49 protein-coding genes and 3 pseudogenes (1 of these 52 cut by a window edge) are annotated in these 57,361 nt (G+C 69.9%); 21 read left to right on the top strand and 31 right to left on the bottom strand.

The genetic code is table 11. The features are described from left to right. Together ACWC24_RS33725 and ACWC24_RS33720 are read right to left on the bottom strand one after the other, a co-directional pair. Positions 1-824, bottom strand: the 5' portion of a protein-coding gene (locus ACWC24_RS33725; protein ID WP_450666713.1) for a family 43 glycosylhydrolase. It extends 781 nt beyond the left edge of the window; only the first 824 of its 1,605 coding nucleotides appear in the window; its start codon is at positions 822-824; its stop codon lies beyond the left edge, outside the window. A 55-nt stretch (positions 825-879) separates the two neighbouring features. Continuing rightward, the gene (locus ACWC24_RS33720; RefSeq protein WP_450666712.1) at positions 880-2,175 is read right to left on the bottom strand and encodes an MFS transporter; all 1,296 of its coding nucleotides are present in this window, start codon (positions 2,173-2,175) and stop codon (positions 880-882) included. 130 nt (positions 2,176-2,305) lie between these two features. Between ACWC24_RS33720 and ACWC24_RS33715 the strand changes: the two genes are divergently transcribed. Continuing rightward, on the top strand, positions 2,306-3,271 hold the full coding sequence (locus tag ACWC24_RS33715) for a LacI family DNA-binding transcriptional regulator (RefSeq protein WP_450666711.1): 966 nt from the start codon (positions 2,306-2,308) through the stop codon (positions 3,269-3,271). A gap of 252 nt (positions 3,272-3,523) precedes the next feature. Here the strand turns inward: ACWC24_RS33715 and ACWC24_RS33710 are convergent, their stop codons facing one another. Further along, a complete protein-coding gene (locus ACWC24_RS33710) occupies positions 3,524-5,899 on the bottom strand; it encodes an acetyl-CoA acetyltransferase (protein ID WP_450666710.1) in 2,376 nt (791 codons plus the stop codon). Between the two features lie 124 nt (positions 5,900-6,023). Further along, on the bottom strand, positions 6,024-8,456 hold the full coding sequence (locus ACWC24_RS33705) for a CaiB/BaiF CoA transferase family protein (protein WP_450666709.1): 2,433 nt from the start codon (positions 8,454-8,456) through the stop codon (positions 6,024-6,026). Between the two features lie 132 nt (positions 8,457-8,588). On the opposite strand from ACWC24_RS33705, the gene ACWC24_RS33700 reads away from it, so the two are divergent. From ACWC24_RS33700 to ACWC24_RS33685, 4 genes are all read left to right on the top strand, one after another. Then, positions 8,589-9,518 carry a LysR family transcriptional regulator gene (locus tag ACWC24_RS33700; RefSeq protein WP_450666708.1) on the top strand — a complete coding sequence of 310 codons (930 nt, stop codon included), beginning with the start codon at positions 8,589-8,591 and terminating at the stop codon, positions 9,516-9,518. A gap of 132 nt (positions 9,519-9,650) precedes the next feature. Continuing rightward, a complete protein-coding gene (locus ACWC24_RS33695; RefSeq protein ID WP_450666707.1) occupies positions 9,651-9,821 on the top strand; it encodes a hypothetical protein in 171 nt (56 codons plus the stop codon). A 219-nt stretch (positions 9,822-10,040) separates the two neighbouring features. Then, positions 10,041-10,856, top strand: coding sequence for a hypothetical protein (locus ACWC24_RS33690; protein WP_450666706.1), 816 nt, complete (start codon positions 10,041-10,043; stop codon positions 10,854-10,856). Continuing rightward, positions 10,840-11,721 (top strand): hypothetical protein, encoded by an 882-nt coding sequence (locus tag ACWC24_RS33685; RefSeq protein ID WP_450666705.1) that lies wholly within the window; start codon positions 10,840-10,842, stop codon positions 11,719-11,721. The genes ACWC24_RS33690 and ACWC24_RS33685 overlap by 17 nt, the downstream gene beginning before the upstream one ends. A 261-nt stretch (positions 11,722-11,982) precedes the next feature. Here the strand turns inward: ACWC24_RS33685 and ACWC24_RS33680 are convergent, their stop codons facing one another. Both ACWC24_RS33680 and ACWC24_RS33675 read right to left on the bottom strand, forming a co-directional pair. Then, positions 11,983-12,657 carry a hypothetical protein gene (locus ACWC24_RS33680; RefSeq protein ID WP_450666704.1) on the bottom strand — a complete coding sequence of 225 codons (675 nt, stop codon included), beginning with the start codon at positions 12,655-12,657 and terminating at the stop codon, positions 11,983-11,985. Between the two features lie 172 nt (positions 12,658-12,829). Then, positions 12,830-13,573, bottom strand: a complete 744-nt coding sequence (locus ACWC24_RS33675; RefSeq protein ID WP_450666703.1) for an SDR family oxidoreductase — start codon at positions 13,571-13,573, stop codon at positions 12,830-12,832. Between the two features lie 104 nt (positions 13,574-13,677). Between ACWC24_RS33675 and ACWC24_RS33670 the strand changes: the two genes are divergently transcribed. After that, a complete protein-coding gene (locus ACWC24_RS33670) occupies positions 13,678-14,526 on the top strand; it encodes a LysR family transcriptional regulator (protein ID WP_450666702.1) in 849 nt (282 codons plus the stop codon). A gap of 331 nt (positions 14,527-14,857) precedes the next feature. On the opposite strand, the gene ACWC24_RS33665 is transcribed toward ACWC24_RS33670, so the two are convergent. Together ACWC24_RS33665 and ACWC24_RS33660 are read right to left on the bottom strand one after the other, a co-directional pair. Continuing rightward, a complete protein-coding gene (locus tag ACWC24_RS33665; RefSeq protein ID WP_450666701.1) occupies positions 14,858-15,493 on the bottom strand; it encodes a response regulator in 636 nt (211 codons plus the stop codon). Beyond that, positions 15,490-16,710 carry a sensor histidine kinase gene (locus ACWC24_RS33660; RefSeq protein WP_450666700.1) on the bottom strand — a complete coding sequence of 407 codons (1,221 nt, stop codon included), beginning with the start codon at positions 16,708-16,710 and terminating at the stop codon, positions 15,490-15,492. Before ACWC24_RS33660 ends, ACWC24_RS33665 begins: the two co-directional genes overlap by 4 nt. 172 nt (positions 16,711-16,882) lie before the next feature. Between ACWC24_RS33660 and ACWC24_RS33655 the strand changes: the two genes are divergently transcribed. Next, the gene (locus tag ACWC24_RS33655; protein WP_450666699.1) at positions 16,883-17,971 is read left to right on the top strand and encodes an ABC transporter permease; all 1,089 of its coding nucleotides are present in this window, start codon (positions 16,883-16,885) and stop codon (positions 17,969-17,971) included. Then, positions 17,968-18,714 carry an ABC transporter ATP-binding protein gene (locus ACWC24_RS33650; RefSeq protein WP_450666698.1) on the top strand — a complete coding sequence of 249 codons (747 nt, stop codon included), beginning with the start codon at positions 17,968-17,970 and terminating at the stop codon, positions 18,712-18,714. The genes ACWC24_RS33655 and ACWC24_RS33650 overlap by 4 nt, the downstream gene beginning before the upstream one ends. A gap of 856 nt (positions 18,715-19,570) precedes the next feature. On the opposite strand, the gene ACWC24_RS33645 is transcribed toward ACWC24_RS33650, so the two are convergent. From ACWC24_RS33645 to ACWC24_RS33625, 5 genes are all read right to left on the bottom strand, one after another. Next, positions 19,571-20,023: a protein kilB gene (locus ACWC24_RS33645; RefSeq protein WP_450666697.1), complete on the bottom strand. Its 453-nt coding sequence runs from the start codon at positions 20,021-20,023 to the stop codon at positions 19,571-19,573. Positions 20,024-20,543: 520 nt separating this feature from the next. Next, on the bottom strand, positions 20,544-21,083 hold the full coding sequence (locus tag ACWC24_RS33640; protein ID WP_450666696.1) for a hypothetical protein: 540 nt from the start codon (positions 21,081-21,083) through the stop codon (positions 20,544-20,546). Between the two features lie 12 nt (positions 21,084-21,095). Next, on the bottom strand, positions 21,096-21,932 hold the full coding sequence (locus ACWC24_RS33635; protein WP_450666695.1) for a hypothetical protein: 837 nt from the start codon (positions 21,930-21,932) through the stop codon (positions 21,096-21,098). Positions 21,933-22,191: 259 nt separating this feature from the next. Then, on the bottom strand, positions 22,192-22,608 hold the full coding sequence (locus ACWC24_RS33630) for a hypothetical protein (RefSeq protein ID WP_450666694.1): 417 nt from the start codon (positions 22,606-22,608) through the stop codon (positions 22,192-22,194). Further along, positions 22,571-23,044, bottom strand: a complete 474-nt coding sequence (locus tag ACWC24_RS33625) for a hypothetical protein (RefSeq protein ID WP_450666693.1) — start codon at positions 23,042-23,044, stop codon at positions 22,571-22,573. Before ACWC24_RS33625 ends, ACWC24_RS33630 begins: the two co-directional genes overlap by 38 nt. A 266-nt stretch (positions 23,045-23,310) precedes the next feature. On the opposite strand from ACWC24_RS33625, the gene ACWC24_RS33620 reads away from it, so the two are divergent. Further along, positions 23,311-23,520 (top strand): hypothetical protein, encoded by a 210-nt coding sequence (locus ACWC24_RS33620; RefSeq protein WP_450666692.1) that lies wholly within the window; start codon positions 23,311-23,313, stop codon positions 23,518-23,520. 358 nt (positions 23,521-23,878) lie between these two features. On the opposite strand, the gene ACWC24_RS33615 is transcribed toward ACWC24_RS33620, so the two are convergent. Continuing rightward, positions 23,879-24,442 carry an N-acetyltransferase family protein gene (locus tag ACWC24_RS33615; RefSeq protein WP_450666691.1) on the bottom strand — a complete coding sequence of 188 codons (564 nt, stop codon included), beginning with the start codon at positions 24,440-24,442 and terminating at the stop codon, positions 23,879-23,881. A 420-nt stretch (positions 24,443-24,862) separates the two neighbouring features. Here ACWC24_RS33615 and ACWC24_RS33610 point away from each other — a divergent pair, with 420 nt between their 5' ends. Next, complete coding sequence (locus tag ACWC24_RS33610) at positions 24,863-25,297, top strand: DUF2750 domain-containing protein (protein WP_450666690.1); 435 nt, start codon at positions 24,863-24,865, stop codon at positions 25,295-25,297. A 15-nt stretch (positions 25,298-25,312) separates the two neighbouring features. On the opposite strand, the pseudogene ACWC24_RS33605 reads toward ACWC24_RS33610, so the two are convergent. The 3 genes and pseudogenes from ACWC24_RS33605 to ACWC24_RS33595 form a co-directional block, all read right to left on the bottom strand. Next, a pseudogene (locus tag ACWC24_RS33605) lies at positions 25,313-26,202 on the bottom strand (IS5 family transposase). A 19-nt stretch (positions 26,203-26,221) separates the two neighbouring features. Continuing rightward, positions 26,222-26,920, bottom strand: coding sequence for a type 1 glutamine amidotransferase domain-containing protein (locus tag ACWC24_RS33600; RefSeq protein ID WP_450666689.1), 699 nt, complete (start codon positions 26,918-26,920; stop codon positions 26,222-26,224). A 224-nt stretch (positions 26,921-27,144) separates the two neighbouring features. Then, positions 27,145-27,591: an SDR family NAD(P)-dependent oxidoreductase gene (locus tag ACWC24_RS33595; RefSeq protein WP_450666688.1), complete on the bottom strand. Its 447-nt coding sequence runs from the start codon at positions 27,589-27,591 to the stop codon at positions 27,145-27,147. Positions 27,592-27,762: 171 nt separating this feature from the next. On the opposite strand from ACWC24_RS33595, the gene ACWC24_RS33590 reads away from it, so the two are divergent. The 6 genes from ACWC24_RS33590 to ACWC24_RS33565 all read left to right on the top strand — a co-directional run bounded on the left by ACWC24_RS33590 (position 27,763) and on the right by ACWC24_RS33565 (position 35,884). Then, positions 27,763-30,171, top strand: coding sequence for a SpoIIE family protein phosphatase (locus ACWC24_RS33590; protein WP_450666687.1), 2,409 nt, complete (start codon positions 27,763-27,765; stop codon positions 30,169-30,171). Positions 30,172-30,670: 499 nt separating this feature from the next. Further along, positions 30,671-30,889, top strand: a complete 219-nt coding sequence (locus ACWC24_RS33585; protein WP_168497133.1) for a ferredoxin — start codon at positions 30,671-30,673, stop codon at positions 30,887-30,889. Continuing rightward, a complete protein-coding gene (locus ACWC24_RS33580; RefSeq protein ID WP_450666686.1) occupies positions 30,886-32,289 on the top strand; it encodes an NAD(P)/FAD-dependent oxidoreductase in 1,404 nt (467 codons plus the stop codon). Before ACWC24_RS33585 ends, ACWC24_RS33580 begins: the two co-directional genes overlap by 4 nt. A 151-nt stretch (positions 32,290-32,440) precedes the next feature. After that, entirely contained in the window at positions 32,441-33,619 is a 1,179-nt protein-coding gene (locus tag ACWC24_RS33575; protein ID WP_450666685.1) for a cytochrome P450, read from the top strand. Between the two features lie 23 nt (positions 33,620-33,642). Further along, positions 33,643-34,689, top strand: coding sequence for an NAD(P)-dependent alcohol dehydrogenase (locus ACWC24_RS33570; RefSeq protein WP_450666684.1), 1,047 nt, complete (start codon positions 33,643-33,645; stop codon positions 34,687-34,689). A 205-nt stretch (positions 34,690-34,894) separates the two neighbouring features. Then, on the top strand, positions 34,895-35,884 hold the full coding sequence (locus ACWC24_RS33565; RefSeq protein ID WP_450666683.1) for a diacylglycerol/lipid kinase family protein: 990 nt from the start codon (positions 34,895-34,897) through the stop codon (positions 35,882-35,884). A 666-nt stretch (positions 35,885-36,550) separates the two neighbouring features. Here the strand turns inward: ACWC24_RS33565 and ACWC24_RS33560 are convergent. Beyond that, positions 36,551-37,120 carry a GAF domain-containing protein gene (locus ACWC24_RS33560; protein ID WP_450666682.1) on the bottom strand — a complete coding sequence of 190 codons (570 nt, stop codon included), beginning with the start codon at positions 37,118-37,120 and terminating at the stop codon, positions 36,551-36,553. 81 nt (positions 37,121-37,201) lie between these two features. Here ACWC24_RS33560 and ACWC24_RS33555 point away from each other — a divergent pair. Next, positions 37,202-37,424, top strand: a pseudogene (locus tag ACWC24_RS33555) (nucleotidyltransferase family protein); the annotation flags it as partial. A gap of 35 nt (positions 37,425-37,459) precedes the next feature. Here ACWC24_RS33555 and ACWC24_RS33550 read toward each other — a convergent pair. From ACWC24_RS33550 to ACWC24_RS33515, 8 genes and pseudogenes are all read right to left on the bottom strand, one after another. Then, positions 37,460-37,641: pseudogene (locus ACWC24_RS33550) on the bottom strand (ISL3 family transposase); the annotation flags it as partial. Positions 37,642-37,909: 268 nt separating this feature from the next. After that, positions 37,910-38,497, bottom strand: a complete 588-nt coding sequence (locus ACWC24_RS33545; protein WP_450666681.1) for a TetR/AcrR family transcriptional regulator — start codon at positions 38,495-38,497, stop codon at positions 37,910-37,912. 188 nt (positions 38,498-38,685) lie between these two features. After that, the gene (locus ACWC24_RS33540) at positions 38,686-39,393 is read right to left on the bottom strand and encodes a hypothetical protein (RefSeq protein ID WP_450666680.1); all 708 of its coding nucleotides are present in this window, start codon (positions 39,391-39,393) and stop codon (positions 38,686-38,688) included. A 559-nt stretch (positions 39,394-39,952) separates the two neighbouring features. Then, positions 39,953-40,576 carry a malonic semialdehyde reductase gene (locus ACWC24_RS33535; RefSeq protein WP_450666679.1) on the bottom strand — a complete coding sequence of 208 codons (624 nt, stop codon included), beginning with the start codon at positions 40,574-40,576 and terminating at the stop codon, positions 39,953-39,955. A gap of 147 nt (positions 40,577-40,723) precedes the next feature. Then, entirely contained in the window at positions 40,724-42,742 is a 2,019-nt protein-coding gene (locus ACWC24_RS33530; RefSeq protein ID WP_450666678.1) for an acetoacetate--CoA ligase, read from the bottom strand. Beyond that, complete coding sequence (gene mhpA, locus ACWC24_RS33525) at positions 42,739-44,358, bottom strand: bifunctional 3-(3-hydroxy-phenyl)propionate/3-hydroxycinnamic acid hydroxylase MhpA (RefSeq protein WP_450666677.1); 1,620 nt, start codon at positions 44,356-44,358, stop codon at positions 42,739-42,741. Before mhpA ends, ACWC24_RS33530 begins: the two co-directional genes overlap by 4 nt. Beyond that, on the bottom strand, positions 44,355-45,293 hold the full coding sequence (locus ACWC24_RS33520) for a fumarylacetoacetate hydrolase family protein (RefSeq protein ID WP_450666676.1): 939 nt from the start codon (positions 45,291-45,293) through the stop codon (positions 44,355-44,357). Before ACWC24_RS33520 ends, mhpA begins: the two co-directional genes overlap by 4 nt. Continuing rightward, complete coding sequence (locus ACWC24_RS33515) at positions 45,290-46,435, bottom strand: VOC family protein (protein ID WP_450666675.1); 1,146 nt, start codon at positions 46,433-46,435, stop codon at positions 45,290-45,292. Before ACWC24_RS33515 ends, ACWC24_RS33520 begins: the two co-directional genes overlap by 4 nt. 137 nt (positions 46,436-46,572) lie before the next feature. On the opposite strand from ACWC24_RS33515, the gene ACWC24_RS33510 reads away from it, so the two are divergent. Further along, on the top strand, positions 46,573-47,208 hold the full coding sequence (locus ACWC24_RS33510; RefSeq protein WP_450666674.1) for a TetR family transcriptional regulator: 636 nt from the start codon (positions 46,573-46,575) through the stop codon (positions 47,206-47,208). 409 nt (positions 47,209-47,617) lie between these two features. Here ACWC24_RS33510 and ACWC24_RS33505 read toward each other — a convergent pair whose 3' ends face one another. Both ACWC24_RS33505 and ACWC24_RS33500 read right to left on the bottom strand, forming a co-directional pair. Continuing rightward, complete coding sequence (locus tag ACWC24_RS33505; protein WP_450666673.1) at positions 47,618-48,664, bottom strand: zinc-binding dehydrogenase; 1,047 nt, start codon at positions 48,662-48,664, stop codon at positions 47,618-47,620. A 136-nt stretch (positions 48,665-48,800) separates the two neighbouring features. Beyond that, a complete protein-coding gene (locus tag ACWC24_RS33500; protein ID WP_450666672.1) occupies positions 48,801-52,022 on the bottom strand; it encodes a bifunctional cytochrome P450/NADPH--P450 reductase in 3,222 nt (1,073 codons plus the stop codon). A gap of 197 nt (positions 52,023-52,219) precedes the next feature. On the opposite strand from ACWC24_RS33500, the gene ACWC24_RS33495 reads away from it, so the two are divergent. Both ACWC24_RS33495 and ACWC24_RS33490 read left to right on the top strand, forming a co-directional pair. Then, positions 52,220-52,879 carry a TetR/AcrR family transcriptional regulator gene (locus tag ACWC24_RS33495; RefSeq protein ID WP_450666671.1) on the top strand — a complete coding sequence of 220 codons (660 nt, stop codon included), beginning with the start codon at positions 52,220-52,222 and terminating at the stop codon, positions 52,877-52,879. Positions 52,880-53,056: 177 nt separating this feature from the next. Further along, on the top strand, positions 53,057-53,239 hold the full coding sequence (locus ACWC24_RS33490; protein ID WP_450666670.1) for a hypothetical protein: 183 nt from the start codon (positions 53,057-53,059) through the stop codon (positions 53,237-53,239). 613 nt (positions 53,240-53,852) lie between these two features. Here ACWC24_RS33490 and ACWC24_RS33485 read toward each other — a convergent pair. Beyond that, complete coding sequence (locus tag ACWC24_RS33485) at positions 53,853-54,272, bottom strand: SsgA family sporulation/cell division regulator (RefSeq protein WP_450666669.1); 420 nt, start codon at positions 54,270-54,272, stop codon at positions 53,853-53,855. A 1,231-nt stretch (positions 54,273-55,503) separates the two neighbouring features. Between ACWC24_RS33485 and ACWC24_RS33480 the strand changes: the two genes are divergently transcribed. Next, positions 55,504-55,824, top strand: coding sequence for a transposase (locus ACWC24_RS33480; RefSeq protein ID WP_450666668.1), 321 nt, complete (start codon positions 55,504-55,506; stop codon positions 55,822-55,824). On the opposite strand, the gene ACWC24_RS33475 is transcribed toward ACWC24_RS33480, so the two are convergent. Both ACWC24_RS33475 and ACWC24_RS33470 read right to left on the bottom strand, forming a co-directional pair. Then, on the bottom strand, positions 55,775-56,725 hold the full coding sequence (locus ACWC24_RS33475) for a LysR family transcriptional regulator (RefSeq protein ID WP_450666667.1): 951 nt from the start codon (positions 56,723-56,725) through the stop codon (positions 55,775-55,777). The two genes, ACWC24_RS33480 and ACWC24_RS33475, sit on opposite strands and share 50 nt — an antisense overlap. 106 nt (positions 56,726-56,831) lie before the next feature. Continuing rightward, the coding region (locus ACWC24_RS33470; protein WP_450666666.1) for a transposase at positions 56,832-57,361 on the bottom strand (530 nt) is incomplete at its 5' end.

Raw genomic sequence — 57,361 nt, 5'->3', positions numbered from 1 at the left:
CAGTAGGACAGCCAGAACCGGCCGTCGATCTCCCGGATGGACGGGCCGTTCATGAACGCCGTCCTACGGCGTCGGCCGGAGGCCAGGGCCAGTGCGGGCCCGATCGCGCTCGCACGGAAGATCGGCGTCACGTACTCGCCCGTCGTCTCGTTGCGTACGACGGTGCGTTTGTCGGCCGGGTCCAGCTCGACCACCGAGCAGTTGCCCAGTCCGAAGTAGAGGAAGAGCCGTCCGTCGTGGTGCAGCAAGGCGGGGTCGTAGGGGAATTCCTTCGACATCCGGCCGCGGCGGAACAGACCGACGCCCTCGCCGAAGGCCAGGTCTCCGTCGTCGGTGCCGTCCTGGCCGTCGCGCCACCCGGCCGGCTTGTCCGCCTCCAGGTGACGGACCCGCCCCACGTACTCGAACGGCCCCGTCGGCGATGACGCCTTCGCGACGCCGAACCCGGACGTGGACATCCCGACGCCGTAGTACAGGTAGTAGGCGTCGTCGATGTGGATGACGTCCGGGGCGAACAGGCCCGACACCAGGCCGTTCGGGTCCCGCTTGTCCGCGACGCTGCGCACGTACGGGTCCTGGAGCCTGCGGTAGATGACGCCGTCGTAGCGCCAGTTGGCGAGGTCGTCGAGCGCCGCCGACCAGCAGACGTAGTCCCCTGCGCACATGCGTGTCGAGGAGCCCGCCACGTCGTGGGAGCCGTACAGATAGACGCGGTCGCCGAACACGCGCGGCTCCCCGTCCGGGATGAACTCGTTGCCGGGCAGGAACGGGTTGACGGACCGTTCCCCCGTGCCGAGAGGAACGTCTGCGATGGTGGTGCTCACGGGCGGGGCCTTTCGGGGGCGGCGTGATCGGTGTCGGAGCGGTCGGACATACGGTTCAGCGTGCGCTCCTGATCGGGAGGATGCAGGCTGCGGCGAGCACGCACGCGATCACGCAGACCAGGAACAGCGAGCGGTAGCCGCCGGCGCCGGCGATCACGGCCGCGGCGATGGCCGGTGCGACGATCTGGCCGCCGGTGTTGGCCATGTTGAGGATGCCCAGGTCCTTGGCTGCGGTCGCCTTGTTCGGCAGCACCTCGACCACCAGGGCCTGGTCCACCGCCCCGTACATGCCCATGGCGAACCCGGCCACGCCGGCGAAGGCGAGCATCGCCCAGCTGTGGGCGGACACGAAGGGGATCAGCGCGCCGACGCCGATGAGGACGGTCGAGGCGATCACGGGGAGCTTGCGGCGCCCGATGCGGTCGGACAGCGGGCCGGTGACGAGCCCCGCGACGATGCCCACGACCACGGTGACCAGGCCGGCGAGCGCGACGACGCGGGCCGCCTCGGCGTCGGACAGGTGCATGTAGTCGGTGAGGATGAACAGCTGGTAGTTCATGATCAGGAAGTAGCCGATGACGAGCAGGAACCGGCCCGAGAGCGCCCAGTAGAAGTCCGCGGCCTTGCGCGGGAAGGTGAACGTCTCCAGGAACGTCCTCGCGGTGAGCGCGGCTTGGGGGACGTCGAGGTTCGACGTGTCGGGGGCGGTCAGCACGACCACGGCACCGCCGAGGACCGGCAGCGCGGCGAGGGCGAAGAACCCGGCGCTCGGGTGGCCGATGAACGCCGCTCCCGTGGCCGCGGCGGCCGCCTGGCCGATGATGGTCGCGGTGCCGGCCAGACCTGCGGCCAGACCGCGCCGACTCGGCGCGACGCGGTCGGCCATGATCGCGGACACGGGCGCGAGGAACATGTTCAGGAAGAGCTGGAGCACACACCACACCAGCAGCAGGACCGTGAACGTCTGCGCGGCTCCGAGAGCGACCAACGACAGTCCGAGGCCGACGCCACCGGCGACGATCCAGGGCGAGCGGGCGCCGAAGCGTGAGCGTGTCCGGTCCGAGAGCGCCCCGAAGACGACGTTGGCCACCAGCGCGACGACCGACCCGACGACGGTCACCGTGGCGAAGTCCGCGACCTTGTGCCCGGCGTCCAGCTGATCGAGGCGCGCGGGCAGCAGCACGATGATCGACGCCATGAACGGCACCGTCCACGCCAGTGCGCCGACGGCCATCGCGGTGATGAGCCGGACATGGCCCACGGAGCCCCGCAGCGGCCTGTCGTCAGCCACGGCCTGCGCGGAGTTCTCATCGCGGAGCTGCTCATCGGCCAGGTTCTGTGGTGCGGACATCATTGTTCTCCCCACTGCGCCTCCCTGCGCTTACGCGCGTAAGTGACGCGCGTAAGCGGTAGGGTAGCCGCAGGAACGCACCTGTCAAGATGCAGCAAGGAGAGCTGTGGAACCCGCCGAGATACCGCGTGTGACCAGCTCCGACGTCGCTCGGCTGGCCAAGGTGTCGCGCGCCACAGTGAGTTACGTCCTCAACAACAAGACCGGGCAGAAGATCTCCGATCAGACCCGTGAGGCCGTCCGCAGAGCCGCCGAGGAACTCGGGTACCGGCCCAATGAGGCCGCCCGACGTCTGGCCTCCGGACAGAGCCGGCTCGTCCTCCTCGTGCTTCCGCACGCGCGGCTCGGCGAGATGATCGTCGAACTGGCCGCGACCCTGACGAGCGAGCTGGCGATGCGCGGCCTGACGCTCTCGACGCACTTCCAGTCCAGCGGCGGCGCCTCGATCACCGAGGTCGCGCAGCGCCTGGACGCATCGGCCGTCGTAGCGATGGCGCCGCTGCCGGACGGGGAATCCGAGCTCCTCGCGGCCGCCGGCATCCGCGTCCTGTCCCCGCTGAACGACCCCGGCGCCGCTGGGTTCGGGTATCAGAACACGATCGGGGCGATGCAGCTCCGCCACCTCCACGATCTCGGACACCGCACCATCGCCTTCGCCGGCACCGACGAGACCGGCCTCGAACCCTTCCGCGCCGGGCGGGAAGCCGGGGTGCGCGCGACCGCCCGCGAGCTCGGCCTGCCCGAGCCGCAGGAGGCGAGGCTCGCCGCCGACGGATCCGACGCCGCCGCGATCGTCCAGCGCTGGCATCGCGAAGGCGTGACGGCCGTAGCGGCCTACAACGACGACGTCGCCTTCGTCGTCCTGCACGGGATCAGGACCGCGGGACTGACCTGCCCGCACGACATGGCCGTCATCGGCATGGACGGAGAGAAGAACGGCCTGGTCTCGGCACCCCCGCTGACGACGATCAAGCCCGACCTGACGGCGTGGGCCCAGTTCTCCTCAGCCGTCGTCCTGCAGACACTGGACTCCGGGGGACCGGAGACACGGCCTGCCGATCAGGGACTCACAGTCGTCCGCCGGGCCTCGACCTGAATGGTGCTCACGTCCGGCCAGGCGCTGCTCACGCCTTCGGCCGGCTCCATCCGTGTCAGTCGTGGCTCACACCCAGCTTCGCCTCACCCGGCCGCCGGCCGCGGGCCTCCGCCCGAACTTGCTCCGCCCGGCCCGGGCAGACCGCTCAGCTCGAAGAACCGTCATCCCGCCACCCGTTACGACGTGGGCAAAACGACCAGGAGGCCCGAGACCATCGCTGAACGTGACCAGATCAGACCATAAACAACAAGCTCAGCGGTTCTTCCACTGTGGCGGACGCTTCTTCGCGAAGGCGGTGAGGCCTTCGATCATGTCGTCGCTGAGCATGAGGTCATCGATGGCCTCGCTGAGATGATTGACGGCGTCGACGGTGTCGGCGACTCCCTGGGTCTCTTCCATGATCCGCAGGGAGATCCGGACCGAGGTGGGGGACGCGGCAAGGATGTCCGCGGCCAGGGCGCGGGCGGCGTCCAGAGCCGTCCCGGTGGGGACGACACGGTTGACGAGGCCGTGGTGCAGGGCTTCCTCGGCGTTGAGCCGGCGGCCGGTGAGGATCATCTCGTTGGCCAGCTTCTGCGGGACCGCGCAGGGCAGCCGGATCAGACCGCCCGCCCCGGCGATGAGACCGACCTTGACCTCGCTGAGGGCGAACTGCGCGCTCTGGTCGGCGACGACAAGGTGGCAGGCCAGCGCGATCTCGCAACCGCCGCCCATGGCGAAGCCGTTCACGGCGGCGATCACGGGCTTGGGCAGGGAGCGGCGGCTGGTCAGGCCGGCGAAGCCGTTGCCGGGGACCCACATCGGCTTGCCGCCGGCCGACCACAGGAGGTCGTTGCCGGCCGAGAACGCCTTGTCACCGGCGCCGGTGAGGATGGCCACCCACAGGTCGGGGTCGGCGAAGAAGGCGTCGAAGACCTCGTCGAGTTCGTCGTTGGCCGGCGGGGTGAGCGCGTTGCGCTGTTCGGGCCGGTTGATGGTGACCTCGAGGACGTGTCCATCGCGACGGACGAGGATGTTCTCGTATTCGCTGCGGAAGCCGGGCACCCGGGGCGGGTACAGCTCGGCCATGCGCGCCTCGGTAGTGGTCACGCGGTTGCCGCGGGGCGTCCACTGCGCGAAGACGCGCCGGCCGATCGGCTGTTCGCCGCTGAGCAGGGCGAGGATGCCGTCGTCGCCCTTGGTCGTCGTGGCCAGGAAGCGGCTGCCGTCGCCCTCGAGGCGGCCGACGACGATTCCCGTGCGGCGGCCTGCGCGATCGTGCTTGACGGTGTAGGTCTCGATCGTGGCCCAGCCGTCCGCCTTGTGTGTCTGCGCCGGCGCGGGCCAGGAGTTGATCCGTGCCTGCAAGACGGCGCTGTTGTCGTCCTGCCACGGGGTCGGCGTGGTGGAGTACACGCCCACCGAGTACTTGCTGAGCATCCCGCCGTTGGCGCCGACGAAGCCGAAGGTGCCGGGCTTGGTGCGGGCCCGCTGGACGGTCTCCGCGATGGCGTGCATGGAGTAGTTGTTACCAGCACCCCCGAAGAAGGGCAGGCCGCCGGTGAGGGTCAGGCCGCGCGGGTCGTCCGTCGCCAGACCGAGACCGTCGACGGCGGTGTTGGTCACGGCGATGGGGAAGCAGCTGTAGAAGTCGAAGGTGGCCACCTCGTCCACGCCGATGCTCGCCACCTCCAGCGCATGACGCGCTGCCATCGCGGAAGCGGGAGCGGTGCTGAGGTCGGCACGCTCCAGCAGGTCGCGCTCGCGCAGGTCGGCGTGACCGTGCAGGAACACCCACCTTTCCTGCGGTACGCCCAGCCGCCGGGCGGCGGCCAGCGACATGAGCAGGACCGCGGCGCCCTGGTTGACCTGGTCACGGGCGACGACGTACCGGGGATAGGGGTCGGCGATCGGCCGGTTGGCCTCCGTCGGCGTGACCAGCTCTGCCGCGTCCCGTTCCACGGGCGCGGACGCGTAGGGGTTCTTGGCGGCGACGCGGGTGAACGGCGCGAACAGCTCCCCCATCGCGCGGGTGTACGCCTCGCGGGACAGGCCGAGCCGGGCGCGCCGTGCGTTCTCGAACAGGGCGTACATCTCGGGGGCGCCGACCAGGCCGTGCTCGGCGGCGTAGCGGGAGACCAGGCCCTTGAGGCCGTAGCCGCGGTCTTCCAGATCGCCGTCGGCGTGCTCGGTGAAGTCGGGCCGCTCCTCGGCGCCGGCCAGGTGGCGGGTGGTGGAGATGGCCTCCGAGCCGAACAGCAGCACGACCTCGGCGCCGCCGTCGGCGATGGTGGCGGCGATTTCGTTCACCAGGTGCTGAGGGGACTGGCCGCCCCCGACTTCGAGCACCGCCCGGCGAGGGGTGGCGCCGATACGGTCGGCCACCGAACGGGGATAGTTGTCCGACTTGCCGAGCGGGGCCGGCGCGCCCGGCGTGGAGATCTCGAACTGGCGTACTGCGGCGACGGTGTCCACGGCCGCGGCGATCGCCGCGGCGTCGGCCCCTGCGTCGGCGAGGGCCTCGCGGGCGGCGGCCGCGGCGAGCTCGACGGCGGACAGGCCGCGGTAGCCGGGCTGGTCGATGCGTTCGGCGGACTGGCCCACGCCGACGAGGACGGGGGTTCGGGGGTCAAGTGCGGTGGTGGTCACCGGATGCTCCAGGGGTCGGGCGAAACAGATGGTGGGGTGACTTGCGCTGTCAAGGCCGGCGGCGCGGCTCCGCCACGGTGGTTGTCTCGTGGATCGCCGTGGCGGAGCCGACCAGGCCGTGCCGTCAGCGCACTGGCGTGGTCGTGGCGTCGGGCAACTGCAGGACGCCCTCGGCCACGAGCGCGTTGATCTCGGCGGGCCGGAGGCCCAGGACCCGCCCAGCTATGTCGAGGGTGTGTTCGAACTGAAGCGGTCCGGGTCGCAGCACCGGGTCCGGTACGACGGCGAAGTGGGCGTGCCGGGCCTCGGCCCACAGCGCCTCGTCGATCTGCGGCTGCGGCTGGACAGCCAGGAATCCGCGGGCCGTCAGGTGCGGATCGTCCGGCAGGTCCGCCACGCGCAGCATCGCGCCGGCCGCGACCCCGGCCTCCTGCAGCACGGTCATCGCCTCGCGCGGCGGGCGCTGTGCCGTCCAGCCGCTGATCAGTTCGTCCACGGCTGCCCGGTTGGCCACGCGGTCGGGCGCGGTCGCGAAGCGCGGATCGGTTGCCAGTTCGGGGCGGCCCAGGACGTCGGTGAGCCGGGCCCAGTCGGCGGCGCCTCGTGCGTCGACCACGACCCACTCGTCGTCACCGGCACACGGGTACAAGCCGCGGGGTGCGTCACCGTCGCCCACGTTGCCGATGCTCCGTACTGCGCCGGGGGCCACCGATTCAAGGGCCAGGGCGGGAGCCATCTGGTTGAGGATGCTGTCGGCCTGGCTGGATTCGATGTGGGCACCAGCCCCGGTACGTCGGCGACGGGCGAGGGCCGCGAGCACGGCGAGCGCCTGCACCCGGGCGGCGAGGTGGTCGGGGTAGATGGTGGAGGCGTCGCTCCAGCTGTCCGGCCGGTCGGGGTAGGCCCACAGGCCGGTCAGCCCGGCGCTGGCCCGCACGAGCGGCCCGTAGCCCATGCGACGGCTCCACGGTCCGCGCGGGCCGAAGGCACTGGACTCCGCGGTGATGATCCCGGGGTTGATCGCGGCCAGTTCGGCGCGCGAGAAGCCGAGCGAGTCCAGCGTCCCCGGCTTGAAGTTGGACAGCACGACGTCGGAGGCGGCGACCAGCCGCCGGAACAGTTCCTTGCCCTCGGGCGATCGCAGGTCCAGTCCCAGGCTGAGCTTGCCGCGCTGGCCGTAGGCGAAGGACGCCGAGATCGGGCCGGGAACGAAGGACTGACGGGAGCCGTCGGGGAAGGTGGCGGACTCGATCTTGATGACTTCCGCGCCAAGGTCGGCGAGGAGCCGGCCGGTCTCCGCGCCCACCACGATGACCCCCAGGTCCAGCACGCGCAGGCCCTCCAGAGGCCGAGCGCCTTCCGCAGCCCGCTCATCGGGGACACTCTCTGCAACCGCGGGCGCGGGAACCGGAGCAGCGGCGTCGGCACGTTCGGTCAGCAGTGCGTCGTCGGCGCCCGGCAGCGGGGCCGGGGTGCGCAGGGCGGCCCGTGCACCGTCGACGGTCACGAAACCGTTGGGCAGTCGCACCGTGCCGACGCCCGGCACGGGCATGTCGACCAGCACACCGGTCTGTGTGAAGTGCTCGGCGGCCAGCACCTCGGAAGGAGAGAGAAGGGCTGCGATCGGGAATCCGAACTCGGCCCCGGCGGCCATCAGCTCGTCGCGGGTGCGGGTGGCGAAGCGTTCGCCGATGAAGGGGTAGAGCCGCCCGGCCGCGGCGAAGCGCTTGCCGAGGTTGTCCAGGGCCGGGTCGGCGAATTCCTCGGGCTCGCCCAGCCATGCCCTCATCCCCCGCCACTGGCGGGGCGCCAGCAGGCAGATCCGTACGTGCCCGTCCGCACAGGCGAAGATCGGGTAGAGGTGGCGCGCGTCCGGGCGGTCCCGCGGACCGTCCTTCGCCGGAACGCCGCCGGTGGCGCTGCCGCCGATGCCGTATCCCGGGTCGAGCACGCTCGCCGTCGCCTCCAGGATCGAGACGTCCACCCGCTCGCCGACACCCGTCGCAGCGGAGTGGAACCAGCCGACCAGGGCCGCCCAGGCCGCCTGAACGGCGGCCGACTGCGTGGCGAGCTCTCCGGGCGGCAGCAGCGGCGCACTGCCCGGCAGGCCCGACCGGGAGAGCACGCCGGCGAGCGCCAGCTGCACCCATTCCGTCCCCGCCCAGTCCCGATACGGCCCGTCCTGCCCGAACGCGGACAACGACACCACGACCAACTCGGGGTTGGCCTGCCGAAACGCCTGCTCGCTCAGCCCCAGCGCGGCCAGCTCCCCGGGGTGTCCGTCCTCGACGAGGATCCCGGCAGTGGCGACCAGACCGAGAAGCCGCCGCCGGTCCGACTCGTCGGTCAGGTCAAGGCGGACGCTGCGCTTGTTGGCGTCGTAGGCGACCCGGTGCAGGTCGGCGCGAGGTCCCTCGCCGTCCTGATCCACCCGGACCACGTCGGCCCCCAGGTCGGCCAGCAGCCGGGCGGTAAGCCGGCCCGCTCCCGTGCTGAGATCCACCACACGAAGATCACCGAGCAGGTCAGGGCCGTCGGCGGGCAAAGAGCTGGACATACGACACTCCTGGGCGAAGACGGTTGGCGGTGCCCACACCGTCCGTCGGCGCGCAGGTCGCTGACCAGCGTTTCTTTCACAAGACCACATTGCGCGGCACGCAACGTTGCAGGTTGACCCGTATGAGCGGGCATGGCAGGCTCCGCAGTCGTGGAAGTCCGGCACCTCAAAGCCTTCGTCGCCGTCGCCGAAGAGCTGCATTTCGGTCGTGCGGCAGCACGACTCCAGCTGTCGCCGTCCCCCGTCAGCCGGACCGTGCTCGAACTCGAACGCGAACTCGGCGTGGAACTCTTCCTCCGCAGTCACCACCAGGTGCAGCTCACGGAAGCCGGCACGTCCCTGCTCCCGGCGGCGCGTCAATTGCTGGACTCCTGGAGCGCCTTCACCGCGCGCGGCCACGCGCTCGCCCAGGACTCCGCGCTCCCCCGGATCCGCTTGGGATCGCCCAGCCTGGCGCCCTCGGAGATCGTCGACCAGGTCGCCTCCCTGATCGCCGAGCAGCACCCGAACGTGCGCGTGGAGATGGAGTTCGCCGCGTCGGTGGACCTGCTCGCAGCGCTGCGGGCCAAGGACCTCGACCTGACCGTGGCCCACCTGCCGGTGGACGAACCGGGCCTGCGGGTGATGCCTCTGGCCCGCTATGAGTTCGGCGTCGTGGTTCCGGCCGACGACGAGCTGGCACAGCAGGCCGCCGTCACCGTGGACGACTTGGCGGCCCGCCGCGTCCTCATGGTCACGTCCGCCGTCCAGCCGGCCACGCTGGAGCGGATGACGCGATGGCTGACCGGAGCCGGGGCAATCGTCGAACAGCTCCCCGATCCGGATCTGGTACGCCTCGCACAGCTGGTCCGCCACGGAAGAGGGGTGACACTCAGCGGAACGACCGGCGTGGCCAAGCAGATTTTCGCGCAACCCGGACTGGCCGTGGTGCCGATGAGGGACACCGGACCGGGCGTCGAGCTGGGACTCGTGTGGCGGACCGAATCCGACTCGTCCACGCTCGTCCCGGGGCTCACCAGTCGGCTGGCCGAACTCGTCGCGGAAGGGCCGATGCACGCCTGAGCCCCCGGCGCTCGGTGACGCGAGTGCGTCCACGACCTCGGTCCGTTCGCACAGCCGTAGCCGAAGAAAGACCCCAAGGCCGGCCTGATCGTTCGAGGGCGGGACCGGCTGTGGCCTTCCCACCCGCCCCTGATGGCGCTGCCGGACACCGACTGGGCCACGAGGACGAAGGCGCTTCGCGACGTCCACAACATCCTGCACCGCCAGAACACGATCTACGGGGTAATGGTCCCGACGGCGCTGTACGTGGCCGCGATCCTGACCGACCCGAGAACGGCATCCGGTCGACAAGAACCGCCTTGACTACCCCGGCTGCACGAGGACCGAACTGCCGGCCCGGGTCGGCTCGGTCGCGTGGGAAGTGACCGATGAGGTCGCCACCGTGCGCCGACAGCACGGGCTTCCTCTCGACGACGATCCGTCCGCACTGGCCGTGCGCCGGATGAGACCGCTGCTGTTCAAGGCCGCTTTCGCGTACGCCGACGACGCCGACCGTCACGTACGCGAGGCGGCGACCGCGCGGTGGGGATACTGCGCGGCCGCCTGCCGGCCGAGAGCGGGATCGTGGAACGGCTGCTGGTCGTCCGGACGATGGCTGACCTCGCGCTCCGGTTGCCTGCCGCGCAGGCCGCCGCCATGGCCTGGCTCGACACCCTGGCCGACGATCCGACGCTGTCCCCCGACATCCCGCTCGCCGCTCTCGTCCACCGGGCCCGCTGCGCCCCGCAGGACATGGGAGGCGACGTCGTACCCACGGCGATCGCCCTCCTGCGCCGGCTGACGGCGCCGCCAGAGAATGTGCCCAGCGACGGAGCATGCCGGTCCGATTCCGGAGAATGCGCGTGCACGACAGCCGCCGAACCCCCGGCGGCCCAGGATGTCCCGCCGCACGTGGCCGCTGCCTTCGAGGACCTCGAGCGGCGCAACCGTATCCATGCTCCGACCACGTCCCTGCTCCGCGCCTTCCACGCGGTGCTCGATTCCCGCGTGCCCGAACGCACGACCCTGCTCACCGCGCAGCTCCGCAGCCCTGACCCCGCCACCCGCTACGACGCGATCCGCATGGCCCAGGACCTGATCCTGGCCTGGCGCGGTGACCACCGCGAACTCGTCACGGCTCTCGCGCAATGCCTCCTTCCCGAGGATCCGTACACCGCCGCCGCGGCGGCCGAGAGCCTCGGAACCTTGGCGCCTGTCGCCGAGCCCGCCCGCGAAGTCCTCGCCTCCTACGTGGCCGAACACCGCGCGGCGCACGGTCCGGATGTGTGGGCGACGCCGAAGCCGCTCCTGCGTCGCGCCCACCAGGAAGCCGTGCTGGCCATTGGCACGCCTGGGTGACCCGCGGGCCCTGCCCGGCCTGCTGACGGCTCTGGACGGCGATGTCGACGCCTGGCGTGCCGTGCAGGTCGCCGGTTGCATGCGCCCGGCCGCCGGTGAACTCGTACCGCGGCTGACCCGGCGTCTCGCCGACGTCGACTTCTCCCGGCCGTGGGCCGGGACGGGCGTCGGCACCCTGGTGTCCGCCCTTGCCGAACTACGGGACCCGGCAGCCGTCCCCGCGATCACGGACGCCGTCACCGCCGCGGTCCGTCACGAGGAGTGGCGGATCGCCGCGTCCGCCCTGGACGCTCTCGCCTCCTTCGGTGTCGCGGCCGCATCCGCCCTGAAGGTGGTGCGCCCTCTGGCCGACGCGCAGGACGTCGATCTCCGCATGGCTGCCACGGCCGCTCTGTGGGAACTCGAAGCCGACCCGGAGAACGTGGTGCCTCGGCTCCACGACCTGCTCGACACCCATCGCTGTCATGAGGCGGCCGAGGTTCTCGGTCGGATCGGTCCGCCCGCCGCGACAGTGCTTCCACGACTCCGGCAGATGCTGACTGCCACCTACGAATGGACCCGCGTCCACGCCGCAGCCGCGCTGTGGGACATCGGCGGTGATGCCGAGACCCCTGCCGTCGTCCGGACACTGCTCGGAGCCTGGGAGAACAACGACGCGACCTCCAACCACGTCCTGGCCTGCCTGAACCGCATGGGCCACGCTGCCGCACCGGCCCTCCCCCGCATCCGGACAGAACTCGCGCTGACCCGCCGCAGCGGCCGCTTCAGAAGCACCGCGAACGACGAAGACCTGCAGGACACCTGCCGCGGCGTCGTGGCTCGCCTCGCCCGACCTGCGCACGTCACCGACAGACCGGCCCTGTGACGGCGGGCGACCCCACTGAGCGCGGACTTGGCCGGACGGGCCGACCACCGCGCTCAGCCACAACTCCATCGCCGCGTAAGGCCAGGAGCACTCACCGACCGGTTCGGGGCGGGGTGAGGGCGCGGGTCTCCGTCCCGGTCAGCGTACAGACCGGCCGCTTCCTTCCTGCGGAAGCAGCAGTGCGGCAGCCTCGGCAGGACCGCCGCGCCGGGGAGCCAGGACACAGGTCCGTGGCGTGCGCGAGCAAAAACGAGCCGACGTCTACCAGCCCAGCAGTGGCTCGCCGAGAGCCAGGCCAGTGGCGGCCAGCCACTCCTCCTGCACGTCTCGGTTCCTGGTCCCGATGGAGAGGTAGACACCGTGGGTGCCCTGCGCCGGTTCGGCGCTCTGGGAGGTCCAGACGCTGTTGAGGCACAGTTGGACACCGCACAGCTTGCCGGAGGGCAGTCCGCGCAGCGCGGCGTGCCAGCCCACGTCGAAGGACAGTGGGCCGACGTCCGCGACCAGCGCGTCGATGTCGGCTTCCCTGCAGGTCTCCTCCAAGCGGGTGAGCACGAGTGGCGGCCAGGCGTCCCGCCACGGTTCCAGACATATCTCCGGGGGAAGCGGCCAGAGCTCCTCGAGCTCGGGCAGCAGCTCCACCTGCACCTCGTACGGATCCTCGCCGCGCGGCACGCCCAGCGCGTGCAGCCGCCTCCAGAAGTCCTCGAGACCCGTCTCCGGAAAGCGCCTGCCGGCCAGGGTCGTGAACCGGCCCTCGCGAAAGAACGTGAGCGCGTGAGCGTACTGCTCCGCCGTGACGACCTGGCCGATCTCGGGGATGTCCGGGTCGTCCACCCAGTCGGCGAAGTCTCTCAGGAGTTCGCGGGCACGACGCAGAGCGCTCTCCGGGTCCGGCAGCGGTTCCAGAACCTCGTACAGCAGCGACATCCCCACGGGCGACCTCCGCGGGCAGCCTAACGGCCACCGAGCAGCCCGATCACTTCGTTTTACGCGACCGTCGGCCCGCGGCCGGGTCGCCGAAGGACCGTACCGGCATGGCGTGACGGCGCCGGTCACGAGGACGCGCATGCGCCGTCTCCCCGGGGTGGCGCGAACCGGAAGCGCGTCACCAGGGCACCTCTCCCTCGTCGTCGAAGAAGCGGCCCGTCGGTCCGTCGGCCGGTACGGTGGCCAGCCGGATCGCGACGGCTGCGCCCTGCTGGGGGGTGCGCACTCCCTGGAAGCCGTTGAGGTCGGTCGCCGTGTAGCCGGGGCAGACGGCGTTGATCAGGATGTGGGTGCCGGCCAGTTCCCTGGCGTACTGCACGGTGACGGCGTTGAGGAACGTCTTCGACGGGGCGTAGGCGATGGCGATGGGGCCCATCTCGGCGCCGGGCGCGGTCTGGCGCGTGAGGGAGCCGACGCTGCTGGAGACGTTCACGATCCGCGGCGACGGCGAGCGGCGCAGCAGAGGGAGCAGGGCGTTGGTGACGCGGATGACGCCGATCACGTTGGTCTCCACGGCCGCCCGTACCCGGTTCACGTCGACCGTGGTGGGCTCCTGCGGTCCGCCGCCGGTGATCCCCGCGTTGTTGACGAGCGCGTCGAGCCGCCCGACCCGCTCCTCCATCAGCCGAGCCGCAGCGCTCACGCTGGCGTCGTCGGTCACGTCCAGCGGCACGCCGAACGCGTCGGCTCCGGCCGCGCGCAGCTTGTCCACGGCGGCCTCGCGCCGCTCCTCGTTGCGCGCGCCGATGCCGACGGACCAGCCGAGGGCGCCGAGCCCGGCGGCGATCTCGTATCCGATGCCCTTGTTGGCCCCGGTGACCAGGGCGACCTTGTGGTGGTTCACGGTGTTCGTCTCACTCATGACATCGATACTTCTCCCCCGCCGGGCACGGCGTCCAAGACCGACTGGGTGGACGGCGATACCGCCCGGGTATCACTCCAGGCCGTCCCGGTTAGGCTGGCGGGGTGGAGACACGTGAGCTGCGGTACTTCGTCGCGGTCGCCGAGGAGCTGCACTTCGGCCGGGCCGCGCAGCGGCTCGGGATCGCCCAGCCCCCGTTGTCGCGGGCGATCGGCGGGCTCGAACGGCGCCTGGGCACCCTCCTGTTGGAGCGCGGCAGCCGGGGTGTCGCCCTGACCGGGGCAGGGGCGGTGCTGCTGCGGGAGGCGCGGGCGGCGCTGGACGCCGTCGAGGCCGCCGAACGGCGCACCCGCCGGGCCGCCCTCGCGGCGACCGGGCACCCCGCCGTGGTCCTGGCCGCGAAGGCGGGCGCGTCCGGTGAGCTGCTGGCGAAACTCCTCGACGTCTACGCCGCCGAGCCCGGCGCCGTCACCGTGGACGTCGTGCTGTGCGGGCCGGGCGAGCAGACACGGTTGCTGCACGACGGCCGGGCCGACGTGGCCCTGCTGCACCGGCCGTTCGACGACACGACCGGCTTCGACACCGAGGACCTGCACTCCGAGGGTCAGGTCGCGGTCCTCCCGGCGGGCCACCCTCTCGGCGCCCGCCCCCACGTGCGGCTCGCCGAGGTCACCGGCCTTCCCGACCTGCCCCTGCCCCGCTGGCCCCGCCCTGACGGCACCTTCCCGGACGGACCCGGACCGCAGGTGCGCGACTCCACGCAACTCGCCCAGCTCATCGCCCTCGGTCGCGCCTGCGCGGTCGTGCCGGAGTCGGGCCGCACCGGCCTGCGCGAGGGCCTCACCGCCGTACCGGTCCCCGACGCCCCCCGCGTCACCACGGTCATCGCCTGGCCCCCGCACAGTCGCTCGACGGCGGTCGCGGGGCTGGTCCGCGCCGCCACCGCCCTGTGACCGACGACGGTGAGCGCCGGGACACCGTGCCGGATTTCGGGGACGGCGTCCGGTCTGCCCTCAGCTCCCGACACGTCGTGCGGTACGAGGTGACCGGCCTGCACCGCCGTTGCCTGCCTTGGTGACACCTGTCGCGCCTCAGCCAGGCTCCCGGCGCTGCCGCCGGCGTCCTGGAATTACACCTCCTGGGGTGCTCCCGCCGATCGGGTCGGCGGCCGAGCCCGAACGCCGGGGTCCTGCACCTTGCGCTTGCCGTCGGGGTCGTAGATGCCGGGCAGGGACCCGGCGAGCATCTCCGGGACGAGGCGCGGTGAGGCGTCGGCCGGCGCGGTCAGCGGCGGATGAGGCCGAGGTCGGTGGCGGTGGCGACGGCGGCGGTGCGGGAGTCGACGTCGAGTTTGGCGTAGACGCGGGCCAGGTGGGACTTGACGGTTCCCTCGGTCAGGTGGAGCCGCTGACCGATGGCCTGGTTGGACAGGCCGTCGGCGACCAGGCTGAGGACTTCCGTCTCTCGCCGGGTCAGGGCGGTGCCGGGGGTGCGGAGCCGGTTCATCAGCCGGTCGGCGACCGTGGGCGCCAGCGTGGTGCGTCCGGCGGCAGCGGTGCGTACGGCGGCGGCCAGGTCCTCGGGCGGGGCGTCCTTCAGGAGGTAGCCGGTGGCGCCGGCTTCGATGGCGGGCAGGGTGTCGGCGTCGGAGTCGTAGGTGGTGACGATCAGCACGCGCGGGGCTCCCGGCCGGGCGGTGATCCGGGCGGTGGCTTCGGCGCCGCCCATGCCCTTGCCGAACTGCAGGTCCATCAGCACGACGTCGATGTCGCCTTCGGCGGCGCGGGTGACGGCTTCCTCGGCGGTGGCGGCTTCGGCCATGACGACGAGGCCGGGTTCGGTTTCCAGTACGGCGCGCAGCCCGGCCCGTACGACGGGGTGGTCGTCGGCCAGGAGCAGGCGGATGGGGGTGTCGGTCACGGGCGGGCCTCGGGCTGGGTCTCGGACGGTGGGGTGAGGGGCAGCCGGGCGGCCAGGGCGGTGCCGTGGCCGGGGGCGGACTCGATGGTGAGGGTGCCGCCGAGCGCGTGGGCGCGGGCGCGCATGGCGGCCAGTCCGAACCCGCCGGTCTCGGGGTCGGGGGCGGGCAGGCGGGCGGGTTCGAAGCCGCGCCCGTCGTCGACGACGTCCAGGGCGACGCGGTCACCGAGATAGCCGAGGGTGACTTCGGCGGTGGTGGCCTCGGCGTGGCGAACCGTGTTGGCCAGGGCGGACTGGGCGATACGCAGCAGCGCGACCTCGTGCGCGGTCGCGAGCGGGGCGGGGTCGCCGGTGAGGTGGAAGCGTGCGGTGAGCCGGTGCCGGGCGGACGTGGTGGTGCACAGGCGTTCCAGGGCGTCGGCCAGGGTGGTGCCTTCCAACGTGGGCGGGGTGAGCGCGGCGACGAAACGGCGGGCTTCGGCGAGGTTGTCGACGGCGGCCTGCCGTGCCTGGTCGACGTAGCGGGCCGCGTTCCGCGGTGCCTGGGGCAGTGCTCGTTCGGCGGCGCGCAGCAGCAGTTGGATGCTGGAGAGGCCCTGCGCGAGGGTGTCGTGGATCTCGCGGGCCAGGCGGTCGCGTTCGGCCAGCACACCGGCGGTGTGCTGGGCGGCGGCCAGATCGGCGCGGGTGGCGGTGAGTTCCTCGATCAGTCTGCGGCGGCGCTCGCTCTCGCGGTACAGGGCCTGATACCCCCATACCACCGCGACCGCCACGGCGGCGCCGAGCGCGGGGCCGATGGCCATGGCGGGGCCGAAGGAGTGCTGGTGGGCGGCGAAGCCCGCGACGGCGGCCGCGGCGGTGGCGGCCACCGCCACCAGTCCGGCGCGGCGGGGCAGCAGATGCAACTGGAGGAAGTACAGCGGGAAGGCCACCCATACGGCGTCGGGGGACAGGACGAGCAGCACCAGCCAGCAGGCACCCACGGCGGCCAGCCAGAGCGCGGCGGCCCGCCGCGAGCGGCGTACGCCCGGCAGCACGGGCCCGACCGCGTAGACCAGAGCGCACGCGGCCGATGCGGCGACGATCGTTGCGGCGTGGGGCCGGCTGTCGGCCACGGCCCGGCCGGCGGCCAGCGCGAGCAGGCCGATGACCAGCAGGTGCAGGCACCAGGCCAGGGCCCGGGTGGTCGGGGTCAGGGCGGGGGCAGCGGTGTTCACAGTGCGTCCCAGGTTACGGAGACCGACGCCGCGGGGCCTCTGTCGAAAGTTGGAACCCGTGTGGCGTCTTTCGGCCCGCCAAGTGCGGTCCTGCGCCAGACGCGCGGACAGGGGGGTGGCCGCGACGGTGGGGTCGTACCGCTTCCGCCGCTGGAAAGGAAAGGCCAACGCCGTGTTTCTCGCCTGGAGAGACCTGAAGTTCGCCAAGGGGCGCTTCGCCCTGATGGGGACCGTCATCGTGCTGATCACCCTGTTGGTCGGACTGCTGTCCGGACTGACCGCCGGGTTGGGCCGGCAGAACATCTCCGCCATCACGGGGCTGCCCGCCGACAGGATCGCCTTCCAGGCGCCCACCGGCGGGCAGGGCCTGTCGTACACCGACTCCACCGTGACCCGGTGCCAGTGGCAGCGGTGGTCCAAGGCGCCCGGCGTCGAAAGCGCCGAGCCGCTGGGGATCACCACGACCAAGGCCACCGCCGGGAACAGGAGCACCGGTGTCTCGGTCTTCGGCGTCGAGCCCGGCTCCCGCCTCGCCCCGGACAGCGGCAAGATCGGTGACAGCGCGGTGGTGCTGTCCACCGCAGCCGCCGACGGCCTCGGTGTGCGGGCGGGCGACTCCCTCACGCTGGCAGGCCGGAAGCTGACGGTGGCCTCCGTCAAGGGCGACGCCCACTTCAGTCACACCCCGGTCGTCTGGACCAGCCGGGACACCTGGCAGAAGACCGCGCCGCCCGCCGGCGGCAGGACGGGCCCGACCGCCACCGTCATCGCCCTGAGCACCACGTCCCGGGCCGACGTGGTCGCCGTCGACCGTCAGGCCGGCACCAGGACGGTCTCCATCGATGCCTCACTGTCCGCGATCGGCTCCTACACCTCCGAGAACGGCTCCCTGCAACTGATGCGCGGTTTCCTCTTCGCCATCTCCGCCCTCGTCATCGGGGCCTTCTTCACCGTCTGGACCATCCAGCGCAGCGGCGATGTCGCCGTCCTCAAGGCCCTGGGTGCCTCCACCGCCGACCTCCTCAAGGACGCCCTCGGACAGGCCGTCGTCCTGCTCACCGGCGGCACCCTGGTCGGCACGGGCATCGCCACCGCCGTCGGCGCCCTGGTGTCCGGCAGCGCCGTGCCCTTCCTCCTCACCCCCGCCACCGTCCTGGTCCCGGCCGCCGTGATCATCCTCCTCGGCGCGCTCGGCGCCGCCCTGTCCATCCGCCGCATCACCTCCGTCGATCCGCTGACCGCCCTGGGGAGCGCCCGATGAGCCTGAACCTGACCGGCATCACCCTCACCTACCCCGACGGCGACACCCGCCTGACCGCCCTCGACCAGGTCACGCTCGATGTGCCCCAGGGCAGCCTGACCGCCGTGGTGGGCCCCTCCGGTTCCGGCAAGTCCAGCCTTCTCGCGGTCGCCGCCACCCTGACCACCCCCGACACCGGCACCGTCACCATCGACGGCCGGAACACCACCGGCCTGACCCGCGGTGAACTCACCGAGCTGCGCCGCCACAAGATCGGCATCGTCTTCCAGCAGCCCAACCTGCTGCCCTCCCTCACCGCCGCCGAACAACTCCAGGTCATGGCCCGGATCGGCGGCCGCAGACCCCGTACGGCCCACACCCGGGCGATGGAGCTCCTCGACGCCGTCGGCCTGGCCGCCCAGGCCGCGCGGCGGCCCCATCAGCTCTCCGGCGGCCAGCGCCAGCGCGTCAACATCGCCCGGGCCCTGATGAACGACCCCGCCGTCCTCCTGGTCGACGAACCCACCAGCGCCCTCGACCACGAACGAGGTGCCGCCGTCATCGACCTGATCACCCGCCTCACCCACCAGCAGGCCACCGCCACCGTCCTGGTCACACACGACCGCGCCCACCTCACCGCTGTCGACCGGATCGCCGAAGTGCACGACGGACGACTGCGCCTGCCGGCCGTATCGCCGGAACCCGCGCACTCGGGCCACCGCCAGATCTCGAACACGTCGAGCGGGCCCGGCGGCACCACGTGAGCGGGTGTCCGCCGACCGTGGCGATCAGTTCGCGGGCCGCGACACGCCCGACGCCTCGGGCATACGACGTAGCTCGCGCGCGGGGAGGTCCAGTGCGGCGTCTTCGCAGAGCCCGCCCAGGCGCAGGGTCCGGACCTGCATCGAAGGGCACCGGTCCACGTCGGCCACCAACAGGTCGCGGCCTGGACAGCGTCCGCCGGTGACACAAGGACCTCGGACGAGCCCCGACATCGTCGACGACCGACAACGCCTGGACCGTGCCCACCAGCCGGTGGGTCCTGGCTTGTTCGGGCTTGTGGTCCTCGGCCTCGAAGCAGGCTTGCCGCCTCGTTCCTGTCAGCCTTCGAACGGCTCACCGCGGTGATCTACGACGGGGAGGTGTCGGCGCTGCCGCCCCTGCCCGAGCCGGTAGGTCTGCGCTGCTGTGACGCGTACACCCCCGCAGATGCGCGCCCATCCCGCCGGAAACCGATCCGGACGCAGGCGGAGCCCCGCCGGGTTCCCCCACCGGATGACGGCCGGCGCGCCACCCCGGGGACACCGGCGCGGCCGAGGGGCCCCGCGGCACGGCTCCTCCACGGCGGTCCCCCGACCGACACCGACCGCACCCACGCGGTGCACGGTGACGAGCTCCGGCGCAGGTGCCGCAGTCCGGATGGCCGGGACCACGCAGGATGTCCTCACCGGGCTGGAGGCCACCCGTACAGACCGGGCAGGCCCTCCGGCGAGGGGGTGACACCGCTGCGGCGGGAGTGAGCACCGCGGTCGGTGTGATCGCGCCGTCCATGCTCACGGTCGGGCAGGTGGCCCCCGTCCGGTGTATCGCCCCGCAGCGCCGTTCACGGCGTCCTGGAGGTCAGGACATCGCCCGGGCGGCAGCCGCGACCAGGTCGTCCGTCGCTGTGATGGCGGCCTCACGGCGGGAGGCAAGGTCGGAGTGGTCGACGGCGTCGCGCAGGCCGAACGCGGCCAGGGCCGCCTGCCGGGCCGGCTCGGCCAGGGACTGTTCGAGGACGGATACCGCGACCAGCGGGCCGGTCACGGCCGAGCGCGTGGCGCGCGAGGCCGTGCGGGCTGCCTCGACGGCTTCCTCGCCCAGGCCGTCCAGGCGCAGGACTTCGCGATGCCACAGAGCCCGCCGGTGGTCGCCCAGGGCGGCCACCAGTTCACCCAACGCCCTGCGCAGCGCCTCTTCCCTCTGCTCGGCACGGGCGGCACTCCGGGCGATCCGCGCACTCTTGATCTGCAACACCCCGGTGAGCACGCCCCCGAGCAAGGTGCCGACGACGGCAATGACGCTGGACCACATCGCGAAGTCCTCCTCGGACAGCGGTAGTGAGGCGGCTGCGCGACAGCCGTACCCTCGGTACCGTCATCCGGCGTACGTACCCGAGTACGACACCGAGACGGACGGCGTCGGGTGAGAACACCCGCCGGACAGAGCACCTGGCAGACATGCCCCTGGTCGACTGCCGGTGCCCTTGATGAGACGTCCTCCCGGCAGGTCCGGTTGCCGACGCCGCCCGTCCGTGCCGTGCAGGGGCCCTGCTCGGCTGTCGCGCTCGGATCAGCGGCGACCGGGTTCGTCGGACAGCGTCATCGCAGGTGGCGCTACGAGTCCTCTGAACAGTGCCGCGTGGCGTGCGGCAGCGCCAAGAGCCACCGCCTCGGCAGGGACCGGTTGCGAGAGACGCGGAACGTGGCCCGTTTCCGCAGGTTCCCGTCCACGGCCGTTCTCCCGGAACCCGCACACGCTGTGCGCGGCGGTTCCGAGTGACCGGGGCCGTGGATTTGACGCCCGATCAGGCCATATTTGTGGTGGGACATCATCACTCCCCCGGTGTGACGCGCCTGTCGGCAGCGCGTGGCACCCGGTCGTCAGTGAGCCGGCAAAGCACTCGTCGAGTCGCAGGCGTCCACCCCGAGTCGGTCGCCTGACAAGCGTTCGGCGTCGGTCGTCCAACGGCGTCGGCCTCGCTGCCCATGGGAGCACGAGCGCAGTACGTGGTGGTCGAGAACTGCACCTGGCAGCGGTACTGCTCGCACTGGGCCGCAGGCCCGGTGGTCGACGGCTTCCAGACGGGCGTCGTCGTACTTCCTCCGCAGCCGAGGACCCCTTGGGCCGCGCGGAGCCGCTGGAGAGCGTTGGCCTCCAGCAGCTGGTCGATCACCTCCCGGCAGGCGTCACCGGCCTGCGAGGCTTGGCCGCGGCACCGGATCGGCGTCCGCATCTGGAAGGCGACGAGCTGTGTGGTGAAGGTGATCAGGCCGCGGGCGTCGGGGACGAGGATGAAGGACTCCTTGCCGGCGTCTGCGAGTTCGAGCGGGTCCGTAGCCGCGGCGTCGTGAGTGACAACGACGATCGGCACAGTACGACGTGGTCAGTCGCGGAGGCGTTCAAACACGGCAGTGGCCTTCGCGTCGTACGCCAGGTGGGACATCACGTCGGCGTAGCCGCGGTCCAGCACGTGCCGTTCATGTGCGGTGTGGGGGCTCGCGGGGTGTCGGGCCAGTTGCGTCACTTGTTCCTCGTGTGCCTCGGTGATCTTCTCGGCGGTCGCCCGCCAGTCGGTGTCGTCCGGTACGCGGACCAGCTCCACGCAGGCCGGTTGCATGCCTTCAGCCAGAGCGGCAGCTGCCCGGTCATGACCGTCGAGGAGCAGCCAGCCGTCCAGAAAGGACACCCACCACAGCAGGACCGGGGCGAGGGTGCCCTCCCGGGCGTGCTTGCGGTACGCCTTCACGCGCGAGGCGTTTGGTGTCGGCAGCGGACGCAGCGGCAGGACACCGTGCCAGCCGCCCCCGCAGAGCAGTTCGAGGGTGGCGTCCGGCCAGTCCTGAACGAGGTCGCCGTCCCAGATACCCGGAGCGAAAGTTGAGCGCGGAGCCAGCAGCCAGCGCCCGAAGTGCAGTGGGCCGAGCTCCGTGTCCTCCAGCCACAGCGCGTATCGGTGCCGCCAGTCGGCCCCGGTCCGCATCGCGGCGGCGGTGAGAGGCGGCAGCGGGGAGCGGTGGCCGGGAAGGCGGCGCAGGTGAAGGTCGCGGCAGCAGCCGTCGCCTTCCGACCGGGCTTGGATCAGCGGCCGTGCACCCTGCCGCAGGATCCACTCGCGGTCTGTGGCCCGCTCAAAGCGCAGCAGCGGCGGGCCTGTCAGGCCGTCCGGCACGGCCAGGACGACACCGCCGCCCGGTAGAGGTTCCCTCGTTGCCCTGACCATGGAATCAGTGTCCGCACAAGGGCCCCTTCCCGGCAAGGAATTACTCCGAGGCCGCGCGCCGAACCCGTTGGCAGAAGACCTCGACAGTGCACTTCACCAGGAGCAACCCGATGGCACTCCGGCAAGGGGCCCGGTGATGTCAAAACTCGGTTCTGACAAGGACCTTCGGGAGCGAACGTGGAGGGTGGCCACTGACACTCGAGTTTCAAGATCGTCGATCTTTAAAACCCGAGCGTCGTGATCGGACCGTGGCGGGGCCTTACAAGATCTCGACAGTCCCGGGCGGAACCGGTCCCTCGCCTGCGGAGGTGTCGCGCAGTGACCCCGGTGGCGCGTCGTTCTCGGCGAGCGTCACGCTGGGCCGGGGCCCGGCGAGGGTGGCGCCGTCCAGGGTGATGCCGAGGTGGTCCAGTACGAGGGCCACCACAGGTGCCATCCCGACTTCCCCACCGTTGTGCGCGATGAGCGCCTCTTCCCCGAAGCCGATGCCGCCTTCCTTTTCGACGCAGAAGGCCCATTCACCGATCTTCCCGGACCACAACAGCGAGACCATCCCGTCACCGGAGTCGCCCGAGAGCAGATCCGAGGCTGCGTCCCAGTCGAGCAGGCGTACTGCGGCACCTGCGTGTCGATGCAGTTCAGAACTCAGGGGGGCGCCGGCCACCAGCGCCGGCATCGCCGTCCTGTCGGAAGTCCGACATGGGCCCGGTCACGTCGTACGTTCCTTCGCGGAACATGTAGACGGAGGGCCAGGCGTCTGCTTCCGCATGGAAGTAGCCGCCGTAGCCCGGCTCGTCCACGTGCGGAGCCAGCAGTTCGAGGATCGATACAGCCTCCTCCAAAATGTCGTCCGGCCAGAGGACGCGGACGAAGAGTCCCCAGACATCACGAGAGCCCCGGGACTGGTGCACCAGGCGCGCGAGTTCACCACCGGCCAGGTGAGTGTCGCTGCCCGATTTTGGAGTCAGCAGGGGATGCGGGTACGCATCGGTTCCGACAGATCCGGGCGGGTCGGCGCGCAGGCCCATGTGCCAGCGGAGGGAGTCCAGAACCGACTCAGGTGTGTCGTCCTTCAGGAAACAGGTGAAGACCATCTCGTAGCGCATGCTCATGGGGACATCCTGCGGGCCGCCCGGAGCCCGGCCCGGCCCGTGGTCGGACTCAGCTCACCCACGACTCTTGACCATTGCTCGCCTCAGGGAAGGTCCTGGAGGATGGTGTTGGGCGATGGCGGTTGCTGGGGTTGCTGTACTTCGCCGCTGTACAGCAGGATCGGATGATGTCCAGGTCAATCGGCGCGCACACTGCCGACCCGTGCCCTCGATGCCTCGTCGAAGCCGTCCGTCCTGGTGGGCCGGTCAGTGTTGCGGGACGCTGTGTGGTCGAGTACGCCTGTGAGCACTGTGCGCATGCGTGGACCCGGCCGGTCGAGGATGACCTGGACGTCCACGACGTCGTCAGGGTGGACCTCCTCGACGCCACGCTCTACGGCACCGTCCGGCAGGTGGAAGCCGACCGTGTACAGGTGCGGGCCACGGGAGGCGACCGGCCGCTGTGGACCGAGCGCTGGAGAGTCACCGTCTACTGAAAATGTCCCTGCAAGTGCGGGAACCGAGACGGGCGTCCGGTGCTTCCGGCTCGGGAAGATCAAAGCCGAGCGAGCTCACCCTGACTGTGAGGCGGTGACCGAGCAGTCCTGGCCTGTGCGGCATGCTCTTCGCTTCGGCCCGGTCAAGCGCTGTTCATGCAGCAATACCTTCGCTGGCCAGTGAGCTGGATAAGGCAGTTCCGCATGCCGCGGCCTCGTTCCGGGCCATCGACAGTCACTGCGATGGCCGCCGCGGGCCGAGTGTCACCACCGGTCGCCACTCCTCCAGGCCATCGCGCTCACTCCACTCGGGGCCCTCTGTGTGAACCAGTGGCCTTGTGTCCGCCCACGCCACGCGTCAGGAGTGTCCTTGTGCGAACGCCGCCGGCGAGAAGGTGAAGGCCACGTAGGTACGTCCGCCCGCCTCGAACTGGGCCTCCTCGGCCATCTTGTAGTGCCGGTGCACGGCCAAGGAACGCTCGTTGGCTGTCTCGACGAACGCAACAGCAAGGTCGAAGTCATCCTTCAGAGCGCGACTGAGCGCCGTGAGCAGCTTCGTCAGCACCCCACGCCCCTGGAAACGGTCGTCGACCGCGACGGGGCCGTAAAGGAAGAGCCTGCCCAGGCCGCGCCCGTCCGCTGCCGTGGTGACCGCCTCGACGGCTGCTGCGGCCGGGTGTTGTGGCGGGAGCCAGCCCGGTTCGCTCGTGATCGCAAACCCGGCGAGTTCCCCCGCAGCGACGGCGACGAAGACGCCTGGGCCATCCTGGAAACGGTTGAGGAGTTCGCCCGTCAGGTTGCCCTGCACAAAGCCTCGACGCGCCCGTTCCTCATCGCTGAGCCCCACTCCGCGGGCCTTGTCCATCAAAGACAGGATCGCTGCGTGATCTTCGGGACGGGACCTGCGCACATTGATCGTCACTTGGCCGACACTACGCAATGGGGCAGACGCCGGACCGTGGCCGGCACCATCACGAGAAGGATCCCTGCACGATCACCCAGGACAGACCCCCGCGATCCTGCCATCGGACCGGGTCAGCCGCATGTCCGCTGACATCCCCAGACCAACGACGACCCTATTGCGGGTGGACTCGGATTCACCTTGATCGGCGCGCTGAGTCTGGCTTTCGGCATGTGTGCTCGCTGGAGGCGGTGGAAGCTCGACGAGGAGGGTCCGCGGTCCGCGCGGGCGGCCGTCCGGCAAGGATCCGCGGCAGTGCTCGTCGGCCTGGCGATGCTGCTCTACGGGTTCTCAAATGGCTGACTCAGGCCGGCGAGCAGACGGCAACGGCGAGAGGCCGGCTCCGAGAAGCTTGGCGACGCTTCCGTGGGCAGAAGACAGATGAAGGGGGACCCTGGGTCTGACCTGGGAATCTCTGCCTTGAGAACTCCTGACGATATGCGTGTGGGGGGAACGGTAGGCTCGGTGTCCATGAGTCAGAGCGGTTCGCAAGCGGCGGCATTCTTCCGAGACATCCGCCGAAGCAGACTGGTCTGGCTTGTCCGGGACGACGACGGAAGCCCGACTCACCTCTCCGCGGACGGCACGCGAAGTCTCCCCTTCTGGTCGACCTCGCCCCGCGCCCAGAGGGCAGCGAAGATCTGGGGGCATGGACTCCGCGTCGAGTCGATGCCCTTGGGTACCTGGTGTGATCTCGTACTGCCCGATGCCGCCCGGGATGGACTCGCGATCGGCATCAACTGGAGTGGGCCTCGCCTGGTCGGCTGGAGCTTCACTCCCGAAGAAGTCCTCAACCGGCTGGCGGCGGCCGACTAGGCGGTTTCGTTTGGATCATCGTGCGGACCGGAGGAAGATGCCGGCGATGTGGAGTCCGGCCAGGTAGATGGTGGCGGTCTTCTCGTAGCGGGTGGCGATGCCTCGCCATGGCTTGAGTCGGTTGATACACCGTTCGACGGTGTTGCGCTGCTTGTAGGTCTCGCGGTCGAAGGCCGGTGGTCTGCCGCCTCGGCTGCCGCGCCGAAACCGGTGGCCGCGCCGGTCGGCCGGGACGGGGATCACGGCACGGATGCCGCGCCGGCGCAGGTGATCGCGGATCGCGCGGGAGGACTACGCCCTGTCGGCCAGGATCACGTCCGGTCTGGTGCGCGGCCGACCGCGTCGTCGGGGAACACGCAGGCGGGCCATGACATCGGTGAAGGCCGGTGCATCGCCCGCCTGTCCGGCGGTGAGGACGGATGCCAGGGGCCGGCAGCGGGCATCGGCAGCGAGGTGGATCTTGGTGGTCGGTCCGCCGCGGGAGCGGCCGATGGCGTGGTCGTCGGGTCCGCCGGCCGGGGCCCCTTCTTGCGGGCCCCGGCCGCATGCTGGTGGGCCCGCACGATCGTGGAGTCCACCGAGACTGCCCAGTCGAGGCCCTCGCCGGCGTCGGCCTGGGCCATCAGCGCGGTGAAAACGCGCTCCCAGGTGCCGTCGACGGCCCACATCCGCAGCCGGTCGTAGACGCCTCGCCAGTTGCCGTACTTCTCCGGCAGGTGCACCCACTGGGTGCCCGTCTGGAACTTGAAGGCGATCGCGTCGATCACCTCCCGATGATCCCGCGGGCGGCCACCCGGCACCGGCGTCCGGTCCGGAAGCAACGGCTCGATCCGCGTCCACTGCGCGTCAGTTGACGGCACATCCGGACCAACGATCCGATGATCTAAACGAAACGGCCCAGTCATGTCCTGAACCGCTTGGAGTTCATCGTTTGAGGACTTCCAGGAGCCGGTCGGCCAGTACCCCGGCGGAGTGCGGGTTCTGGCCGGTGACCAGGTTACGGTCCTCGACCATGTAGGGCTCCCAGATCGGGCCCCGGCTGTACTCGACGCCGATCTGCTCCTTGAGGGCCGTCTCCAGCAGCCACGTCGCCCTGGGGGCCAATCCGACGGCTTCCTCCTCCTCGTTGGTGAAGCCGGTGACCCGGTAGCCCTTGAAGGGCGATTCGCCGTGGATGCGGGTGGCCAGCAGCGAGGCGGGAGCGTGGCACACGATGAAGAGCGGTTTGCCGGAGGCGAGTTGCGCCGTCAGCAGCCGGCCGGTGTCGGCGTCCCAGGCCAGGTCCGCCATCGGGCCGTGGCCGCCCGGCAGGTACACCGCGTCGTAGTCCTCCAGCCGGACGTCCGACAGCGCCAGCGGCCGCCGCATCACCTCCGCGGAACGGATGATCTCCTCCAGTTCCAGGGCGCCGTCCTCGCCACCCGCCATGGAGGGGCGCAGGCTCATCATGTCGACGTTCGGGACGACACCGCCCGGCGTCGCCACGACCACCGCGTGGCCGGCTTCCGTGACCTTCTTGTACGGCACCGCGAACTCCTCGGCCCAGTACCCGGTCGCATACCGGGTGCCGTCCTTGAGCACCCAGTACGTCGCACCGCTCACGATGAAAAGCACAGTCGCCATCGGGCCCACCTTCCGGCCTCGTTCATGCGATCCCCACCAAAATCGTAGGCACAAGGCGAGACCGTTGCATGTGAGGAATGCGGGAGCCGCGGAACGGGGCCCGCCGGGCGCGTCCTCGTCCCGAAGCAAGTTGGGCGAGGGTGCCGCCTTGGACTGATGTGGTTCTCACCTGCGCCGATGGTCCGCAAACATTCGCGCTTGTCCGCCGGTGTTCGTTGGCACTGTCACGCAGTTGGACACTCACCGCGCTGCAGCCGGAGGCGGCACGGCTCCTGCTGGGGAGCGTCACCGTGGCTTGGCAGCTCTCTGCTGTTCGCCATAGGCTGGCCGAAGCTCTCACAGATCTCAATGAAGGTCCACTGAGTGCCAGGGGCTGATGCGAACGAGGCGAACGACCCCACGTGCTCGCCACTCATGGCCACATCCAACGTGCCCTGCTCGCCTCTGCGTACACGGCCGAACGCGGCGGCCTGCCGGGCGACATCGGGGATCTCCCCCGTCTCGGCGAGATCCCCGACGACCACGCCCGCGCACTGGCCTCCACTCGCCGACGCGGCGACCCGTGCCGAGGGACGGGCGTGGACGACCACGTCATGCCCCTGCGTGGCCAGCTCGGTGACCGTTGCGCGGCCGAGCCCGCCGGAGGCTCCCGTCACCAAGACCAGGGCCATGCAGCTCGGCCAGTGTCCACCCGGCGGGACACCATCTCCGCTGGTGCGGGCGCAGGTCCGCGGGATCTGGAGGAACCACCTTCGGTCGGCCTACGGGGGTCGGGTTGCGGGTTGCGGCTTTGGCCGAGGCGCGCCGCAGGAAGAGCGAGGGCAGGCTGGGAGGGGACGGAGGTGATTTCCGTGGCAGGCGATGATCCGCTGATGGTCGTGGACGGCTCGGGCATCGTGGTGCAGTGGAGTCGCCAGGCGAAGGCACTACTGGGACGTGGAGCGGATGAGATGCTCGGGCGGTCCATCACTCCTTGGCTGGCCCGCGCAGCAGCTGTGGCTGACCAGCAAGCGGAACCGAACCGAGCGGAACCGAACCGAGATGAAGTGGCGCTGCACGACGCGAGCGGCCACGTTGTCGCCAAAGACTTGCGGGTGCGGCCCCTGCCACGTCAGGACGGCTCTTTGGTCTGGGGCCTCTTCCAGGCGCCAGCTTACGGAGCACCGGCGCCTGATGGAGGCTCTGTGGTGCTTGAGGCCTTGTTCACCCAGGTACCGGTTGGCCTGTACGTTCTGGACGCGGGGTTGCAAATAGCGGCAGCGAACGTCGTCGCACGGACGATGTGCGGCGGGACCCTGGAACGGATCCTTGGGCGCCGGCTCACCGACGCTTACGAGTTCTCGCCCCCCGGCGAGGTGGAGGCGATGCTCCGCGCGGTGCTGGACAGCGGGGTGCCCTCCCCGGAGCGCGTGGTGTACGTGTCTCCCAGGGGTGTTTCGGACCCACCGCACATCATGGACGTCTCGGCATTCCGCCTGGAGGACCGGCACGGTGCGATTCTGGGGGTGGCGGCAGTGCTGGTTGCTGCCGGCGACCGTGAGCGGGCGCTTGCCAGTCTTTGTGTCTGGGACTCGGTACGGGAGCGGGTGGGACAGACCCTCGACGTGGTGGCCACCTGCCGCGACTTGGTCGAGGCCCTCGTACCAGGCTTCGCAGACGCCGCCGTGGTGGAAGTGGTGGATGCCGTGGTGCGGGGTGAGCAACCCCCGCTCGCTCCTCTCGATCAGGGTGTCCCCTTGCGCCGCGTGGCCTTTCGGCAGGGGGATGTCGAGCAGCAGGTGCAGGCGCATCCGGTGGATGACGTGCGCGCCCTGCCGTTTCCGACCCCCTACGCACAAACTCTGGCCGACCTCAAGCCTCGCGTTGTCCCCCTAGGTCCTGACACGCCCTGGCTGGCGGCCGACCCCCTGCGTGCCCGCGCGATCCGCGCCTCCGGGGTCCGCTCACTTCTCGTGATGCCTCTGACGCTGTACGGCACCGTGATCGGACTGATCAGCCTGTATCGAACGGAGCACGCTGGTGCCTTCGACGAAAAGGATGTCGCCATCGCCAAGGAAGTGGCTGACTACACGGCCCTGTGCATCAATGACGCCAGGCATTACACCCGCGAGCATACGATCGCCACAACCATCCAGCGCCATCTGCTGTCACCATGGCGGCCCTCGGACCCTACCCTCGAAACCGCCTCGTTGCTCGTGCCCGGCAGCCAGGGAGCGGGCGGCTGGGTGGACATCTTCGCTCTGCCGAACGCCCGTACCGCGCTGGTGGTCGGCGAGGTTGCCGGAGAAGGCATCCACACCGCGGCCACGATGGGCCAGCTGCGGACCGCCATCCACACCCTGGCCGCACTCGACGTGGACCCCGACGAACTCCTCGCTCGCCTCAACGACACCGCAACGCGCCTGGCCAGTGAACGGGCTGCGCTTCCCCCCGGTGATCCCTTGCGCCATCAGCCGCTCACCGCAAGCTGCGCGTATGCGGTCTACGACCCCATTGCCCGCACCTGCACCATCGCCCGGGCTGACCATCCCCCACCGGTGATCACCCACCCGGACGGCACCACCGAGATCTTCGATTACCCCAGTGGACCTCCGCTGGGCAGTACCGAAGGACCGCCTTTTGCCGCCACCACGGTTGGCGTCGCCGAGGGCAGCATCCTCGCCCTCTACACCGTCTCCCTCCTGTCCTCCTGCCCATCGGGCCACCCGGGCAAGGTGGACTCCCTCCGGGAGGTGCTGGGGGACCGCCCTGAGCGCCCCGTGCAGGAGATATGCGATGACGCCCTGTACCGGTTGCGCGGGAATAGCCGTCCCACCGATACCATCCTTCTCCTGGCCCGGACCCGTGCCATTCCCTCTGACGAGATCGCCACCTGGCATCTGGACCACCATCCCTCGGCCGCCGGCACGGCGCGCGCTCATGCCCGAGAGCAGCTGGCCACATGGGGAGTGGCCGACGAGACCGCGTATGCCACCGAAGTGATCGTCAGCGAACTGGTGACCAATGCCGTCCGCTATGGCTCTCCGCCCGTGCGACTGCGCATCATCAAGCACCGCGTCCTTACCTGCGAGGTCCAAGACACCGGTGCCCTCGCACCACGCCTGCGCCATGCCCGGACGGTCGACGAAGGCGGACGGGGCCTGTTCATCTCCGCGCAGCTCGCACAGACCTGGGGCGTCCGCTACACCTCCGACGGCAAGACCGTCTGGACCGAACAACCTCTCCCGCTGCAGCCAGACAGGTCGGGATAGCTCTGGGATCGGGTCGTTTATTCGACAACCCGGCTCCGATGCCAGGCGCGGCAGTTCAGCCGGAGGGCGCGGTCGAATGGCGGAAGAGCGGGACCCGCCTCCGGTACATACGCTGACTGTGACCTCCGGTGGGTAGCGGTCAGGAAGGAGCCGACCTGGACTTCGAGACCATTCTCCGCTCGGATGTGTGGTCGGCGCAGATGGGACATGCCCTGGAATGACAGCTGCCCTGAGAGATGTCTTCCGTAATAGCGGATTTGCGGTCGCCGAAAAACGGGGCGAGGATTTTTTCAGGGCAGAACGGCCGGGGCAGACCTTGATGCCGACACCATCGGATGCATACCGAAATCTCGGGACCGTGAGGCTCACCGGCAGTGAGTGTCACCGCGAAGGTACCGCCGTGGCGAAGAAAATCGAACATACCGGTGCTCAGCGGTGGCGTCGGCGGGGGCGACGGGTGGGCTGTCCAGCTGGGCGGCAGATCGGAAGGAGTCTGCCCATGCGGATCGCCGTGGACCTGAATCGGTGCCAGGGATACGCACAATGCGTGTATCTGGCACACGAGGTCTTCAGATTGACTGGCCAGGAGGCGCTCACCTACGAGCCGAACCCCGATGACGAGCGGCGCCTGCAGGTTGAGCGAGCCGCTGCGGCGTGTCCGGTGCAGGCGATCGTGATCGACCGCTTGGACGGCGCGGAGGGGAGCGCGACGTCATGACCGTGCGGGCAACGGTCGCAGAGCTGGTGCGGGAGTTCAGAGCCAACGGCCGGATCGTCATCGTCGGTGCGTCCCTGGCCGGACTGCGGGCCGCCGAAGCCCTGCGTGAGGAGGGCTTCACCGGCTCTCTGACCATCATCGGGGACGAGCCGTACGAGCCCTACGACCGTCCTCCGCTGTCCAAGCAGGTGCTCAAAGGCTGGGTGCCGGCCGAGCACACCAAGCTGCCCCGCCTGCGAGAAGTGAATGCGGAGTGGCGGCTCGGGGTGGCCGCCACCGGATTGGACCGTGCCGCCAAGCAGGTGCGCCTGGCCGACGGCAAGCAGATCCCGTACGACCGGTTGCTGATCTCCACGGGCACCCGGGCGCGACAGTGGCCGAACCCGGACGAGGCCGCCCTGGAGGGGGTCTGCACGCTGCGCTCGCGTGATGACGCCGCACAGTTGCAGAAGGCGCTGGCCGCGACGCCGTCGCGGGTCCTGGTCATCGGCGCTGGGTTCATCGGCTCGGAAGTGGCCTCCGTCTGCCGGGAACTCGATCTCCCGGTGACCGTCGTCGAGCGGGGCTCGGCGCCGCTGGTCGGCGCGCTCGGCGGGGTGATCGGAGAGATCGCCGCGGAGATGCAGCGCGACCACGGCGTGGACCTGCGCTGTGGGCTGGGCGTGTCGTCACTGGAAGGCGACTCCGGCGGACACGTGCGGCGTGCCCACCTCTCGGACGGAACCACCGTCGACGCCGACGTGGTGGTGGCCTCGCTGGGGTCTATCCGCAACGTGGAATGGCTGGAGGGCGCCGGGCTGGCGTCCGGTTTCTGGGGCGTCGGTTGCGACGCCGGCGGCCGCGCCTTCGACATCAACGGCGTGATCACCGACAGCATCTACGTGGCAGGGGACGTGGCGCGCGCGCCTCACGTGCTGTACGAGTACCAGTTCCTCGCGATGGAGCACTGGGACAATGCCGTTCTCGGCGCCGAGGTCGCGGCCCACAACATGGTGAACCTCGAGCCCCACTATCGCCCGCATCTGTTGCTGCCCGGCTTCTGGTCCGGTCAGTTCGGCGTCAACATCAAGTCCGTCGGCGTGCCTCCTTTCGGCGACGAGATCCTCTTCACGCAGGGATCCGTCAAGGAGCGCCACTTCGCCGCCGCCTACGGTCGCCGGGGCCGCATCGTCGCCGCCGTCACCTTCGATCACGGCAAGTGGCTGGAGTACTACGGGAAGCTGATCGAGCAGTCGGGTCCGTTCCCGCCTCCGCCGCCGGGCTGGGACCAGCCGCCCGACATGAAGCCGATCCCGGCCGAGTTCCCACAACCCGGCGTCCCCACGGCGGTCCCCGACGTCGTCCTGACCGGCCACGACCCGAGCGAGCGGAGCGCCGAGTTCCGGTCTCGCCCTCGTTGACGCGCCCGCCGGGTCGGGCGTGCAAGCGGACAGCATCGACAGGAAGAAGGAGGGGAGCCTCGTGGTCGAGGAAACCCCCTGGCAGCAGGCCCTCCGCTACGCCAACCGCGCCAATCCGTACCCGTTCTACGAGGAACTCCGCAGGACACCGGTGGCGCGGCAGCCGGACGGCACCTACGTCGTCAGTACCTACCAAGAGATCGTCGCGCTGCTGCACGACCCACGGGTCAGTTCGGATGTCAGGAAGCTCCCCGTCCCGGTTGCGGCCCCGGCCGAGGGCTCGGCGGAGACCGAGCCGATCGCGGAGGCGGTCATCTCTTTGGAGCCGAACATCATCACCCAGGATCCACCCGAGCACGATCGAGATCGCCGGATGATGACGCCGCATTTCGTCGGTCCGCCCCATTCACCTCACCTGATCTCCGACCTCGAACCCGAGATCCGCCGCATTGTGGACGGCCTCCTGGACAACATGCAGGGCAAGACCCGGTTCGATGCCGTCGATGAGTTCGCCTACCCCCTGCCGGTGACCGTGATCTGCAAGGTCCTGGGCGTGCCGCTGGAAGACGAGCCACGTTTCCACAGCTGGATCGAGACGGCCCTGGACGCTTTGGACTTCGGCCCCGAGGCCGCCTCCGAGGAGATGCAGAGCCGACTGGCCGGGGGTCGCCGGGCCGTGGACGAGTTCGGGCAGTTCGCAACTGAGCTGCTCGACCGGTACGCGCAGCAGCCCGGCCCGGGCATGCTCTCGGCGATGGTGAACGAGGACGGCTCGGAGGGAGGGATGTCCAAGGGCGTGCTCGCGAGCAATGCCCTGCTGCTGATCTTCGCCGGGCATGAAACCACGGTCAATCTCATCGCCCACAGCGTGCTCACCCTGTTGCGGCACCCGGACGCGCTCGAGAAGCTGCGCCGCCGGCCCGAGCTGATCGTGCCCGGGGTCGAGGAGTTGCTGCGCTTCGAGTCGTCGGTTCAGTTCTGGCACACCCGCTCCGCCGTGGAAGACATCGACATCGCAGGCACCACCATCCCGAAGGGCGCGCCGATCTTCCTGGCATACGGCTCGGCGAACCGCGACCCGAAGCGGTTCGCCAACCCCGATGAGCTTGACCTCGAACGCCGGGACAACCAGCACCTCGGGTTCAGCCAGGGCATCCACTTCTGCTTCGGCGCTCCGCTCGCGCGGCTCGAGGTCCAGGTCGCGGTCGGCGAGTTCGTCCGCCGGGTGGAAAACCCCCGGCTCGTGGAGGACCCGCCGCCGTACCGCCACAACCAGATTTTCCGCGGCCCGCGCCACGTCCTGGTCGACATCGACGGGATCCGCGACTGAATCGGCATGCGTGAAGGATCGCTATGCGGGCTTTTCAACTGGTCGGATGGCAGCAACCGCCCGAGCTGCGCGAGGCGCCGGTGCCCGAGCCCGGGCCGGGGCAGATCCTGGTGAAGGTCGGGGGCGCCGGTGCGTGCCACTCCGATCTGCACATCATGGAGGCACCCGGACCACCACCCGGGTTCGCCACGGAACTGCCCTTCACGCTCGGCCATGAGAATGCGGGATGGGTGGAGAGGCTGGGAGCGGGTGTCACAGGATTCGCGCCTGGGGACCCTGTGATGGTCTACGGTCCCTGGGGCTGCGGGGTGTGCGCCAACTGCCGGGAGGGCCGGGAGAACTACTGCCAGAAGGGCAGTGGTCAGGGCGGGGGCCTGGGAGGCGGTCACGACGGCGGAATGGCTGAGTACCTGCTGGTCCCGGCGGCGCGATTCCTGATTCCGCTGGGCACCCTCGACCCCCGCCAGGTCGCCCCGCTCAGCGACGCGGGGCTGACCAGCTATCACGCCGCCAAACGGTCGCTGCGCCTGCTGGGGCCGGGCTCAACCGCGGTGGTGATCGGGGCGGGCGGCCTGGGCCAGATGGCCATCCAGATCGTGCGAGCGCTCAGCGCGGCAACCACTGTCGTCGCCGTGGACACCGATCCCGGCAAGCTGGAAACCGCCAAGCGCATGGGCGCGGACGAGGTGCTGCTCTCGGGCGAGGAGGCGGTCACGCGCATCAAGGACATGACGGAGCAGCAGGGCGCTCAGCTCGTGCTGGACATGGTCGGCACAGACCCGACTCTGCGCATGGCTGCTCAGGTGGCCAGGGCGCTTGGCCACCTGACCATCGTCGGTCTCGGCGGTGGAGCCCTGCCCGTCAACTTCTCGAGCCCGCCGCACGAGTGCTCGGTCGCCTCGCCCTATTGGGGCTCCCTTCCCGAACTGATGGAAGTGATCACCCTCGCCCAGCAGCAAAAGATCAAGATGCTGGTCGACCGCTTCCCCTTGGAACGCGCCCACGAGGCATACCAGCTCCTGCACGACGGCAAGATCCAAGGACGCGCCGTCATCACCCCCCACCCGTGAGTACTGTCATCAAGGCGACCGGGCTGGTGCCGTAGACCGCAACTGTCGGAGGAAACGTCATGGAGGCGGTGGCCGGTGCGATCGCTGGACCGGGCCGGTGGCGGACGGCACAGCCGGCAGCGGGCGTGGGAACGGCAGCTGTGTCGGCGCCTGTGGCTGCGACGGGCGCCGGGCTGATGAAAGCGGCCTGTCGGTGCTTGCCGTGATGGAGAACGCGTTCCGACCGGTGACGGCTGCGCGGCGGCCGTATCTGATCGTGAATCCCCGTTCGGGAGGAGGGAAGGCGAGCCGGTTCCGGATCGCGGAAAAGGCCCGTGCGTTGGGGGCTCAGGTTCTCCTGCTCGATCCTTCCCGGCCCCAGGACCTCGCGACCGTCGCCCGACGCGCGGTGGATGACGGTGCGGATCTGCTGGGCGTGGCCGGCGGAGACGGCACGCAGGCACTTGTCGCCGGGGTTGCCGCAGAGGCGGGTCTTCCTTTCCTGGTCATTCCGGCCGGTACGCGCAACCACTTCGCGATGGACCTCGGCCTGGACCGTGACGACCCTTCGGCCGCGTTGGAGGCCCTCACGGACGGCGTCGATCTGCGCGTGGATCTCGGGTTCGCCGACGGGCGGGTGTTCGTCAACAACGTGTCGTTCGGTGCCTATGCCGCCCTGGTGCAGGACCCGGCCTATCGGGAGGACAAGATCGGCACCGTGGTGCGGATCCTCCCGCAATTCCTGGCCCGCCACGAGGGCCCGGAGCTGGTGGTACGCGCCGGGCTGCTCACAGTGGACCGGCCTGATGCAGTGCTGGTGAGCAACAACCCCTACCGGGTCGATGACCCGGCCGGGCTTGCCAGGCGTGCGCAGCTGGACTCCGGGCTCCTGGGGGTACTGGCCGCCAGGGCGGAGACGCCCGCCGAGACGGCCGCCCGGCTGCGAGGTGGACAGACGCAAGGCCTGACCAATCTGGCCACCTCTGAAGAGGTTGTCGTCGATGCCGACATCCCGTTCGTCCCCGTCGGGCTGGACGGTGAAGCCGTCAACCTGGCGACTCCCGTGCGATGCCGGATCAGTCCCCGAACGCTACGGGTACGGGTTCCCCGCCATCGGCCGGGCGCCGCGCCCGCCGAGCGGCCGCCGGGCTGGGGCACCGTCCGGCGGGTGGCCTCGGCTGTCGCGCGAACTGTTCACGGCCGTCATACCGGCTGACCGAAGCCGAACCGGGCAGAGCGCGGACCTCCCCGGTCACCACGTGTGCACACGGCGCGCGGCCCTGCTGGCGACGCTCCGCGCAGCGCAGCACGTCCCAGACAGAACGGGGAGTTGCGGGATCTGCCGCGATCGTGGCGGACGACGGTGATCTGGGAGTGATGCCGAACGGGCGGCGACGCCGGAGCGAGCGTTGCCGCGGCCGTGCGGCTTTTCGCTGTTCGCCGCTGGCCGGCCGCTCCAGCTCCGGAGATCAGTGCTGGGGGTGCGGACGGTGGAACAGGGGGCGCCGCTGGGCGGCGGGGGCCGGCGGGGGCCGGCGCCGCCACGGTACCGAGGGCCAGTTCGTCCCGGCTGTCGGGAGCGCCGGCAGGAGCGGAGATACGCAGGCTGACACCGGTCCGGTCGGGGTATAGCTGGAGCAGCAGTTCTCTGCCGGTGCGGGGCTGTTTCACCGTGTAGGACGTCGGGAGCTGGCTCGCGAGTGCGGCCTTGTACCGCAGTCGGTAAGGCGCGGGAGCCAGCCACGGCACGGCTTCCCACACGCGGGCACCCAGCAGGCGCGGGATGCTCTCACCCAGAAGGTCGGCCGCAGTGTGGTCGGCGAAGGTGACCCGCCCCCGCACGTCAAGCCGGCAGACCCCTTCAGGAAGGGCGGCCATGAAGTCAGCTGCGGCCTGAGGGGCAGCCAATGCCGAGGGATGCGTGGGTGTCGGCGGCAGCAGACGCGCCGTGAGACCGGGCTGCAAGCAGTTCCCAGCCGGCGGCGGCGTCCTGCAGGAGCATGGCGATGCGACGGGCTGCGGTGGTGAACCGGCCCCGTGCCCGCGCATCCAGAGCGGACGATTTCTGAGAGAACAGCAGCAGCATGGCACCCCACACGCGGGAGCCTGCCACGATCGGCGTCGCCGCAACGGCGCCCACGAAGGGGAAGGCCAGGGCCAGCTGGGGATAGCGGCGGGCGAACTCTTCGCCGGAAGCGACCCACACCAGATGCCGCTGGAGTAGCGCCTCTGCAAAGGGGCCGTCGGTTACGGCAGCCACCCGTAGACGTCGCAGCAGACCGACAAACCCGGTGGGCATCCCGAGGCTCGCATCCAGGACTAGGACTCCCCCGCCGGGCTCGAGCAGGAAGAACACTCCCGCGTGCGCACCCGTACCAGCCACCGTCCGGGCCACTATCTGATCCAGCAGCTCCTGGACGGCAGCGGGCTGCAGGTCCTTGCCATTGGCCATCCGCTGCGCTCGCTTCGCGGATTCGTGCGCCTCCTCTGCATGATAGGGGGCGGTGCGGGCCCGCTGCCCGCTGCGACCGGTCCCGGCTGGTAGGTGACGGCGGGCTGCCGGTTTCAGACGCTGTGGAACGGGGTCACCGACAGGCTCCCGACCAACGGCATCAAGGACTGCGACGTCTTCTGCTTCGAAAGCGGCGACCTCTCCTGGGAAGCAGAGGACGCCGTGATCAAGGCGGTCAGGAGGTGTTCGCCGACCTGTCGGCCGAGGTGGAGATCCGCAACGAAGCCCGCAGCATCTCTGGCACGGTCGGCCGGGCCGGGCCAAGATGGACCCCCGTCTCCTCCAGTGATAACCGTGCACCCGTCCCGACGGCGCCCCGCACACCGGACAGACCGCAGTGTCCTGCGGAGTTCGTGCCCGCACCACGACCCGCTCGCCCTCGTCGACCACATCCTCGGTGATCAGTGGGGACAGCACCGAAAACACGTCTGCACAAGCTCGTTGACGTCCCTCACGCGGATGACAACGACCCTCACGACTCTGCGTCACCACCGAATGTGAGACAGGGCCGAATGTGAGACAGGGCCGTTAAATTCACTCCCGGCGCATGTTCACGACCCTGCAAGATTTCCGTGATGTCAGGCAGATGCTGCAGCGACGGGCTACGGCGCCGGTAACGCACCGTCGTGAAAAGCGCCTGCTCGAAGCAACCGAGCTTTCGCCAAAGCGTGCTGTGCGCACGCCGGTGTTCGTGAAGCAGCCAGGCGACATGCTCGACCAACCCGTGCGTCAGGCGCCGAGAGCAGGAATCGCCACGGCGTCGATGTACGAGGTGAGAAATTCCTGGGTGGCCGGCAGCTGGTCGATGACACTGCGGACGGTGAAGGCGCCGATCAGCGTGTGCAGCAGATACCCCTGCGCCAGGTTGTCCGGAGTGATTTCTCCGCGCGCGACGGCGCGTCCCAGTATCTCGCGCAGTTCCTCGGTCTCTGGCTCGATGATCAGCTCACGGAAGGCGCGCAGGACACCTGGGTTTTCATGCATCACCGTGGCCAGACCTCGCACAAGCGCGGAGTTCTGCTCCATGCGGAAGTCGCCCTCGCGTGTCACCGCCGCGTAGAGGTCGCCTCTGAGAGAACCGGTGTCGACGCCGTCGGCGTGTGGCTTCTGGTGCCGGATCGCCCCGGCGACAAGATCGGCCTTGCCGCCCCAATGGCGGTAGAGCGTTGCCTTGCTGGACCGGGTTCGGGAGGCCACGGCGTCCATCGTCAGGGCGTCGTATCCGACTTCCCGAAGCAATTCGAGCACAGCCGTGTACAGCTCGGCCTCTCGCTCAGGCGTGATCCGGCTGCGACGCGCCGCTGCGGCTTCAGCCACCCCACTCACCCTCTCCGCTCCGCATGTGCAGCTCCGCAGATACCCTCGAAATAAACGAAACCGTTTCGTACGCACTTCGTGTTGCCGACCGACTGCCTGCCGCAACAGCAGGCTCTCGGCCCATCGGCCGCGACGGCGGCGGGCGAGGCCTGGACGCATTCGTCAGGCCAAGCCCCGGGACCGTCCTCTCACTGAAGATTCGTATCGGTACCGCCACCATCATTCGGAGAGTCCCGCCGATTCCTCTCAGTCGAAGGGGAGGGACCCTCGCGTTCGTCCAGCAACTCAAGCAGCGCGGCGTCCGCCTTCCGCCTGTCCTCCTTCGTCAGTTCAAGAGGTGCGTTGCTGTAGACGGTGTACTGATCGGGATCAATGATGTTAGCGGCCCTCAAGGTGAACGTCAGAAGCGTGCACCATCCCTTGCGGTGGCCGAACCTTGCCTGAACCTGGACCTTGTAGTCACGGGGCTCCGCAGCGAATCCGGAAAATGGTGCCTCGAACTCGATGAGGAGCTGCTGCGCTTCCCTGCCTGCCACGGCGAATCCGGCTGGCAACTCCGGCTCGTCCTCCGGACCGGGTTGGAGACGGGACGGTGAAGACACCCACAGGAGTGGCAGATGAGAGGCAGGCTCATCGGGGAAAGCCAGCCTGAGATCCTGCACGACTATCGGCTTGGCGCCGGTGTTGTGAAGGACGAGCGGAAGCCTCAGGCGAGCAATGCGGGCGTGGATGATCGCAGCAAAGGAATGGGGCTCCCAGGACTTCAAGCGCCCTTGTCTGGCGTTGATCCACCAGAAGGAGGCGACGGTAAACATCAACGCGCAGACCGACACCACGCCGGCGCCAGGAATCGATGGAAATGCATCCTGGACTGCTGCGGAAATCGGCAGGAACACAAATTCAGTGTGCCAGCCTCAGACTGCACATGCTAACTCGGTGACGCGGACTCCTGGCGGCCCAGTTGCAGCCCTCGGATCACGGCGCGCAACGACTTTTGTGCTCTCACCCTTTTGCCGAGTCGCATGGCGAGGGCGGCAGGCATGCACTTCACGCGGTTGCTCACAGGTCTTCCCTTCAGCTCAGAATCCGCAGGCGCTCGGGTCACTGATGTGATGCGCGGGGGCAGCGTTCGGCCACAGCAGTGCGGGACATCCCTTCCTGCGCATCGGTCGGCCCTGCACTGCGCCGGCAGACACGCAAGAGGCGTCGGTGCATTGGGCACCCCCAGGTTCCATACGTTGCACGGAACCTCTCCCCGGAGGTTCCTTACAACGTACGGAGAGTCGAAGTTTCCGCCAGGGAGGGGCGAGAGGAGGCGACTGACGCGCCACACGTGAAGACGGCCCCGGCCTAGCTGGGGCGTCCTCGTAAGGTTCAGCGGTAAATGGGCACCGGTCCTCGGGCGAGCACCGGCGCCCGCGGCATGACGCCTCTCCCTACCAGGCGGCGGTGCCCTCAGGCGTAGGCGACGGCGTCCTCGACGGGCACGCGGGGCAGCCGCGGGAACCACGGGTCGACACCGGGGTGACCGATGTTGACCACCAGGTGCGAGCGCCAGCTGGAACCGGCGAAGAACTCCCCGTCCACGCCAGTCCTGTCGAAGCCCGCCATGGGGCCGGCCGCGAGTCCCGTCGCGCGGACCGCGAGCAGGAAGACTCCGGTCTGCAGTGCCGAGTTGTAAGCCGCGATGCTCTCGCGCGCGTCGGTCTGATCGGCGAACGCCGCTCGCAGCATCTCGCCGCGGGCCGGGAAGACGGTCGGCATCTGCTCGTGGAAGTCGACGTCGTACGCCAGGACCGCCACGGCCGGCGCACGGAGCGTCTTGGCCCTGTTGCCCTCGTCGAGATGCCGGACCAGTCGTTCCTTGCCTTCGTGGGTGCGCACGAAGAGCACGCGCAGAGGCTGGCCGTTTGCGGCGCTCGGCGACCAGCGGGCGAGTTCCCAGATCATGGCGAGTTCGTCGTCGGCAACGGCTACGTCGGCGAAGGTGTTCGCGGTGCGTGCTTCGGTGAACAGCACCTTTCGTCCGGCGTCGTCGAGGACGTCGAGGGTCTGCGGTTCGCGGTCGGTCATGCTCATGGTTTCTCTCTTATTTCGGTTGTGCGGTTGGTGTGGTGCCGGGGCAGGTTGACCGCCCCGGCACCACGCGGTGGGGACGGGGTCTGCTGCGCGGGGCAGGCACAAGGACCCGGCACTGTCACGTGGGCCGGTGGTTCCGTGGCTGGCTCATGTCTGGTGCGCATACCGCTTGTTCCGCTCCACGCCCAGGGAGGCGAAGTAGGCGATCAGGTCGGGATTGTCGACCGCTGCGGGGTTCAGGACCTGCTCGGCGGGGACACCCTGGAGCAGGCGCTTGACGGGGACCTCGAGCTTCTTGCCGGTCTTCGTGTGCGGGAGCGCCGGTACAGCGATGATCTCGTCAGGCACGTGGCGGGGTGAGGTGCCGGCGCGGATCGCGCCGCGAATCCGGTCACGCAGGGGATCGTCCAGGCCGATCCCGTCGGCGAGGACCACGAAGAGCGGCATCCAGTAGCCGCCCTCGGGTTCCTCCGCGCCGATGACGAGGGCCTCGGTGATCTCCGGGAAGCGTTCGACGATGTCGTGGATGTCGGCACTGCCCAGGCGCACGCCGTTGCGGTTGAGGGTGGCGTCGGAGCGGCCGTGCACGATCACCGAGCCGTGCGAGGTGAGGGTGCTCCAGTCGCCGTGGCGCCACACACCGGGGTAGGTGGCGAAGTACGCGTCGCGGTAGCGGGTGCCGTCGGGGTCGTTCCAGAAGGACAGCGGCATGGACGGCATGGGACGGGTCACGACCAGTTCGCCGACCTGGTCGAGGACAGGGATGCCGTCGGCGTCGTAGGCGGCCAGGGCGACGCCCAGGTTGGGGGCGGACAGCTCCCCCGCCCAGACGGGGGTCGTGGAAGCGCTGCCGGCGAAGCCGGAGACGATGTCCGTGCCGCCGCTGGTGGATGCCAGCTGGACGTCCGCGCCCACGTGGTCACGGACCCAGGGGTAGGCGGAGGCGGGCAGCGCGGAGCCGGTGCAGCCGATGACCCGGAGGGCCGACAGGTCGTGCACGGAGGGTTCGATGCCGAGTTTGGCCATGGCCAGCAGGTACTGGGGACTGGTGCCGAAGACGGTGACGTTGTGACGGGCCGCCAACTCCCACAGGAGGTCCGGACGCGCCTGCGGTGCCGGGCTGCCGTCGTAGGTGCACGTGGTGGCGCCGGTCAGGAGGGTGGAGACGACCAGGTTCCACATCATCCAGTGGGTGGTGGTGTACCACAGCAGGCGGTCCCCCATGCCCAGGTCGGTGTGCAGGCCGAGGGTCTTGAGGTGTTCGAGCAGCACGCCGCCGTGACCGTGGACGATGCCTTTGGGCAGTCCGGTGGTGCCGGAGGAGAACACGACCCACAAGGGATGGTCGAACGGCACCGGGGCGATGGCGAGGCATTCGGCGCGGCCGGCCGCGTCCTCCCAGGGAACCGTCAGCCTGGTGTGCCTGTCCTCGGGCCAGGCCAGGCCCACGTGGTCCACGAGCACCGTGGCCTTCAGCGTCGGCAGGGCGGCGGCGAGTTCGAGCGATGCGGCGCGGCGGTCGTGTGTGGTGCCGTTGAAGAGATAGCCGTCAGCGGCGAACAGAACCGTGGGCTGGAGCTGGGCGAAGCGGTCGGCGGCGGCCTTGGGCGCGTAGTCCTGCCCGCACACCGACCACACCGCGCCCAGGCTCGCGGTGGCGAGGAAGGCGATGACGGCGTGGGGTGTGTTGGGCAGGTAGCCCACCACCCGGTCGCCCTGTCCGATGCCCAGCTCGCGCAGGCTGGCGGCGACGGAGGCGACCCGGGCGCGCAGTTCCCGGCCCGTGATCTCATAGCCGGCTCCGCTCTCGTCCAGGGCGGTGATCGCGGGAGCGTCCGGCTGCAGGTTGCGCAGCGCGTGATGGGTGTAGTTCAGGGTGGCGCCGGGGAACCAGCGGGCGCCGGGCATGGTCTCCTCGGCCAGCACCTGCTCGTACGGAGTCGTCGCGTCGATGTCGAAGTACTCCCAGACCGCGGCCCAGAACCCTTCGAGGTCGGTGACGGACCACTGGTACAGGGCTCGGTAGTCCGTGGGGTCCTGGATTCCTTCGGCGCCCCGGTGCCGGGCCGCCCATCGGGCGAAGTCCGCGATGCGGCTGTGGGCGGCGGACGTCGGGTCGGGGGTGAAGAAGGGTTCCGGGTACGGCGCGGGGTGCGGGGTGGTCATGGTGTCGTGCTCCTCGTCAGGCGGGCCGTGTGCAGCAGGGGCGCCCAGGCGACGGTGTCCGTGAAGTCGCCGGTGCCGGCCGGGACGGTGTCCGTCACCACGCGGTCGGGGCGCAGCAGGACGGCGTCGGCACGGCCGCGTGCCAGCCAGTCGGCCAGGGTGCCGTCGTCGCCCAGGTCGTCGACCTGGATCGTCGGGGCGCCCAGTGCCGTGGCCACGGCTGTCATCTGCGCCGTGGGCGGCACAGCGGTCAGGACGGCGAAGGAGTCCCCGAGGACGTCGTCGAGGCGCACTCGGCTGCCGTGTTGCCGTACCCAGGGCTGCGGGCAGAAGGTTCCGGCGAGCATGCGGCCGGTCAGCCTGGGGCGGCGCCTTACGAGCGGACCGGCGGTCAGGGCGGGGCTGAGGTCACGGCTGACCGCCGCGGTCACGCCGGGGATGCGGCAGACCGTGCCCACGACGGCCCGGCGCAAGGCCGCACCGCGGTCCTGTCCGCCGGTCATGGCCCAGCCGACGGCGACCGCCACGCGGATGACATGGCGGGCGTGCGGTTTGCGCTCGCGTTCGTAGGTGTCCAGGAGCCCATCGTGTGCGCCCTGCTGGAGCACGCGGGCGAGTTTCCAGGTGAGGTTGTGGGCGTCGCGCAGGCCCGCGCACAGGCCCTGCCCGACGAAGGGCGGGGTGAGGTGGGCGGCGTCGCCCAGCAGGAAGACGCGCCCTCGGCGCCACCGGTCGGCAAGGCGGGCCCGGAAGGTGTACTGCGCCTGCCGCAGCACCTCGAAGTCGTCGCCCTGTGAGGCGTCGGGCGGCAGGTCCACCCAGGGGGCGACCAGCGCGCGCAGGCGCTCCCATCCGTCCGGGCCGTCCAGGTGCTGATCGTCGGCCAGCCGGAACTCCCAGCGGTAGCGGTCCTCGCCGACGCGCATGAAGGTGGCCGGCCGGGTGGGGGAGCAGATCTGCTCGGCTCCCTCCCAGGTGCGCACCGGGCGGCTGGTGCGCACGTCGATGACCCGCCAGCTCTCCTCGAAGCGCAGGTCCTCCCAGACGGAGCCGATGGCGTCACGGGTGAGACTGCCCGCACCGTCGCAGCCGAGGACGGCGTCGGCCCACAGGTGCTCCTCCTCGTCGCTGCCGTCGCGACGGAAGGTGACCCGGACCGGGCCCGTCTGATCACTCGGTTCGTGGGTGTCCCGTACGACGGACTGGGTGATGGACACGGCCTCCACCCCGCTGCGCAGCTCGCATTCCGGGCGCTGCGCCAGAGCGTCGCGCAGCAGGCGTTCCAGGTCGGGCTGGTCGAACATGCTGGTCTGCGGGAAGCCGTGGTGTCCGTGCATGGACCGGGGGAACTCGGTGATCACGCGGCGCCGGGCGTCCAGGAGCCGCAGCCCGGGCGCCGGGCGCGCGAGCGCGGCGAATTCCTCGTGGACACCGATACTCTGCAGGATCCGGCGGATCTCGTCGTCCACGACGACGGCGCGCGGCAGGGGGTAGATGTCCCCGTGGCGTTCGAGGAGCACGCTGCGCACGCCGTGACGGGCGAGCAGAAGGGCGGCTGTGACCCCGACGGGTCCCGCCCCGATGATCACCACCAGCCCTTGGGGTGCGGCCTTCATGGTGCGTCCGTGACGGAGGTGCGCTGATCGCCGAGGTCGATCCGCCCGTCCGGGGTGGAGATCGTGGCGGTGATGAGGTCCCCGTCGCGCAGGTACCGGGGGTTCTTGGCCTGACTCTTGAAGAATGCCTTCCATTTCAGTGCGGGCGGCAGCAGCGCACCGATCTTCTCGGCCGGCTTGGGCGGTGCCTTCAGGGCAGTGCCGCCGGGGGTGCCGGTCAGCAGCAGGTCACCCGGATCGAGGGTCTGGAAACGGGCGAGCAGGGTCAGCGCCTGTGCCGGGCGGACGATCATGTCGGCCAGCGTGCGGTCCTGGCGCTGCACGCCGTTGACCGACAGCCGCAGCCGCAGGTTGAGCAGATGGGCGAAGTCCTCGGACTCCAGCAGGGCCAGGTGGGGCCCCGTCGGTGTGAAGGTCGGATAGGACTTGCTCTCGTAGAACTGGGTCTTGGTCAGCTGGACGTCGCGGGCGCTGACGTCGTTGGTGAGGACGAGGCCGGCGACGTAGCGCGGCAGGTCCTGTTCCTCGACGACGGTTCCCACGGGCAGGGTCGCGCCCATGACGAGGCCGAGTTCCACCTCGTAGTCGAGGAACTTCACATGCGCGGGGCGGATGATCGTGTCGTGGGGGCCGCTGACCGAGCCGGACGCCTTACGGAAGAAGGTGGGCGGGATGTCGCCGGTGAAGCCTGAATCCTTGGCGTGGCTGCGGTAGTTGACCATCTGGGCGACCACCCGGCACGGGGTGGTGACCGGAGACAGCACCGCCAGGTCGGCGACGGGCGTGCCGCTCTCGGCGGAAGCGGCGGCTTCGCGGACCGCGTCGCGGTCGGCGAGCAGCTCGGCGGTGGTGACGGCCTTGGTCTCGATGCGGAAGGCGCGTTCGCCCCGGACGGCCCACCAGCCGTCGGTGGTACGCAGAACGTTGGTGCTCATGAGCTCATCGCTTTCATCAGGCCCAGCAGGCGTGCGGGATCCAGTTCGTTCTCGCCGCGCAGGGCCGTCATGACCTCGCGCAGCTTTGCGGGAGAGGGGCTGGCGCCCAGGAAGTCGCGGGTGACCGGCGGGCCCCACTGGGCCAGGCCGCTCGCCGACATCGGTGCCCAGCCGGGCTCCAGGTCGCAGGTGAAGAGGTCGCCGTCGGCGAAGTGCTCCAGCATGAAGTGGTCGGGGTCGCGCCAGTAGTCGAACAGCTGACTGCCCTGGATGTGCCGGCCGATACCCCAGCTGCGTCGGTAGCCGCGCTCGGCGAGGTACTCCCCGCCGGCGGCGATCGCGTCGAGGTCGGTGACCTGGTAGGCCGAGTGGACGTACCCGGTTCCGGGCCCCAGGTGCAGGGCCAGTGTGTGGTGGTCGACGGCAACGCTCCCCTGGTCGCACCGGATGAACGCCATCGTCGGCCCGCGCTCGCGCTGTCCGTCCAGGAACAGGAAGTCGGACACGATCAACCCGAGGGTGTCCAGGTACCAGTCCAGGGTGCGGACGAACACTCGGGTCTCCAGCACCACATGGCCCAGCCGCTGGATACGGGACGGCTCACGCGGCGGACGCTGGGGGGCGTTCGTACGACGGTGATCCGTACCGGAGTTGAGGATCAGCGGCTCTTGCCCGGGCAGGGCGGGCAACTGCTCGGCGCAGTGCACGACCTGGACCGGCAGGCCCGAGGGATCGAGCAGGGCGACCGACTGCCCGCCACCCGGTACGCCGATGTCACGGACGGTATTGCCGGTGGCGCGGGCCAGCCGGTCCAGGTCGGCCCGCTCGGCCACGCGGAACGCCGGGCCGATGAACCGGGACGCACGCCCTTGCCGGATGACCATGCAGGGTGAGCCTGCGAAGGTGCCGCGCAGCCACAGCTCCCCCGCGGTGCGGGCGGCGATCGCGAACCCGAAGTCACGGGCGAAGGCCTCGGCCCGGTCCAGGTCCGGCTTCTCGAACTCGAGCCAGGCCAGATCCTCCACCTTGATCACGGGATTGCGGGAACGTCCGGGGTGCTCCGCGCGCAGGGCGCCCCGCTCACTGTGGAGGCCTTCGTGGGGCGTCCGGGCGGCGGCCCTGTCGACGGGGGTGTGGGACATGGTGTCCTCCAAGCAACACTGCTGTAATGAGGAAATCATCAACATTGGCGTTACTCATCGTCAATAGGGTGGACCCAAATAATTGATGATCTCATCAGTAATGGCAGCCTCATCGCTGCGGTTGTTACACTCGCGGCATGCCGACGTCAGCCCCGCCCAAGAACCGCTTCGAGCGGCGCCGAGCCGAAACCCGCCAGGCCCTCGTCCGTGCGGCCCGGCAGATCCTCGCGGAGACCGGGGACACCAGCGCCAGCATCCAGGCCATCGCCGAACGCGCGGACGTCGGTTTCGGCTCCTTCTACAACCACTTCGAGTCCAAGACCGAACTGTTCGACGCCGCGGTGACAGACGCCCTGGAGGAGTTCGGACAGGCGATAGACAGGTGCGTACAGGCGATCGACGACCCGGCCGAGCTCGTCGCCGCAGGCTTCCGGCTCACCGCCCGCATGGCCGACTCCCACCCTGAACTCATGCGGATCCTGCGCGACCGCGGTCTGGCCTACATCCACTCCGTCCGCGGACTCGCCCCAAGAGCGCTGCGCGATCTGGAGAACGGCATCGTCTCGGGCCGCTTCACGTGCGGCAACGCGACCACCGCCCTGTCCGCACTGGGCGGCACCCTGCTGTCCCTCGTGGCGCTGCGGCTGGCCCGCCCCGACCTCGACGGGGACGAAGCCGCCTCCGACCTGGCGGAGATGGTCCTGCGCATGCTCGGCATCCCTGCGGACGAGGCCCACGAGGTCACCCGGCGCCCCCTGCCCAGCCTCGGCTGACCCGAGCACCGGGTGCACCGGCCCCGCGGACAGCAAGGACCGCAGGCGTCACCCCGCCCGCGGCCGGCCGCACGGACCGTGGACCTCCACCCCGACCGACCCGTGAGAACAGCCCCCTTGCGAAGACCGCGCAGCCGGCCGGACGCAGCCGCCGAGGCGTCACGGTCCACCAGGGCGGCGTAGCGTCAACGGCTGGACTTCACCGCGGACAGTATTCCGTCCCGTGCCGCGCATGGACTCAGCCCGCGAGCGGACGAGCCGATCCACGACGTGGAGCAGTGCCTGCGTAGCTCTGAGCGCTGGGGTGCAGGGGCCGGGAACGAAAGGCCGTGGGTGCCGACGCCCCCTCTGGCGTCGGCACCCACTCACCCCTGCCCGGGGTGGTCTTGACGAGCTTTCTGTTCAGTTGTCAGGGGACGAGGATGAGGCGGATCGGGTCGCCGATCTTGTTCTCCAGGCGATTGACCGCGTCGGCGGCTTCGGCGAGCGGGATGTGGTCGGTGATGGAGGGGGCCAGGTCGAGACGGCCGACCTCGGCAAGCCGGACCAGCTCCGTGACGGACTCGGGGGTGCCGCCGTAGTGGCCGCGTACCTGCTTGCCCAGGTAGTTGAAGGTCAGACCCTCGCTGATGGTGATCGGCCTGGGGCTGATGCCGACCAGGATGAGGACGCCGTTCAGGCCGAGCGCGGCGGCGGCCTGCTCACGGACCGCCGGCGCGCCGGCACAGTCGAAGGCGAAGTCCAGGCCCCGTCCGCCGGTGGCCGCGCGGACCTGGTCGGCGAAGTCGTCGGCGGCCGGGTCCAGGGCGAGATCCGCGCCGAAGGCCAGGGCACGCTCCCGGGCGCAGGGCAGCGGGTCGACGGCGATGATCGGCGCGGCACCGGCCAGGCGGGCGACGCGGACGTTGTGGGCGCCGACACCGCCCACGCCCCAGATTCCGACGGACTGTGCGGGGCGCACCGCGGCGGTGGCGACGACGGCGGCGTAGGGGGTGGAGACCGCGTCGGGGATGATCGCGGCCTGGTCGAAGGGGAGGTTGTCGGGGATGGGGATGAGGGTGTCCTCGCGGGCGAGGGTGTACTGGGCCCAGCCGCCGTCGTAGTCGATGCCGGCGGTGCGCATCTGTATGCAGGGGCGGCGGCGCACGCAGCCGGCGCACTGGCCGCAGGTCTTGCCGGCCTCCAGGGTGACGCGGGTTCCGGCGGTCAGACCGCGCTTGAGGTCCGGGCCCAGGGTGTGGATGACACCGGAGACTTCGTGGCCGACGGTGACCGTGTCGGAGGTGGCGAACAGCGGGACGAGGGAGCCGTCGATGAGGTGGACGTCCGAGAGACAGACGCCCGCGGCCTTGACCTCGATGAGGACCTCGCCCGGGCCGGGCACGGGGATGGCGACCTCCTCCACGGCGAACTTCTTGCTGTCCAGGTGGAAGCGTCCGGCGAGCATGGTGTCCATGGTGCTCTGCTTTCTGTCAGCGGCACTTGCGGCGCTCCAGACCGTCGGGTGCCGCGTGGTGTGTCGAATTCGGGGATGGGTGGTGGCCGGGAGGATGCGGGCGTCGGGAGCACCGCACCCTCCCTGCGGCTGAGGGTCAGGCGAAGACGTCCTGCTGGTAGCGCTCGTCGGCTTCGAGACGGGCGAGCCACTGCTGGGCGGCCTCGTCGTCGCTGCCGGTGTGCCGGCGGTAGACGGCAGCGAGCGCCTCGCGCACGGCGGGGGCCATGCGGCGGCCGTCCCCGCAGACGTAGATGTACGCGCCGTCCTGGATGGCCTGCCACACCGTGTCGGCGGCGCCTGCGATGGCGTCCTGGACGAACCGGGCCGGATGGCCGGCCACTGCGGAGAAGGCGGTGTGCACCTGGGCGATCCCGGCCTGCTCCCAGTCCTGCATCTCCTGCCGGTAGAAGTAGTCGTGCTCCGGGTGACGGCAGCCGACGAAGACCTGGGACAGGCCCACCCGGGTGCCGTTCGCGTGCTGGTGGGCACGCTCCTCCAGGAAGCCGCGCAGCGGCGCGATGCCGGTCCCGGGGCCAATGAGGATCAGCGGCGTGGCGGGGTCGGCCGGCGGGGCGAAGGTCGGGGAGGGTACACGCACGTAGCCGTAGAGGACGTCTGCGGGCTTGAGGCCTGCGATGTAGGAGGAGCAGGTGCCGCGGTATCGGCCGTCGCCGGACAGGGCCGGGCCTTCCAGCAGGCCGACGGTCAGGCGTACGTGGCGCGGGTTGGCCAGGGGGGCGGAGGAGATGGAGTAGAACCGCGGGCGGATCGGGCCCGTCATCTCCAGGAAGACCGCCATCGGCAGTTCGACCGCGGGGAAGCGTTCCAGCAGGTTGAGCACGGAGACACGCTTGCCCAGGATCTCGCTCTGGTAGCGCCCCTCGGCCTCGGTGGTGTCAGCCGCGTAGGCCTGCAGCTGCGGCCGGGTCCACGGGCACTGGGTGTGCTCGGCCAGCGTCCGTATCTGGGAGCGGGTGGCCACGTCCTGCAGTTCCACGAACTCGGTGAACAGCAGGCCTGCGGTGACGGGGGTGCCCACCGGGAGGTGGGTGCGGCCGCCGGCGGGCTGGTCCAGGCGCAGGACCTGGTCGCGGTCGACACCGAGCCGCGCGAGGGTGCGGGTCACGAGCGCGGGCTCGTTCTTGGCGAAGACGGCCAAGTGGTTGCCGGTGTCGTAGGTGACACCGTCGGGGAGTTCGATGGTGAGGGACTTCGCGGCCGGGCGCGGCGGTTCGACGCTGAAGTCCCACAGGCCGGTCGGGTCGTCGACGAGTTCCTCGTTGGCCACGACCGTGAGGGGGTAGGCCTGCTCGGAGACGATCGCGGGGCGCACGTCGGCCTCGGTGAGCAGCTGGACCTGGAAGCGCGGCCCGGTGGTGGCGGAGGTGTCGGCGGCGTACTCCTCCGCCAGGGTGGACCACAGGGTGTCCATCCAGCGGCTGGCCATGCCGTCGAAGTCACCGGCGGCATCCGCGATGCCGCGCTCGATGACGCGGGTGGCGCCGGCGGCCAGCAGACCCTCCTCGATCCGCTTGGGGAAGGCCTGGTAGGTGGCCACCCACTGGGTGTTGCCGGCCCCCAGCAGCGCCAGACGCACTTGGGACAGCGAGCCCTCCGGCAGTCCTGTGGCGAGCAGATCGTCGAAACGCTGCGCGTTGTCCGGGGCTTTGCCGTTGTAGCTGGAGGCCACGACGACGAGCAGGCCCTCGGTGGGCAGGTTGTCGCCCAGCTCGTCCAGGCCGACCAAGGTGGTGGCGAACCCGGAACGCTCCCCGCGGTCGGCGATGGTGCGCGCCAGGTCCTCGCACGCGCCGAGGCTGGAGCCGTAGGCGACGGTCAGGTTCACCCCCACACCGCTGACCGCGGCCTGTGCCTGCGTGTCGTCGCTCTGCAGGTCCGCGGTGCCGAAGACGGTCCGCTCGTGTTCCTGGCGGGAGCGCACGACCAGCTGGAAGTCGCCGGGCTTGCGCGTCAGCGCCTCCCGCACGTCCATCTGATAGTCGCTGGTGTCGGAGAACTTGAACTTCTGCAGCACCAGGGCGAGGGCCAGGCGGGCCTCGGTGAGCGCGAACTGCCGGCCGATGCAGGCACGCACACCGTTGCCGAACGGCTTGTAGGCATGCGGGTGGTGGTTGATCCGGTTCTCCGGCAGCCACCGGTTGATGTCGAACTCCTCCGGCCGCTCCCACGCCTTGGGGTGGGTGTGCAACGGGCCTTCGAGGATGTTGACCCTGGTTCCCTTCTTCAGCTCGTAGCAGCCGCCGATGACGGTGTCCTCCAGCGGTGACTTGCCGATCAGCGGGATGGGAGCCCACAGGCGCAGGGTCTCCTCCAGGATGCGGGGGATGACGTCCATCTGCATGATCGTGTCGTAGTCCGGGACCGTGTCGCCCGGCATCAGCCGGTCCACCTCGGCGTAGGCCTGGGCCAGGATGTGCGGGTTGCGCATCAGCGAGTAGGTGGCGAACGACAGCAGGCCACTGGTGGTCTCGTGACCGGCGATCAGGAACGTCACCACCTGGTCACGGACGTTGCCGTCGTCCAGCCCCTTGCCGGTGTCCGGGTCCGTGGCCTCCAGCATCAGACCCAGCAGGTCGCCCTCACCCGTGCCCGTCCCCTCACGGCGCTCCTTGATCACGCTTTGGACCAGGTCCCGCATCAGCTGGATGTTCTCGCGGTACTTCCGGTCGTCCGCCTTGCGGAGCCTGGTCATCATCGGCAGCTCCTGCGAGCGCCGCAGCGACTCCACGAGCGCTTCCAGCAGCGCGTTGAGGAAGGGGTGCAGATCCTCCTTGGCGAAGGAGTCGAAGCGGTAGCCGAACCCCGACAGGGCGATGGTGTCCAGGGTGAGCCGGGTGTAGTCGTCGGTGATGTTGACCGGCCGGCCCTCCTGGCCCTCCCACTTGCCCACCAGGTTCTGGGCGATCTCGAGCATCTGCCCGTAGTAGGCCTTCATGGCCCGCTGGCTGAAGGCCGGGAGGAGGATCCGGTGCGCCATGCCCCATTCCTCCTCGTGCTGGTGGGCCGTGAACAGGCCCGCACCCGTGAAGTCCCGGACATGGTTCAGCGGCGTCTTCTCGATCTGCTTGTAGAACCGTGTCTCGTCGCAGACCTCGGCCACCAGGTCCGGGTCCCAGACGAAGACCTGCTCGATGCCGGCGATCTCCATGCCGTAGAGCCCCTCGGGGAACTGCTTGGACAGCCTGCCGAAGTACTCCACCGGGTTGGTGCCGGGGATCTGCGGCGTGTGGCCGAGGATCGGGACCCCGCGCGGAGACCTGATGGGACGCAGGCCGGTCTCGGGCTGTGTGGTCATGGCTTGCTCCTTTGTGCGGGGAAGGGATGGCATACGCCGGCGGAGAGCGGATCACCACGGAAACATACGCCGTATGGAATTAGAACCATACGCCGTACGGAAAGTCAACCGCAACCCGCGGCGGCACAGGCGGCGGTGGGTCACCGCACGGCCGGGCCGACTTCCATACGCTGTACGAAACTGATACCGTACGGAGTATGGAAAAGGCGAAGCGCCCCCCGAGGGGAACGAGGAAGAGGGCGGTACCCCTGACGGAGGCCGGCATCTACGGCGCCGCCCTGCAGCTCATCGACGCGGACGGGGTCGAGGCGCTCACCATGCGCAAACTCGCCACCGAGCTCGACGCGAACCCGATGTCGCTGTACCACCACGTGCCGAACAAGGACGCCCTGCTGCGCGGTGTGGCGCGAATGGTCGGCGCCCAGTTCCGCACGGTGACACTGCAGGACGCTCCCTGGCAGGAGCGCATGCGCCTGCTCGCCACGGATTTCCGGACGCTGGCGCACCGCCACCCCAAACTCATGACCTACTCGTTCAGCCACCAGGCGGACTTCATCCAGCCCGAAGACCCGTTCTGGGTCGCGCTCGCCGCGATCCTGGAGGCCGCTGCGGTGCCGCGCTCGGAGCTCCCGCAGGTCGCCGCTCTCGTGTGCGCCGTCATCACCGGTGTCCTCACCGCCGAGCTCAACGGCGCGCTCCACCAGTGGTCGAGCCTCAAGCCCCCCGCCGTCGGCGACGACGGGCTCCCCCGCCCGGACCACGACGAGAACCGCGTCTTCCGCCTGGCACTGGACACGATCATCATGGGCCTGGAGAGCCGGCTCGCCGATGACGGCGGCCAGGGCGTCCGCCGGTGATGGTGCAGTCCAGAAGCGCCGCGGCCTGAGGAGGCATCCTTCACCGGTGCTCTGCGAGGACGCCTCGGCCTTCAGACCGGGGAGGAATCGGACTCCTGCGGAGCAGGGCAGGGAAAACCGCAGCGCCCTCCTGCGACCCGGCGCCTGTCACCGTGGCGCAGGCTTCGCTCTCGGTGCGTGGACGGGATACTGACCGAGGCGCGAGGTGCGGCGGTATGGCTGCGTGAGAGCCGTTCGGTGCCGCAGCAGCAGACGTTCCGGGACTTCACCGCGTCCCGTGCCAAGGCGCTCAAGGACATCAAGGCCAGGATGTCGGTGCGGCAGCGGGCCGGGATGCCCCGGATCAAGCGCAAGGCGTGAGGCGCCGGTTTCGCCGACGTACACGCGGCGCGGCTTGCGCCTCAAGGACGGGCGCCTGCACCTGGTCGGCAACATCGCGATGACCGTGGCGCGGTCGCGCAACCCGCCCGCCGAGCCGACGTCGGTGCGGGTGCACCGCGACGGCCTCGGCCACTGGTACGCATCCTTCGGTGGTTCACGTGCGGCGCCAGGGCGGCAGCGTCCGTCCCCGGCCAGGAATCTGGACGGTGCGGCTCGGTCGCACCATGGGACCCTGCGCACGACCTATGGGACCCTGCGCACGACCGGGTCGGCGAGCCGCAGGCGCGGCGGCAGTCCTGCGGACGGTGCCCCCGGATACGCGCCGCTCTGCACGTCGTCGGCATCCCGACAGGAAGTGAGTACGCAAAGCACGTGGATCACATCCCGGAAGCTGCGGGCACCATCCAGGCGCCGGATGTGGCGAGTCCGTGGTCGGCCGATACCGGGAGGACCCAGATCTTCCGGTAGGCGGCAAGCACCTCAGGGCTGCGCAGTGTGCAGACACGAAGCCGGTAGCCCTGACATGAGTCCCCTTCCCTCTTCTACGGCCGGGCCAAAGGTCTCCGGCCGCACGGCGGCCGGGAAGCGTTGCTCAGCCCGTTGCGAACAGGTTCGCCAGTTCGAGATCCCAGTCGATGTGTCCGGACTCCGTGCCCCGTGGCACAAGCGCCTGTGTGTCCTCCAGGAAGGCCTTGACGTCCTGCACGGGAACCTCGAGCAAGGCGGTGTCCGCGGGAGAGCCGAGGACGATGTACATCGCTTGGTCACCAGGGCCTGCGGTCGGCCAGATCCGGATGTCACCAGAGCCTGCGGAGCACGTCAGACCATCGGCCAGAAGGTCGCGCCCCAGGACCCATTCGGCCAGTTCGTCGGTGTCGGTGGAAAAGGCGGCACGGACGACATAGGGATCGGTGGGCTCGTAGCGCAGACTCATACGCATGGGCAGCGTGTACGTGCGCGCGACGACGAGCTGTATAGCCACCCTCCGCATGACGGTCTTCACAGAATCCATCGGCTTCTCCCTCCTGCCTCGGCGGCGGTCAGCGACCGCTGGTCTCGTCCCGGCAGCCGCGGCAGCCGCGAACCTCGCCCCCGGAGTGGTCCGTCAGTTAGCCGACACCGCGGCCCCACCGGTCGTCGTCGGCGTCGGCGCTGAACACCGGCGTGGGATGCGCGCGGACGCAGAAGCCGCAGCCGAAACGGGGATCCCGGCGCCCAGAGCGGCGACAATCGCGGCAGCCGGGGAGGAAGTGGTGACGGCGACGCGCTTCGCGGGGCCCTCATGACCTTCCCTTCACGATCGGTGTGTCTGCATTGATTCGGCCATATCCAGGCGGCGCGCGGCGGTGCCTGGCGTGATCCGAGCAAGCAGTTCCATACATTGTATGGAACTGTCGCTCCAGAATTACCATACGATGTATGGAACTGTCGAGGAAACGACACCGGGCACGCACGACCGCAGCGGCATGGCCTTCGGCCCACATGCACGACCCCCTCGGGCTCGTACCGCAAAGATCAGCCGCACCGGCCGGCATCTGGGCAGCATTCCTCACGCGTTCACTCACTTTTCCCCCTCGGCGCCGCATTCGGATTCACCACCCTTGGACCATGTCGCCGCCCGGGCAGAGCAGCTGCCCGGGACTGCCGTACGACGTGAACCGGCCTGCGGCCTGGTGAACGCATCGACCACGGTCGCGTCGAGCGGTACCGGCTGCCCGTGAAGCCGCCAAACGGAACCAAGGCCCACCTCCGCTCACCTCGCGACGACACGAAGGCCGATAGCGGCTCCACGCACTTCGGCCGGGATCCGCCGCGCGGCGCGAATGAATGCCCGCCGATCCCGGCACGACTACGCCCGGGCACTCCCGATACGGGGGCCGGCACCGGGTGTTCCATCAGGGCCAGCACCTCTGATGAATTCAGCAGCGCATCACCTACGCCGACCTACCAGCCCCGGCTCCACCGGGCGTGACGTGACAGCAACGAGCGATAGGGAGATTTGATCAATTTCGAGGGGCTTGACGACCGAGCGATCTTATCTGATGATTTCATCATAAGTGAACAAAATCATCTATGCCGACAGGTGCCGTGCCGGTGGACTACTCGACCACCGACGAGGTTGCGTCTCCACCTCGCACGCCCAGCACGGCCTGTCCCGCCGAGGGGATCCTCGGCCCCACGGGCCTTCCACCTTGATCGTGGACACCTCGCCACTTGATCTTGAGTCCAGGAGAGGAGTCCCAGTGGGGACCTACAAGTACCCGGCTGAGTCCCGGGCTGACGCTGTCGAACTGGTGCGCTCGGCGGGTCGTCCGGTCTCGCAGATCGCGGCCGAGCTCGGGGTGAATCACGAGACGTTGCGGCAGTGGGTGAAGACCGCTGATAAGGAGGCTCGTCCCGAGGTGGTGATCGAGTCGGTGAAGGACGCCGAGATTGCCGCACTGCGCAAGCAGGTCCGTGAGCTGGAGATGGAACGCGACATCCTGCGCCGGGCGACCGCGGCGCTGCGGGAGATCACCGAAGGGCTGCTGACGCGGCCGACCAGTCGGCCAGGATGTCCTTGACCGTGCCGCGCAGCCAGGCGTGGGCCGGGTCGGCGTCGTGCCGGGGGTGCCAGGCGATGCCCAGGCGCAGCGGGGGCAGGTCGAGCGGGACCTCGAAGACGGCGAGGCCCAGGGTGGCCGCGAGCGACAGGCCCCAGGAGCTGATCAGCCCCACGAGGTCGGTGTCGCGGACCACGAACAGCGAGGCGGGGAAGGTGCCGACGGTGCCCACCACCCGTCGATCGAGGCCGAGTTCGGCGAGCGCGGTGTCGACGGGGCCGTGCAGTTTGCCGCGCCGGGACACGATGAGGTGATCGGCGGCGGCGAACCGCTCGGGCGTCAACTCGCCGTCCAGCAGCGGGTGTCCGGCACGCGCGACACCCACCATGCGGTCCTCGTGCAGGGTTTCGGTGTGCACCTCGGGGGAGGCCGCGTCGATCACCCCGACCTCCAGGTCGGCGGTGCCCTCGCGCAGGAACGGCGCGTCGACGTGGCTCTCGCTGAGGAACCGGATGCGGATACCGGGCGCCTCCTCGGCGGCACGGGCGAAGAGCGCGGCGCCGTACGCGGCGGCGATCGCGTCATGCCCGAGGATCGTGAAGGTCCGCTGGACGGTGCGCAGATCGGCGTCCCGGCCGGGTGCAAACAGGGCGCGGGCGCGCTCGACCACGGCGCCCACCTCGGCCCGTACGGCGAGGGCGTGCGGGGTCGGCACCATCCCTCGCCCGGCGCGCACCAGAACCGGGTCGCCGAGTGCCTTGCGGATACGGCCGAGGGTGCGGCTCATCGCCGGTTCGGACAGATGCAGCCTGCGTGCAGCGCCCTGGACGCTCTGCTCCTCCAGGAGGATGTCGAGCGCGAGCAGCAGATTCAGATCGATGCCGCCGGAACCACCGGATCCCATGGATTGCGTCACGCGCAATTGCCCCTTGCAAAGGTTGCACTGGAAAGCAGGTCTTCGCCGAGCCTACGGTGACAGGGCATCCCGCACCAGCCCGTCGAGCTCCCGGGGAGTCTCAATGTTGAAGTCAAGCCGCTTGCGTGACCGGCGGGGCGGAGGTGAAGACACGTCCGTCACGCAGCAGAGCCCACAGCACGTTCGCCCGTCGCCGGGCCAGGGCGATGACGGCTTGGACGTGCTTGCAGCCCTCGCCGCGCTTTTTGAGGTAGAAATTCCGGTTCGGGCCCTCGCGCATCATGCTGGTCTGCGCGGACATGTAGAACACCCGCCGCAGACGGCGGCTGTAGCGCTTGGGCCGGTGCAGGTTGCCGGTACGACGCCCGGAGTCGCGCGGGACCGGCACGAGCCCGGCCGCAGAGGCGAGGTGGCCGGCGTCCGCGTAGGCCGACAGGTCACCGGCGGCAACGACGAACTCCGCCCCGAGTATCGGACCCATGCCGGGCAGGGACTCGATGACCTCGGCCTGTGGGTGGGCGCGGAATGTATCGCGGATCTGCTTGTCGAGCCGCTTCAACCGGTCGTCCAGGGCCAGGATCTGCGTCGCCAGGTCGGCGACGATCTGCGCGGCGACGTCCTCGCCGGGCAGCGCAGTCTGCT

Source organism: Streptomyces sp. NPDC001443, from assembly GCF_053597355.1.
This window is presented reverse-complemented; position numbering and strand designations above follow the sequence as displayed.

Bases quoted from the DNA above. Each gene is read 5' to 3' on its own strand.
- ACWC24_RS33720 (WP_450666712.1), bottom strand. From the start codon at position 2,175: ATGTCCGCACCACAGAACCTGGCCGATGAGCAGCTCCGCGATGAGAAC.
- ACWC24_RS33705 (WP_450666709.1), bottom strand. From the start codon at position 8,456: ATGTCCAGCTCTTTGCCCGCCGACGGCCCTGACCTGCTCGGTGATCTT.
- ACWC24_RS33700 (WP_450666708.1), top strand. From the start codon at position 8,589: ATGGCAGGCTCCGCAGTCGTGGAAGTCCGGCACCTCAAAGCCTTCGTC.
- ACWC24_RS33695 (WP_450666707.1), top strand. From the start codon at position 9,651: ATGGCGCTGCCGGACACCGACTGGGCCACGAGGACGAAGGCGCTTCGC.
- ACWC24_RS33675 (WP_450666703.1), bottom strand. From the start codon at position 13,573: ATGAGTGAGACGAACACCGTGAACCACCACAAGGTCGCCCTGGTCACC.
- ACWC24_RS33650 (WP_450666698.1), top strand. From the start codon at position 17,968: ATGAGCCTGAACCTGACCGGCATCACCCTCACCTACCCCGACGGCGAC.
- ACWC24_RS33645 (WP_450666697.1), bottom strand. From the start codon at position 20,023: ATGTGGTCCAGCGTCATTGCCGTCGTCGGCACCTTGCTCGGGGGCGTG.
- ACWC24_RS33635 (WP_450666695.1), bottom strand. From the start codon at position 21,932: ATGGTCAGGGCAACGAGGGAACCTCTACCGGGCGGCGGTGTCGTCCTG.
- ACWC24_RS33630 (WP_450666694.1), bottom strand. From the start codon at position 22,608: ATGCCGGCGCTGGTGGCCGGCGCCCCCCTGAGTTCTGAACTGCATCGA.
- ACWC24_RS33625 (WP_450666693.1), bottom strand. From the start codon at position 23,044: ATGAGCATGCGCTACGAGATGGTCTTCACCTGTTTCCTGAAGGACGAC.
- ACWC24_RS33610 (WP_450666690.1), top strand. From the start codon at position 24,863: ATGAAGGGGGACCCTGGGTCTGACCTGGGAATCTCTGCCTTGAGAACT.
- ACWC24_RS33600 (WP_450666689.1), bottom strand. From the start codon at position 26,920: ATGGCGACTGTGCTTTTCATCGTGAGCGGTGCGACGTACTGGGTGCTC.
- ACWC24_RS33595 (WP_450666688.1), bottom strand. From the start codon at position 27,591: ATGGCCCTGGTCTTGGTGACGGGAGCCTCCGGCGGGCTCGGCCGCGCA.
- ACWC24_RS33585 (WP_168497133.1), top strand. From the start codon at position 30,671: ATGCGGATCGCCGTGGACCTGAATCGGTGCCAGGGATACGCACAATGC.
- ACWC24_RS33580 (WP_450666686.1), top strand. From the start codon at position 30,886: ATGACCGTGCGGGCAACGGTCGCAGAGCTGGTGCGGGAGTTCAGAGCC.
- ACWC24_RS33570 (WP_450666684.1), top strand. From the start codon at position 33,643: ATGCGGGCTTTTCAACTGGTCGGATGGCAGCAACCGCCCGAGCTGCGC.
- ACWC24_RS33565 (WP_450666683.1), top strand. From the start codon at position 34,895: ATGGAGAACGCGTTCCGACCGGTGACGGCTGCGCGGCGGCCGTATCTG.
- ACWC24_RS33560 (WP_450666682.1), bottom strand. From the start codon at position 37,120: ATGGCCAATGGCAAGGACCTGCAGCCCGCTGCCGTCCAGGAGCTGCTG.
- ACWC24_RS33535 (WP_450666679.1), bottom strand. From the start codon at position 40,576: ATGAGCATGACCGACCGCGAACCGCAGACCCTCGACGTCCTCGACGAC.
- ACWC24_RS33530 (WP_450666678.1), bottom strand. From the start codon at position 42,742: ATGACCACCCCGCACCCCGCGCCGTACCCGGAACCCTTCTTCACCCCC.
- mhpA (WP_450666677.1), bottom strand. From the start codon at position 44,358: ATGAAGGCCGCACCCCAAGGGCTGGTGGTGATCATCGGGGCGGGACCC.
- ACWC24_RS33520 (WP_450666676.1), bottom strand. From the start codon at position 45,293: ATGAGCACCAACGTTCTGCGTACCACCGACGGCTGGTGGGCCGTCCGG.
- ACWC24_RS33515 (WP_450666675.1), bottom strand. From the start codon at position 46,435: ATGTCCCACACCCCCGTCGACAGGGCCGCCGCCCGGACGCCCCACGAA.
- ACWC24_RS33510 (WP_450666674.1), top strand. From the start codon at position 46,573: ATGCCGACGTCAGCCCCGCCCAAGAACCGCTTCGAGCGGCGCCGAGCC.
- ACWC24_RS33505 (WP_450666673.1), bottom strand. From the start codon at position 48,664: ATGGACACCATGCTCGCCGGACGCTTCCACCTGGACAGCAAGAAGTTC.
- ACWC24_RS33500 (WP_450666672.1), bottom strand. From the start codon at position 52,022: ATGACCACACAGCCCGAGACCGGCCTGCGTCCCATCAGGTCTCCGCGC.
- ACWC24_RS33495 (WP_450666671.1), top strand. From the start codon at position 52,220: ATGGAAAAGGCGAAGCGCCCCCCGAGGGGAACGAGGAAGAGGGCGGTA.
- ACWC24_RS33485 (WP_450666669.1), bottom strand. From the start codon at position 54,272: ATGGATTCTGTGAAGACCGTCATGCGGAGGGTGGCTATACAGCTCGTC.